Raw genomic sequence first — 56,746 nt, forward strand, 5'->3', positions numbered from 1 at the left:
GTGAATCACGGCGGTTCTTTCGGCTTACGGCGGACGTGGGAGTTGGCGCTTCACATCCTGCCGCCGAAAGAACCGCCCCTCAGCACACCACCCCTGCACCGCGTCACCAACGTCACGACCCGCAACAGTTAGGGGTGGATTCGGTCTTCGGCGTAATCGCCGCGCCGCAGGACGCGATAGTCGGCTTCGGCGCTGTCGCCCAACGTCCCTGCGCGGTGAACGGGCTGCTGGGCGTGCGTCCCCAGTTGACCGCCACGCTCTCGGCGGATCATCGGGCCAGCGACGGCGCGGTCGGAGCCCGCTTTCTCAACACTGTCGCCGACCTGCTCCAACAGCCAGAGGAGTTGTGAAGCATGATGCCCGGAACCATGTTCCGCGAGAAGGCCGAAGGCATAGTGCGCGACGCACTGCGCGGATTCGCCGGCGAGGCCGACATCTCCGCCCTCGGCCAGGACGAACCTTTGCGCAGCGCATTGGAACTCGACTCGATCGACTTCCTCAGCTTCGTGGAACGGCTCTCCACCGCAGGCGGCCGGATCGAGGAGAGCGACTACCCACGGCTTTCGACGATCCGCTCTTGCGTCGACTTCCTCACCAGTCCCCGCTGAACCCCACCCCGATGGCTCTGCGTACGGAGGGGCGTTGAGCTCAGCGGTCTGGGACGATTCTGGCGTCGTCGACCACCTCCACGTGGCGCACACCGTCAACAGTGCGGACCAGAGCGGCGATGACCCGTTGTTCGCTGGGATCGGCGAACATGCCGCGAACGGTGACCACTCCGTCGGATATCTCGATCGACCACTGCCGACGGCTGCCTGCGTAGTCGTCCAGCAATGCTCGGATTCTCGCGTCGATGGTTGCGTCATCGCTGATCAAGGCGCGCAGCAGGTCGCGACGAGATACGATTCCGACAAGTAGTCCGGCCTCCACGACGGGCATTGATCGAAGGTGCCCGGTGAGCATGCGGGAGGCGATCGTCGCGGTGTCGGTACCGGGTGTGACGACCTCGACCGGTGCCGACATCACCTGTTCGACCGTGGCGGCTCCTATGTCGGGATCCGCTGCCAGTGCGTCTGATTCGGCCAGCATTCCGACCACTCGCCCCTGCTCGTCGACGACCGGCAGCGCGGCGAAGCCGTGCGCGGTCAGCAGTGCGGTCGCCTGACTCAACGGTGTTTCCGGCCGCGCCGTCACGACAGGTCGGCTGAGGACATCCCGTGCGTACATCGGTATCACCTCCGGAACGTGGCCGTGGACGTGTTGTCGTGCCGGGTCGAGAACAGGCCGCGACGTGGCTCGCGGGCACCCCGCTCGACGTTCGATGAGCGACAGGCGACTGGTCCGACGACATACGTTCAGCTTGATCGTCCTCCAGCGCCTACGTGAGAGGCGTCCTGCCCTCTCACTCCGGGACCAACGTCCTCGGGGCGTGGCGATGCCCAGGGTCCTGTGCATGTTCCGAACGGCCATCGGATGGTGACTTTCGTTTCTGTGGCAGCACGAAAGCGCAGCAGAAGATCGAGGTATAGGACGAGGCGATTCGACAGGCCGGGAGAGGCAGTTGTGACAATCACCAGATATGCGAGGTCAGGGCTCGGCGCTTCGCCGGTGTTGCCGGCATTGCGGCTGCCCGTCGGGGTGTCGCGGACGATGGGGGAGAGGTTGAGGCGGTTCTTCAAAATGCGTATCCGCGGCAACACACCGACACGCTCGACCCTTATCCGGTGATCGACGTGGGAGCAGGCAAGGTCGTGCCGTCACGCCGCGACCTCGGGCGTCGCTGGTTTGTCGCGGTTACCAGCGGCGAGGCCCTCGGCTTCGCATTGCTCGCCTGTGTCGGTGCGCTCATCGCCGACTCGTCGCCCGGCGTGATCGCTGCCGCGCTATTGATCGCGGGTGCGGTCGAAGGCAGTGTGCTGGGCTGGTTCCAAGCCCGCGTCCTGCGCAGCCGACTGCGGGGCTTTGCGGCCCGCGACTGGGTCGCGGCCACGGTCGTCGGTGCTGTCGTCGCATGGACCGTCGGACTGTTACCCCTCCTCTACGGTGACCGAATCGGTGACTGGCCGATCGGTATACAAATGCCGACGGTTTCGGCAGGTGCGATCGTGATGGTGTTCGCTCTCGGTGTCGCACAGTGGTATGTCTTGCGGCAATGGTCAGACCGAGCGGTTCTGTGGATCTGGGCCAACGCCGTGGGCTGGATCACCGGGCTGAGCGCTTTCCTGGTGGTCACCGGCCCGCTGTGGCGGCCTGGGCAACCGGCGGTGGTCACTGCGGTGATCGGGGCTCTCGCCGGTCTGGTGATGGCCGCGGTGATGGCAGCGACCACGGGAGCGTTCCTGGTGCGCATCCTGGAGCCGGGACATCTGAGGGCTTCCTCTCGAACAGGTGAGAACACTCGTCGCGGTTGGAAGTCGCGCGGTCGGCTGGATTCGCCGACGACATCACCCCGCACCAAATCGTGAACCGATGCAACGGCAGCGACGCGATCGGCCCCGTCGGCCGCCGCCCTGGTGTGCACGACGGCTCCGGGCGGCGCGCGGTGTACGGCTTGCCTCACGGAATCGTTACACCGGCGTTGACCGAGACGCTTCTTCCGTAGATTCGGCCCCGGATCCCGGTTCGAGCCCCAGCACGGTCGCGAAGCCCGCAGTGAGGCACTCGGTCAGCGTTTCCAGGTCCGGGATCGCGGCGGTGTCCGCATTGATTCCGATGTAACAGGTCCCGGCGTGCGAGGTCAGCGTCACGTTGACGGCCGTACCGATGGTTGGGGCGAAGGCGTACATCCGCTCGATCCGCGCACCGGCGATGTAAAGAGGCACGGGGGAGCCCGGGACGTTGGAGGCGACGAAGTCGACGTGTTTGAGCATTTCGGTCAGCAGCCCGGCAGGCAGCCGATTCAGCGCGGCCGCGATGGCACCCGACAGCGGTATCGCCGGTTCGCGACGCCAACCCGCGACCGCGGCGCCGACAGCTCGCATCAGGTCCGCGGTCTCGGCGCCGCTGACCGGCAACGCGAAGCGAGCGAGGGTGATACGGTTGCCGCCGAGCGGGTCGTCAGCGGTGCGGAGACTGATCGGCATCGTCACCCGCAGGTGGTCGATCGTCGCTCCGTGCCGGTCGTGATATGTGCGCAGCCCGATCACCACAGCGGTCAGGAAGGCGTCGTTCAGGGTGCAACCCGTGGCCCACGCGGCGCCGCGTAGCCGCTCGAGGGAAATGTCGAGCACCGCCAACCGGCGACCGAGACTTCGTCCGGTCATCACGGGTGACATCGTCGTAGTGATGGGCCTCGCCAAGTGGACGAGCGAGTTCGCCAGCGCGGCGCTGTCGCGGACCGCCTGCGCGGGATTGGTCAGTGCCCGCCAGAAGGTCGGCGGCGTAGAACGGATACCGCCGCGAAGAAGATCTGAGCCGACCGACCAGTTCCACACCATGATGTCGCGAAGTGAGCTCGTGCGGTCGTCCAGCGGCTCGGGCGGATGACCATGGTCGGTGCCCGCGCGGTCGAAATCGAGCAGCGACGTAGCGATCTGGATGCCGCCGATGCCATCGGTGAGACTGTGGTGCACAGTCAGCACCAGGGCGCATCCGCCCCCCTTCAAACCGCCGAGCAAGGTCGAACGCCACAGCGGGCGGACCGGATCGAATCCGGTCATCGCCTCGGTTCGCGCGAAGTCGAGCACTGCGGACATGGTCGCCGGTTCCGGTAGCGCGGATCGACGCACATGCCAAGAGAGGTCGAAATCCGGATCGAGTGCCCACCTCGGAGGGGCGAGGCCGAGCAACGAGTCGGCGAGCCGATGTCGCAATCTGGGCACGAGACGAGTACCGCGATCCATCGTTCGCGTCAAGCGATCCCAGTCCGGTTCGGTGTCGAGGACGAGGACCGACACGATTGTCGAGCGAAGGACCGGATCGCGCTCCATGTTCCACGAGAACAGGTCCGACTGCGACATGTGGGATTCGCGGGAGTCCATTACCTGCTGCCTTCCTCTACCAGGTGCCTCGTCGAACCGCTGCGTGTTCTCAGCCGTGCGTCCGGCCTTGTTCCACGGGGCGCGCGGTGTGAATGAGGGCCTGCGAACTGACGATAGTTGCGTGCAGGGCCGGGCAATCGGCACGCCTCGGATCGCGGACCTCGGCACCGGCGGTGAGGAAGATCGAATCTCGAGGCGGGCAGCAGGTAAGGCATCTCACCGGCGAACGGTCCGCGCCCGATCGCGCGGGGCCCCAGGCACACGACGGTTTCCATACCGTTCAGTCTGTTCAGTTGTGGTCGACGGCAAACGATGACGAAGACCCTTATCCGAAGGCCTTTTGTCCTATACCCGGAAGCGTATCCGGGAGCAGAGGCCATCGTCTGCCCATCCGATCGGCCGCCGGGTGTTGCTCATCCACGCCTGACGGCGGCAGAAGCCGGGACCACCGCACCGCGCCAGGCGTCCAACGCTGTGCCGATCGAGCCCTCGATCGGCTGTGCGGTGTCGAGCACGAGCGCCTCAGGCCATGGCGTTGCCGCGGCCGCCAACGCGGCCGCGATCGCGGGTGTGGCGTCCGAGTCGCCCTGGGGTCTGGCGCCGATCCGCTCGGCGGCGAGGGGCCGGGGACAGACGCACCGCAGCGGTACCAGATCACTGCGAGTCTCGTCGGCCAAGGCGGCGGCTCGGGCGCGCTGGTCGGAGTCTGTCCAGCTGGCGTCGAGAATTACCGAGATTCCGCGCTCGAGCCGCTGCCGAGCCTGGTCCAACATCTGAGTATATACGAGTGCTTTCACGGCAGGCCGATAGACGCCGGCCCCGAAGATGCCCGCCGCGCCAGTGATGGATCCCGTGGTGCGCAGCTCAGCGCGGACACTATCGCTGGAAATCATGACTGCGCCGGTGGCCGCCGCCAACCGGGCTGCCACCGTGGACTTTCCGGTGCCGGGCAGGCCACCCACGAGCACCAGACGGACGGCGCCCTGCTCCAGGTGTTCGACGGCGAGGTCGAGATGCCGCTCGGCACGCCCGGCCGCTTGCACATCCCCCTGGTCGGCGCGGATATGGTCGGTCTTCGCCCGGACCATCGCCCGGTATGCGATGTAGTGGTGCCGAAGTGACGGCGGGGGCGAGTCGCCTGCCGCGTGCAAGTAATCTTCGAGAAACGAGTCGGATTCCCCTGGGTGCCCCAAGAATTCGAGGTCCATCGCCAGAAAGGCGGCGTCATCGACGCCGTCGACATAGCGGAGTTCATCGTCGAAGTCGAGGCAGTCCAGAATTCGGAAGCCGTCCGGCAGGACGAAGATATCCTCGGCTAGTAGATCGCCGTGACCGTCGACGATGCGGCCGTCGGCAATGCGCTCCGTCAGCAGGGCGTTGCGGCCGTCGATGTAGCGCATGGCCAGATGTTCGGCGCGAACGAAGAGGTCGGGATCGCTCATCTCGTGCGTATATTGCCGCAGGGGTCGTAGTAGACTGTTCCATCGCCGACGCAACTGCGCAGGTGTACCGGCGCGATCGATGTCGGCGCCGCGGCGAGCGCCCGCGTGGAAGCGCGCCAGGGTCTGCGCGAGCGCGGACAGTTCGACGGCTTCGCGAGCCGGGCCGGTGAGCGTGGTGGACAGTCGTGACGCGTCCGGCATCCGGCGCATCACGATGATCGGTTCGTCGGCGCCGCCTTCCGGGTCTGTCAGATGGGCCAGACCGAGATAGACGTCGGGTGCGAGGCGCTGATTCAGCTCGAGTTCGCGAGCGCACGCCCGCTCCCGGTTCTCGGGCGTGCCGAAATCGAGGAAGTCGGTGATGACCGGTTTCTTCGCCTTGTACGCGCGGTCCCCACACAGCACCACCAGCCCGGTATGCGTCTCACGTAATTGCGCGAACGGTTCCTGTGCGTGGGAGGTGCCGGGCACGGTGCGCAAGGTCGAGACATCGAACATGACGGCGCTCCCTCTCGAAGACGAGTCGATCTGCCGGACGATTGGTTCCATCGCGCCAGGCAGGACCTCCCGGCACGACCAGTCTCACAGGAAGCACCCGAGATAATCTGGAGGACGAATTCCCCTCTGTCGCGGTACGAATGTCATCGGCGCGCGAGGACTACAGCGTCGCCTGGGGGCCATTTCCCTGCCGAGCGCTGATGTCGCGGTCCTGCCCGGCCACGCTCGACACCGCCGCGACGAGTTCGAGCTGAGCAAGCATCAAACCGATGTCCGGATCGACCCTGCCGGAAAGCGCAACCGACCGGTCCCGCCAGTAGCTAGCGACAAACAGTCGCCAGACAGAGACCGGGTGTCGAGGGCAGGGACCTTAGTCCCAGCGCCTGAGGGGCCGCCGACTCTGCTACGGCCGTGCGCCAGTGGGCAGAGTAATCGGTGCCGGACAGCGATGCGCTGTGACGGAGACCGAGGCGTCCGGTCGTTTCACGGACTTCGTGTGGCGGGACAGCGATCATCTCCACAGACGACGGGCCAGGGTCCGGAGAACTCGACGCTCGACTAGATCGGCCTGTCGCGACATAGGCCCGTCGATGCGCGCGCCCGTCTCCGGCGAGGTCGCTGCGAAAGGACGGAGCGAGGAGGTTCCGGTGGGCCGGATCGTGACATTGACGATGAATCCCGCGATCGATCTCGCGACTCGGGTCGAGCGAGTCGTACCGACCGACAAGATGCGCTGCGCGAGACCACGCTTCGACCCAGGCGGTGGCGGGATCAATGTCGCGCGCACGGTGGCCGAGCTGGGCGTCGAGGTGACCGCGGTCTTTCCCACCGGCGGCCCGAGCGGTCGCCTGCTCGAGCAGTTGGTGCGCGATACCGGAGTGCCGCCGCGGCCGGTGCGGGTAGCCGAATCGACCCGGGAAAGTCTCTCGGTCACCGAAACCATCAGCGGCGAGCAGTACCGATTCGTCTTTCCAGGCCCGCGGCTCACCGACCCGGAACAGCATCGCTGCCTGGCCGAGGTGGAGCGTGCGGTGCGCCGCGGGAGCTACCTCGTGGCCAGCGGAACTCTGCCACCGGGTGTGTCCTCGGACTTTTATCAGACCCTCACCGATCTCGCCGGCGAACTCGGTGTGCGTGTGGTGCTGGATACTTCGGACATCGCGTTGCGCAGTATCCGCCGCGGCGTCTATCTGATCAAGCCCAGCGTGCGGGAACTCGGCGACTACGTCGGGCATCCGCTGATCGATCGCACGGAACAGTTGTCGCAGGCTCGGCGGCTCGTCTCCGACGGAATGACCGAGATCGTCCTGCTTTCCCTCGGCGCCGCCGGAGCGCTCATGGTGACTCGTGACCGGCACGAGTGGTTCGCGGCGATCCCGGCGCGGGTGCGCAGCGGTATCGGTGCAGGCGATGCGATGGTGGGCGGCACCACGGTGGGGCTGACACGGGGATACGAACTCGCCGACGCGGTGCGTCTGGGTATCGCCGCCGCGACGGCAGCGCTGGCCACGGCGGGTACCGGCCCCGGGCGCTGCGGGCACATCGCGGAGCTGTACCGAGAATCTCTGCTCGACGACGGCTCTGGTGGGGAGGCCGATGACCTCGCGCGGCCGACGGCCCCGCCGCTGCGGTAGCCGCCCGACGCGCTCCGAGCCACAGTACGTGGACAGGACAGAGGTGGACAGATGTCAGCGCGGCCGCCATCCGACGGGTCTGCGGGAAAGTGTGGGACGTTCGACCTCCGCCTTCGAGTCGATGTCCTCCTCCAACGCCCTCCGCGAAGCCGCACGCTGAGAGTGCAACGACGGCAGCGAGCGAATGGGGAAACCGTGCTGGTAAACGAGGACTTGCGACTAGCGGACCGGATCGTACGCGTATTCGGTCGGCGTGCCGTGGTGGGCGCCGCGGTCGCCGTGGTGCGTGAGGGTCGAATGGAGTTCGCTGGGCACGGGATGGCCGACCTCGCGGCGAACCGTCCGGTCACCCAGGACACGATCTTCCGGATCGCGTCCATCACCAAAACATTCACCGCGATCGCGGTGATGCAGATGTGGGAGCGCGGACTGATCGATCTCGATGCCCCGGCGAGCACGTATCTACGCGCTTATCGTCTGGTCCCCGCCGATTCGCGGTTCGGGCCGGTAACGGCGCGCCACCTGCTGACCCACACCTCGGGCATCGGTGAGACAGCCCATCCCAGGCGGGTACTGGACCCCGATTTCGGAGAGAGCGTTGCGCCGGGCGAACCCGTACCGCCGCTGAGCCGGTACTACCGGCGCGGCCTGCGTGTCCACGCCGAACCGGGCAGCCGATGGACCTACACCAACCATGGCTTCGCCACCCTCGGCCAGATCGTCGCCGACGTCACCGGCGTCCCATTCGCCGATTATCTGCGCGAGCGGCTCTTCTTGCCGCTGGGCATGCTCGACACGAGTCTCACTCCGCCCGCAGCCGCGGCGCGGCGGGCGGTCGGATACCGACTGCGCGCGCACGGGCCGCAAGAGATCACCCATCGCGAGATGATCACCGCCGCGGCGTCCTCGGCCTACTCCACTCCGCGCGATATCGGCCGCTATATCGCCGCACTGCTCGGCGGCGGTGGCAACGAATACGGATCCGTGATCGAATCCGCGACGCTGGCGATGATGTTCGCACCGCAGTACCAGCCCGATCCCCGGGTGCCGGGAATGGGCCTCGGATTCTTCCGCGGTCAAGCCGGAAACCATCGGGTGCTCGAGCATCAGGGCATCCTGCCCGGTTTCAACTCCCAGATCTGGCTCGCCCCCGACGACGGACAGGCCGTCCTGGCCTTCGTCACCGGCGGTCATCGCGCCATGCTCTGGCTTCCGGCCGAATCCTCCGCCCTACTGCACGAGATCCTGGGTGTCGCGCAACCGGCGATCCGCGACGACGTCGCGCACCGACCGGAAATCTGGTCCGAGATCTGCGGCTTCTATCCACTGCCCGGAGCGCTCACCGATGTCCGCGCCCGATCGATGGTAGGAGCAGGCGCCGAAGTGCGGATCAGCGGTGGCCGACCAGTGCTGCGGGTGCTGACCCCGATTCCCGCCCTGGTGCGCGGACTGCCTCTGCACCCCGACGATACCGACGATCCCTTGGCCTTCCGCATCGATATGGGTCGGTGGGGCCTGGGCACCGGCAGGATTCTGTTCAGTCGAGAGTCCGGCACGGGGGCGATGAGGATGCACTTCGACCTGCATCCCATGACGCTGCGAAAGTCGAGAACCTTGCCGGCCCGGCGGGCGGAAAGGATGCCCAGATGACCGAGCCCGCGATTACGATCGCCGGCCTGACGAAATCGTTCGGTCCCGCGAAAGCGCTCGATGGACTGGATCTGACCGTAGGCACCGGTGAGATCCATGGGTTCCTGGGTCCGAACGGCTCGGGTAAGACGACGACGATTCGGATTCTGCTGGGACTGCTGCGTGCGGATTCCGGGACGGTGCGCATGCTCGGCGGTGATCCGTGGTCGGACGCAGTCGCACTGCACGCGCGATTGGCCTATGTGCCCGGTGAGGTCCTCCTCTGGCCCGGAATCACCGGCGGCGAGGTCATCGACTTGATGGGCCGTCTGCGCGGCGGGATCGACCGGCGCCGCCGCGCCGAATTGCTGGAGCGATTCGATCTCGATCCACACCAGAAGGCCCGTGCTTACTCGAAGGGCAACCGGCAGAAGGTCGCGCTCGTCGCGGCGTTGGCCTCGGACGCGGAGCTGCTGTTGCTCGACGAGCCGACCGTTGGCCTCGACCCCCTGAAAGAAGCCGAATTCCAGCGCTGCGTCGCGGAATGGAAGCACGAGGGCAGGACCGTCCTGCTGTCGAGTCACATTCTGGCCGAGGTGGAGGCACTGTGCGATCGGGTGAGCATCATCCGGTGCGGGCGCACCGTGGAAAGCGGCACCTTAGCCGAGCTGCGGCATCTGACCCGCACCACGATCACCGTCGAAACCATCCGGCCGCTGGCGGGGCTGGACGCGGTGGCGGGAGTGCACGACCTCGTCCGCGACGGCACTCGGGCCAGGTTCGATGTCGACACCGCCCACCTCGACGCCGTGACGCGCGTACTCGCTGATCTCGGCGTGCGCAGCCTCACCAGCACGCCACCCACACTCGAAGACATCTTCCTTCGGCACTACGGCGCCGCATCGGCCCCTTCAGGGGAGCAGAACCGGTGAGCACCGCCTTGATTTCGCGGCCGACGCTGCGGCAAGATCTCTCCGGGGCGGGCACGCTGCTGCGCTTCGCGCTGCGACGCGAGCGGTTCTCGCTGCCGTGCTGGCTGTTCGGCGCCGCCGCGCTGCTGGCGTTCCAGTCGGTCGGTAGTCAACGCTTCTACGACACGCCGCAGAAGCTCGCGCAGCTGCGCGAGACGATGAGTGCCAGTGCGGCCGCCGTCGCCATGGGAGGGCCGACGCAATTGCTGACGACCATCGGCGGCGAGATCGTTTTCGAGATACTCGCGTACCTGGCGGTCGTGGTCGCGTTGATGAATATGTTTCTGGTCGGCAGGCACACTCGCTCGGACGAGGAGACCGGGCGCGCGGAACTGCTCCGCTCGGCGCGGGTAGGGCGCCGGGCACCCACCGTCGCCGCGCTGACACTGGCGGGGCTGGCCGATACCGCCGTCGTGCTGGTGCTTTTCGTCGCCGCGGTCGGTACCGGGCTGCCGACGGGTGGCTCCCTGCTGCTGGGAGCAGTCACCGGGGGCGTGGGTGTCACGTTCGCCGCCGTCACCGCGGTCGCCGCGCAGATCTTCGAGAATCCGCGCAGCGTCTACGGGGCGGTCGGGCTTGCTCTGGCGGCCGCCTATGTAGCGCGCGCGATCGGCGATGTGGGCAACGGAGCCGCCTCCTGGGCATCGCCCATCGGATGGGCCCAGCGCAGCTACCCGTACGCCGGCGACCACTGGTGGACGGTGCTGCTGTTCGCCGCCGCCACCTTCGCTCTGACCGCTTCGGCCTTCGCTCTGCTGGATCGACGCGACTTCGGCGCCGGACTGCTCCCCTACGGCACGGGGCGCGCGACCGCGTCCTGGGCGCTGGGCTCGCCGCTCGGCCTTGCCTGGCGGTTGCAGCGCGGTTCGCTGGCCGGGTGGGCCGTGGCCGTTTTCGCGTTAGGCGCCGCGTACGGCTCGTTCGCCGACAGTATCGCGGATTATCTCGACGACAATCCCGAGATCGCCGCCTACCTTCCCGGCGGCGCGGCCGACGCGGTGAACTCGTATCTGTCCCTGACGGTGTCGATCGTCGCGCTGCTCACCGCCGCGTTCGGCGTCGCCAGTGTGCTGCGCGCGCGTGGGGAGGAAACCGCGGGACGCGCCGAGCCGCTGCTGGCGGCTCCGGTCAGCCGGTATCGCTGGCTGGCGAGCCATCTCGCCATCGCTGTGGGGGGCGGCGCGTTCGTGCTGACTGTCGGTGGTTTCGGCATCGGTCTGGCGTACGGGTTGACGATCTCCGATTCAGGACAGGCACTGCGTATGACCGGTGTGGCGCTGGTGTATCTACCGGCGGTCTGGTCGGTGATCGCGGTTGCGGTGCTCGGCCTCGGCTGGGCTCCGAGAGCGGCTGTAGCGGTGGCGTGGGCCGCCTTCGCCTACTGCGCCGTGGCGCTGCTCTTCGCGGCCGCATTCGATCTGCCCGACTGGTTCGACGACGCCTCGCCGTTCACCCACATTCCGAAGGTGCCGCTGTATACCGTCACCGCCACGCCCATACTCGTGATCATCCTGACCGCACTGGCCGGGCTGATACTCGCTGCCGCCGGTTTTCGCCGCCGCGACGTCGGGTATTGACCAGGACTCCGTCCACTGGCGAACACGTTGTCGCTCGTCGCGCGAGTACTCGGCGAGGCCCGAAGCGGAATGAGGACTGCCGATGATTCGGGCGTCTGCCTGGTTGGTCGGTGGGCGATCAGCCGTAGCACCACGCCATGCCGGAGGCGCGCGGGAGTTCTGCGATGCCGACCGATTTCACGCTTGTTCCCATCATCGATGAGGGGCTGGGCAACTCGACCTACCTGCTGGATCTGGGTGATGGCCGGGCGCTGGTGCTCGACCCGGAACGCGACCTGCGCCAAGTGCGCTCCGAAGCGCAGCAGCGCGGTCTGCGGATCGCGTTCGCTGTCGAAACCCACCTGCACGCCGACTTCATCTCCGGGGCGCGCGCTCGCCGATATCGACGGCGCGACCGTCCTGGCACCCGAGGTGGGGCCACGCGGATTCGAGGTGATCGCTCTCGGCGACGGCGACACCATCGCCATCGGCGCGTTCACCCTGCACGCGTGGTTCACCCCGGGCCATTCCCCCGAGCACCTGTCCTACCTGCTGCATGAGGAGGACAAACTGCTGGGAGTGTTCACCGGCGGATCGTTGATGGTCGGCACCGCCGGGCGCACCGACCTGGTCAGCCCCGAGCAGACGATCCCGCTGGCGCGGGACCAATATCGTTCGTTGCAGCGGCTGATGACCCTGCCCGAGGACACCCCGGTGTGGCCGACGCACGGTGCGGGGTCGTTCTGCTCGTCCTCACTTGGGGGTGAGCGGGTCAGCACCATCGGCAAAGAGCGCGCGACCAATCCGCTGCTGCAGGCCGACGGTGAGGACGCCTTCGTCGAGGCCCTGCTGGGCTCGATGGGCAGCTTCCCCGACTATTTCCTGCGGCTGGGCGAGATCAACCACAAGGGCCCGGCCGTGCTCGGCTCCACCCCGGAACTGGAGCCGCTGACCGCCGACGAGGTCACCGATTTGATCGCCGAGGGTGCCCAGGTCGTCGACGTGCGTCACCAGGCCGACTTCGCCGCCGAGCACATCCCCGGCGCACTGGCCATCACCCTGCGCCCGGTGTTCGCCACCTGGCTGGGCTGGCTGGCCGATACGAACCGGCCGATCGTCATCGTCCGCGACACCACACAGAATCCCGACGACATCGTCTGGGAAGCAGCCAAAGTCGGCTTCGACACCCTCGCCGGAGAATTGCACGGTGGCATGAACGCCTGGACCGGGCCGGTCGAAAGCGCCGCGGCGCAGCTGCTCGCCGCCGATCAGCTGACCGCGCACCCGTCGGCGGCGGTGCTGGATATCCGCCAGCACGGCGAGTACGCCGCCGGGCACGTCCCTGGTGCCCGCAACATTGAACTCGCTTCGCTCGCTGAGCATCTGGTCGATGTCCCGGCCGGGCCGGTGGTGGTGATGTGCGGCCACGGTGAGCGCGCCATGACCGCCGCCAGTCTCCTCGAACGCCACGGCCGCACCGATATCCGGGTGCTCGACGGCGGCCCCGGCGACTATGCCCGCGCCCTCGGCCAGGATCTGCAGGCCGGATCATGAGCCTGCGCGCCGGTGTGCGCCCCCCGGTATTGGGGTTGCGGGAGAACGCAGCCCAGTTCACGCTTCTGGTCGCGGTCAACGCGCTGGTCGGTGGAATGGTCGGCCAGCAGCAGACCGTGCTGCCGTTGTTGGCCGAATCCGAATTCGGGCTCACCGGCTACACACTCATCTTCACCTACGTCGCCGCGTTCGGGATCACCAAAGCCATCGCCAACTATTTCGCCGGCACCTTCTCCGACCGCTACGGCCGCAAACCGGTCCTGCTGGTGGGCTGGCTGTTCGCAGCCCCGGTGCCGCTGATGCTCATCACCGCCCCGAACTGGTGGTGGGTCGTGGCGGCCAACGTGCTACTGGGCATCAACCAGGGCCTGACCTGGTCGACCACCGTCGTCATGAAAATCGACCTCGTCGGGCCCACCCGCCGCGGACTGGCCCTGGGGCTGAACGAAGCCGCCGGCTACGGCGCCGTCGCGATCAGCTCCCTGCTCGCGGGCTACCTCGCCGAACACTACGGACTACGTCCGGCACCATTCCTGCTCGGGCTGGCCTACACCGCCCTGGCGTTGCTGCTGTCCGGGGTCTTCATCCGAGAAACCCGAGGCCACGCCCACCTGGAAGCAGGCCAGCACACCCCCCGCGCCGACGGCCTGCCACGACCACCTGCACGCCGAGCTCACCGACCGGCAAATCGCCGTCCAGACCAGCCTCAGAGAACCCGCCTTGTCCTCGGCCAGCCTCGCCGGACTGGTCAACAACCTCAACTTCGGCCTGTCCTGGGGACTGTTCCCGCTGCTGTTCGCCGCCTCCGAGCTGTCCGTCGGCCAGATCGGGCTGCTGTTCGCCCTCTACCCAGGGGTCTGGGGCGCCGGACAACTGGTCACCGGGGCACTGTCGGACCGCATCGGCCGCAAACACCTCATCACCACCGGTATGGCGACCCAAGCCGCCGCCCTCGCACTGATCGCCGCCTCCCACGGATTCGCAGGCTGGGCGGTCGGCACCATCCTGCTCGGAGCGGGCACCGCCATGGTCTATCCCACCCTGCTCGCGGTGATCGGCGATGTCGCCCACCCCGTCTGGCGCGGCCGCGCCGTCGGCGTCTACCGCGTCTGGCGCGACCTCGGCTACGCCGTCGGCGCCATCCTCGGCGGCATCGTCGCCGACCTGATGGGCCTGCACGCCGCGGTCTGGGCCGCCGCCGCAGTCAGCGCAGCCACCGCCGTGGCCGTTGGCATACGCATGTACGAAACCCACCGACCACCCGCCGAATCGGCACCGCACCCGAGCGCCGGTCAGAACAGGATGTCGCGAACGAAGAAGGAGCGATAACCGCTGCGCCCGAACCAGCTGAGGGGTGACGGCGATCGGTGTCACCGTCATCATCTATGCACCGCCGCCGTCCTGACTGATCAACCCACAGTGGCACTGGCGTGAGTTGGCGGGACTGTCTGATCTATCTCCGATCGGACCCTCCCCCGAGGAAACCACCGGCGACCGGGACGTGGTCCGGAAACGCGGTTCGGAGCGTGGTCGTCGTCGTGTCCAGGGCGCCACTGGTCCGGCGGGATGGCGACGCGAACGGCATCGATGTGCGCGCCGCAGCCGGTCCAGGTGGTCTTGCCACAGACACGGCACATGATGGAGGGGCACATCAGCGCTGTTCCTCGGCGCCTGCGAGGGTGGGCGGGCCCTGGTATGGGCGCTGCAGCGCGGCAAATCCGGGAGTGGTGGCCGCGATGATAACGGCAGCCAGCAGCTCGGCGGCGTGTCCGGGCTGGGGTGGCTCGGTCAAGACCGGACCGCTGAAGACGTGACCGTCGACGCTGATGATGGGGCTGCCGCTCCGCCCACCGAGCGCTGTTTGGCTGGCGTGATGGGTGTGGGCGACAGCGGTGTCGTAACGGGTGTCGTCGAGGGCTTCGATCAGCTGGTGATCAAAGCCGGTCGCGGTTAGCGCGGCAGCCATCGCGGCGTCGGCGTGGCTGCCGCCCGCATGCCACCGCTGACCCAACTCGAGGTAGAGCGGTGTGAACGCGGTCCGGCCGTATCGCTGGACGGCGGCGGCGAACACTCGGCCGAGCCGACGTGATCGGACGATCATCGGGGCGTGGTCGGCATCGACGTCGTGATCGCCGTTGAGCACGGCCAGGCTCATCTGCCGCACGGTCACCGCATGCTCGTCGGGGGCACTGTCGAGCAGCCACTGCGCCGCCACCCAAGCGAATGGGCATACAGGATCCACATACAGATCGATATCGGCCACTGAAATCCTCCTGTCACCGCCAGATACCCGGGCGGGTATATTGCTCATATCGTCAATGTACCCCCGGGGGTATCGCATGTCGAAGCGTCACAGGATCGGCCGGATATACCCCCAGCGGTATCATGACGGAGGTACCGAAGAAAGAAGGAGCAACCATGGTCGGCGACGAAACAGCTATCACCGAAACACTCAACAGGCTGCGGCGCGCGCATGGTCAGCTCGCCGGCGTCATCGCCATGATCGAGCAGGGTCGCGACTGCAAAGACGTTGTCACCCAACTCGCCGCGGTTTCCCGGGCACTCGACCGCGCCGGATTCAAGATCGTCGCGACCGGACTGCGCGAATGCCTCACCGGCCGAGCCTCCGACGGCCAGAAGCCGATGACCGTCGAGGAGCTGGAGAAGCTGTTCCTAGCTCTGGCCTGACTCGCAATCGTCCCCTCACGAAAGGACCGAACCATGAATCTGGGACTGTCCACCACTCTGCACACCAGCTTCGACGACGCCGTCGACCGGACCAGGGCCGCGCTGAACGAGCAAGGATTCGGCGTCCTCACCGAGATCGACGTCCGGGCCACCCTGAAAGCCAAGCTCGACGAGAACATGGAGGACTACCTCATCCTCGGCGCCTGCAATCCACCCTTGGCCCACGAAGCGGTCGAGATCGACCGGCAGATCGGACTCCTGCTGCCCTGCAACGTCGTCGTGCGCCAGAACCCCGGCTCCGATTCCGAGGTCATCGTCGAAGCAATGAATCCGCAACTCATGGTTCAGGTGACGAACGAACCGGCACTGCAACCCGTAGCCACCCGAGCAGCCGCCAAGCTGCAGGCCGCCATCGACTCCCTGAGCACCGCGAATTCCGTGTGACATACCCAGCGGGCGTAGTCCATCGGGTGCGAGTCAGCGGGAACCTGTGACGGTGAAAATGTCCGTCACCGGCCGCCGAGGAGTAGGCGGAATCATGTCCGCGTCGTCGGGCGCGATGCCGACGCGAATCAGCACCTGTGGGGCGGCCGGGCGAGGGACGAGTCCGTTGAGCACCCCGCGGGTGGTCGGCAATTCGGTGATGTGGGTCAGCGCGCAGGTCGCCAGTCCCGCGGCGGTGCATTCGAGCAGGACGGCCGATAATGCCTCTCCGGTACGCAGCCACTGGGTCACCGAGTCCCCTTCGCTGCTGAGCACCACCAGCCGCGCGTGATCATCGAGTCGGGCGCGTCGCTTCGAATGTGGGGCTGGAGGGAACGCGCGTCCGACTCCGACCCGAGCGTTTTCGGCGTCGGAGACCAGCGCGGAGGCAGGTACGCCCTCGGGGGTATCCGAATGTCCTGCCCACCATTCCAATTCGGTTTGGTATAGCAAGTCGTGGCGGCGCAGAGCCCCGGCCTGCTCGGAGGCGGTGGCCAGCCGAGGGCGTGCGTTGTCATCCAGGACGGTGAGTTCCACCTCGTGCGGTGAGGTGAGCATCCGCAGTCGGGGGAGGATATCGGCGAAGCCCTCCGGTTCGGTCATCGGTAGCCGGTCGGTGCGCCGCCGCTCGATGGCGAGCGCTCGGGTGTGGATACCCTCGGGTGGGTCCGGCCACGGCCGGAATTCGACTACCGCGAGGTGGTCGGGTCGCTGCCGGTCGGGTACCCGCATCGTGTCGGTGTGCCAGCCCTGGTCGGCGAAAGCGGTCCGCGCGTGGTGCAGCATGGCCCCGCAGCTGATCACCAGTTGGCGCCCGTGCGGGTCGGTCGAAGGCAGTACCCGGTCGGCGTCGGTGTAGAGGTGTAGGCGTGTGCCGTCGAACACCCACCGCCACAGCTGGGTATTGTGCACCGAAGGCGCGCGGGTGGCCAGCCCCAACGCGGCCAGGATCGTCCGATGATCGGGCACCGAAATGGCGGGTGCATCGTCGTTCGCGGTCATTCCTCGAGTGTTCTCGGTACGCGAAACTGCGGATACGGGCCATGCGTCCGCAGCCTGGGGCCTTTTGTCATCTTGGATGGCCGGTGCTCCCGTCCATGCCTCTCCACGCGCTGTGTGATACCCCGCAGCATCTTCCGCTCCATCACCAGACTGCCAGGTTCCATCACGAGGACGGTGAAGACGCGCGTGCTGGGACCAGCGAGGGCACTGGTCCCTGCGGGATCGGATGGAGCGTGGGGTATGGACGAACTCAATCGGGCTTGCGGGCGGATTCAGGCATTTCGAGGACCTCGCTGAGCGGGCGGCGTGAAGTCGCCGGGGCGTTCGGCGCCGATTCGGGCGCGATACCAACGCGGATCAAGACCTGGGGGAGCCCGGAGTGTCCGGTCAACTCGCGGACCACGGCACGGCTGCTCGGCACCTCGGTCAGGTGGGTCAACGGACAGGTCGCGAACCCGGCGAGTGTGCACTCCAATAACACCGTGGACAGCACCTCACCGCAGTGCACCAGGTCCTCGGGTGTGTCGCGGTCAGTGGACAGGACGAGGATCACCGAATGGTCCTCGGTGATCTCGCCGCGCCGGTCGCCGGTGGTGGTCGGAAACTTGCGGCCCACGCTCACTCGCTGCCGTTCCTCCTGGGAGATCAGCGCGTTGCTGGGCACTCCCGCGTCGGCGATCGTATGCCCGGTCCACCATTGCAGTTCGGCGTGGTAGCCGGCGTCGTAGCGGCGCAGTGCCGCGCTCATCTCCGAGGCGCGGGCGAGGCTGGGGCGGCTCTCGTCACCCAGCACGTCGAGTGTTGCGTCGAAGGGATCGAAGGTCGATCGTAGGACCTCTTCGAAGTCGGGCCATCCGGTGGGCGCTTGGAACGGCAGCCGGTCGGTGTGCCGCCGGAGGATGGCGTCGGCGCGAGCACGCTCGGCTTCGGTGACGATCCGAGCTGGTTCGAAGGTCATGTTGGCCAGGTGTTCGCGGCGGTTGGGATCGGGGAAGCGGGCGACATGGACTCGCCAGCCCGCCGCGGCCATCGCGGCGCGCAGATGGTCCAGAGCGATACCGCAGCTGATCAGCATCTGTCTGCCGGATGTGTCCGTCGCCGGAAGCATGCGTTCGGGCGCCGCGAACAGGCGCAGGGTGTGGCCGTCGAAGCTCCAGTGCCAGGGTTGGCTGTTGTGCAGCGACGGCGCCCGGCCGGCGAGCAAAACGGCCTTCTCGATGGTTTCTCCGGACGGTAGCTGGTTCATACCGTCACGGTAGGGATCCAGAGGCGATGTCCGGAGGAGTCGTAGGTCCCGAATCCCACCGCAGGTGGTCCCCTGTCGGCCGAGTCTCCCGGGACGTCGGCCCCTAGACGGGAGGCATCGGTCCGTTCAGGCTGTATGTGTGGGAAAAGGTGCCACGGCGGTACCGCCGATCGACGCGCGCCGACACGACGCGGTGATCTTCGATATGGACGGGGTGGTCACCGATAGCGCGTCGATACATGCCGCGGCGTGGACGGAATTGTTCGATTCCTTCCTGAACCAACGCCCCGCGGGTGCCGGGCAGGACCGCTCACCGTTCACCGAGGACGACTATCTACGATACGTGGACGGCAAACCGCGTTATCGGGGCGTTGCGGATTTTCTGGCCGCACGAGGGATCGCACTGCCTTGGGGGAGACCGTCCGATTCGGACAGTGCTGAGACGGTATGCGGGCTGGGCAACCGAAAGGATCACCTTTTCCTGGAGCGAGTCGCGCGCGAGGGGGTAAAGGTATTCGAATCGACCGTCACGCTGGTGCGGCGGCTCGGCGAGGCGGGCATCCGTACGGGGGTGTTCTCAGCCAGCCGTCACTGTGCGGAGGTGCTCACGGCTGCCGGTGTCGCCGACTTGTTCACCGTGCGGGTGGACGGTATCGATGCCGAGAGGCTGGGCTTGCCGGGTAAGCCCGATCCGTCGATGCTGCTCGAGGCAGCCCGGCGGCTGGGTGCCGAACCGGATCGAACGGTGGTCGTGGAGGACGCCGAGGCGGGGGTGGCGGCCGGACGTAGCGGTGGGTTCGCACTGATCATCGGAGTCGACCGGCACGCGGGCACCGATCGTCTGCTGGCGCAGGGGGCGGACATCGTTGTAGGCGACCTGGAGCAGGTGCGATTGTGTGGCGGCTTCCGGCGAATCTCGGAGCTACCCGACGCCATGGAGTGCTGGTCGCGCATCGTGGATCTGCTCGGCACCGAAAAGCGGGCTGTCCTACTGGATTTCGATGGCACGGTGGCCGAGATCGTCGCCGATCCCGCCGACGCCGAACCTATCGACGGCGTGGCGACAGTGCTGACAACGCTTGCTATCCGATGCCCGGTCGCGGTCATCAGCGGACGCGATCTGACCGATCTGCGCGACCGCGTCGGTGTCGATGGCATCTGGTATGCGGGTAGCCACGGCTTCGAACTGATGGCCCCGGACGGTACCCGGCACGTCCACGACGCCGTGCCGGGAGCCGAGCGTGCACTCGCCGAGGCCGCGCGCGAACTAGGGCAGAGGTTGGACGACATCGCGGGAGTGCTGGTCGAGCACAAGCGCTTCGCGGTCGCGGTTCATCATCGCAATGTCGCGGTAGAGGATGTCGGACGGGTGGTTGCCGCGGTACACCAGGCCGGACATGCGGCCGGCTTACGTGTCACGCACGGCCGTCGCGTCACCGAATTGCGACCGGATGTCGACTGGGACAAGGGCACCGCGCTGCGGTGGATTCTCGACCATCTAACCGCCCCGGTACTGCCGATCTATCTCGGGGACGATCTGACCGACGAAGACGCCTTCGATGCCGTCGAAGCCGACGGCATCGCCATCGTGGTGCGTGCCGAAGAGTCCGGCGACAGGCACACCGCTGCCCGCTTCTCGGTCGCCGGGCCACGGCAGGTTCACGCTTTCCTCGAGCGGCTGGCGGAATTGTCGCGCACCGAATCGGGTGCCATCGTGCCGGAGTCGTGGATGCTCATCTTCGATGGGTACGACCCCGCCCAGGAGAAGCTTCGCGAGGCGTTGTGCACTGTCGGAAACGGCTACTTCGCCACCCGCGGTGCGGCGCCGGAAAGTGTGGCGGGGGCGGTCCATTATCCGGGTACTTATGTGGCCGGGGTGTACAACCGGCTCTCCGACGAGATCGCTGGGCACGTCATCGACAACGAGAGTCTGGTGAATCTGCCGAACTGGCTTCCGGTGACCTTCCAGATCGGCGGCGGAGAGTGGTTCGACGTCGATGCCGCCGAACTGGTTTCCTACCAGCAGCAATTGGATCTGCGCTGCGGCGAACTCGTGCGGCTGTTCCGTTTCCGCGATGTCTCGGGGCGGATCACTACGATGTCGCAACGCCGTTTCATCGCCATGCACCGCCCGCACCTGGGCGCGTTGGAAGCGACGATCACCGCCGAGAATTGGTCGGGTACTCTGCGACTCCGGTCGGCGATCGACGGAAGGGTGCGCAATCACCTGGTGGAGCGCTACAGCGCCCTGTCGGGCACGCACCTGACCGCCGAGCACGCGACAGCCCTGTCCGACGATTCGGTGCTGCTCGCGGTGCGGACCAACACCTCCGGCAGATCAGTGGCTATCGCGACGCGCAGCACCCTGCGGCGCGGCCGGGAACCGGTCGACCCGCCGCGGGAGTTGATCGATCGAGATGGTCTGATCGGCCACGAGTGCGCCGTCGACATCACAGCCGGAGGGTCGGTGACCCTGGAGAAGATTGTCGCCGTGTTCACCGGACGTGACAACGCGGCAGCGGGTCCAGAGGAAGAGGCCGCCCGGACGATCGCCGTCGCCGGCGGGTACGCGGACCTGTTCGAAGGTCACGCCGTGGCGTGGGAGCATCTATGGGCGCGGCTGCGCATCGACCTGGATGGAGCGCAGGACGCGACGCGGCTCGTGCGCCTGCACCTACTGCATCTGACGCAGACACTGTCGCCGAATACCACGGATCTCGATGTGGGTGTACCCGCGCGCGGCTTGCACGGTGAGGCCTATCGCGGTCACGTGTTCTGGGACGAGTTGTTCGTCTTCCCGGTGCTGAATCCGCGTTTCCCCACCTTGACCCGAGCACTGCTGCGGTACCGCTATCGACGGTTGCCCGAGGCGCGCCGGGCGGCCGCGGCAGTGGGACTGGCCGGGGCGATGTTTCCGTGGCAGTCCGGCAGCGACGGCCGTGAAGAGAGCCAGAGAATGCACCTGAATCCGCTGTCGGGACGGTGGAAGCCCGATCCCAGCCACCGTGCGCACCACATCGGGGTCGCCATCGCCTACAACGTCTGGCAGTACTACCAGGCTACCGGCGACCTCGAGTTCCTCGTCGAAGGCGGCGCGGAACTGCTGGTGGATATCGCCCGTTTCTGGTCGAGCCTGGCCGGCTACGACGCCGAGCGCGACCGCTACACCATCCGTGGCGTCATCGGTCCCGACGAGTTCCATTCCGGTTACCCGGACGCGCCTGACGCCGGGATCGACAACAACGCGTACACCAATGTGATGGCGGCCTGGGTGATTCGGCGTGCGATCGACACGCTGGATCTGCTGGCCCCGCGCGAACGAACGGAATTGCTGGAGACGCTGTCGGTGCGGCCGTCGGACACGGAGCACTGGCGAGATGTGGCCCGGCGAATGTATGTCCCGTTCCACGACGGAGTCATCAGCCAGTTCGAGGGCTACGAGCGACTGGCCGAACTCGATTGGGACCGCTACCGCAGCCGTTACGGCAACATTCAGCGGCTGGACCGGATACTCGAGGCCGAAGGCGACGACGTCAACCGTTATCGGGCCGCCAAACAGGCCGATGTGCTGATGCTGTTCTATCTGCTGTCGGCCGACGAACTCCGGGAATTGCTCGGTCACCTCGGTTACGAGCTGCCCGGCGAGATGATCCCGCGGACCATCGACTACTACCTGTCACGCACCTCGCACGGCTCCACGCTCAGCGCGCTGGTGCATTCGTGGGTGCTGGCGCGGGCCAACCGTGATCGTGCCGTGGAGTTCTTCGACCTCGTGCTCGGCTCCGACGTAGCCGACATCCAGGGTGGCACCACCGCGGAGGGAATTCACATCGCCGCGATGGCCGGCAGCGTCGATCTGCTGCAACGCTGCTTCACCGGAATGGAACTGCGCCACGACCGCCTTGTGTTCTGCCCTTACTGGCCGGAAACTCTGGGCGCGTTGTCGTTTCCGATGATCTATCGCGGCCACCGGCTGACCGTGCGGGTCAGCGGGCAGGGCATCGAGATCAGCTCGGATCCTGGCGCGTCGGCGCCGATCGAGATCACCTGCCGGGATCAGACCGCACGCCTGAAGCCGGGGGAGACGATCCGGCTGGTGAACTCGATACCCTAGATCCGCGGGCTGGACCGTTGGTGCGCAGCGGTGCGAGTCAGTTTGCCGACCTTGCGATGATCACGGGCGCTTTCGCACCGTGTAGCACCGCTTGACTGACCGAACCGAGGGTCATGCCGGCGAAGCCGCCGCGCCCGTGACTGCCGACGACGATCAGCTGCGCGTTCTCGCCCTCGCCGAGCAGTCGCTTGGCGGAGCGATCTTCGACCACGATCCGCCGCACCCGTACCTCTGGATACTTCTCGCCGTAGCCGGCCAGGCTCTGCGACACCAGTTCCTCGGCTTCGTTCTGCATTTCCGCGCGCGAGATGTATCGGAAGAACTCCGACCAGGTGTGCACCGCGACCAGCTCGGCGCCGCGGTGGGCGGCCTCGTCGAAGGCGACCTCGACGGCACGGGCACTGCACGCCGAGCCGTCGACGCCGACCACCACCGGGCCTTCCGCATGCTCGCCGTCGGCCGGGATCACCGCGACCGGGCATGCGGCGTGCCGGGCCAGCGCCGTGCTCACCGAGCCGAGGATGCTGCGGCTGAAGGCGCCAAGCCCGTGGGTGCCGACGACGAGCAGCCGCGCGGACTTGGATCGGTCGCGCAGCACCGGGATCGGCGGCGCCTCGACGAGATCGGCAGTGATGTCGAGCTCGCCGATCGATGAGGCCGCCGCCACGGCGTTCTTGCGCGCGATCTCCAGAGCCGTCCGTCCCTCCTGCCGGTAGCTGTCGTGGTCGATTTGGGGAATGGCGATGCCGGGACCGTAGTCGATCGGCGTGCTGATCGCGTAGACGATGTTCAGCGGTGCGCGTCGGCGGGCCGCGTCGGCGGCAGCCCAGCGGACCGCGGCCAGTGAGGTCGCAGAGCCGTCGGAACCGACGAGAATCGGCGGATTGATGCTGGACATGTGATTTTCGCTTTCTTCTAAGCCCCGTGGGCGACCATGACCGGGCAATGGGCATGTTGGACAGGGAAAATGCTGGTAGACCCGAGCAACAGGCCGCGGAACCCGCCGCGGCCCCGGCTACCGACCACGAGCAATTGCGCGGACTTCGACCACGCGGTGAGCAGAGTGCGTGGCCGGGCGATGGAGCCCTTGTGAGTGACCCGGACCTCGGGATATTTCTCCTGCCAACCGGCGAGTTGCTCGGTGAGCGTGCGTTGTGCGGCGGTCTCCAGCTCCCGGACCGGAAGGAGTTCGATGGCGCCGGCTTCCGAATGCGGAGTGAAGCCGGCGGCATGTACCGCGACGAGCGAACTGCCACGAATGTCGGCCTCGATGAACGCCGCGCCCGCCGCGGCTTCGGCGGCGGGGCTACCGTCGAAGCCGACGACGACGGGTCCGTCGGCGCGGGTGCGTTGCTCGCTTCCGGTGTCGTGGACGACCACGATGTCGCCGTGGCCGTGGGCGGTCACCGCCAACACCGTCGAGCCCAGGTGGGCGCGCCTGCCGCCGTGTCCGACGCCGAGCGTCACCAGGTGCGCGGAGGCCGATCGTTCGATGAGCACGGTGGCCGGATGAGCGGGCGACAGTTCGGTGTCGACGCGCAGTTCGGGGTCGACGCGGCGGGCCGGCCGCGCTGTGCGAACCAATCGGGCGGCGCCTTCTTCCCGCAGTTTCTGGGCGACCGCGGGCAACACCAGGTCGTACAGGCCGAAAACAGCCTGGGTAGTAGCCAGGTCGAGGCCGTGCACGATCAGAAGCCTGCGTCCGCGCTGGGCGGCCGTCTCGGCGGCCAACCGCACGGCCAGATCGGAGGCTTCGGAACCGTCGATCCGACGACTACGGCAGCGGATGCCAGGTGGTGCGGGCTGTCGAGGAGACTGGCGGACATACGTGGTGCCCCTTCGAAAGTCGATGCTTGCGTACTCGAAGAGTAGGGACCGGTGAGTTCGAACACGGCTGGCGTTGGTCCCGAATGCTGAGGTCCTTCGGCAGCATGCCGGTTTCCCTCCGGCGGCATGGCTGGATGTGGCGGCGTCTCCGGATCCTGGGCGGTTCGTGGCCGACGCTCTCGGCTGCGACCGGAACGGACGGCTATGAGCATCCGGAGGATGGTCATGGGGCCAGCGGTGTGCCGAGCGCAACACGTATTCGCGACGGTGTGCCGTCAGGTGTGGTGGGTCATTCGGTCGAGTTCGGTGTGAGCAATCCGGCCCGCCCACACCCGAGCGCGGTCCAGCTCGCCCGGTATGAGCGGGCCGGTCGTATCGTCGACAAGAAAGTCCACCGGCTGATCGGCGAGGGAGTAGCCCAATCGGCACAGTCGTTTCCCGATACCGCGTGCGGCCGAGCCCGGCAGCCAGGGCGGTTTGGCCACTTTGGTGCCGAAGGCCAACGCGCGGTGGCCCGGCGATACCGGCAGTGCGTCCGCGAGCCATTCCCGTACGCCGATGTCGGTCGCGATCGGTGCATCGGTGAGCTTGGCGGCGTCGCGGCGCGTCTGGGAGCGGCTGAGCCCGAAGGCGTGGGTGGGGCCGCCGACCACGAGCAGGTTCAGCGTCGGCCCACACACTTCTGCCGCCGCCACCACATTCACGACTTCGACCTCGGCATGCTCACGCAATCCCTGTGCGATGGCCTCGGCGATCGCCGCGGTATTGCCGAACATCGATTCGTAGATAATTCGCGCGCGCATGACGAATCTCTCCTCTGCGCCGTGCCGGGTAAGGATTCCGACGGTAGGGCGGCAGAGAGCGGCCGGAACAGAGTCGAACCGACCCTTGCCATGGGACCTTCGCCCTGTGCTGGGGGTGCCTCTCGTTTGCGAGTCCCATTCCGGCCGACTTTCTGGCATTGGGTAGACGATGCTGGAACTCCCGGGATTGGGACAGTTCAAGGGCTACCAGCGGCCGTGGCTGCGGGCGGATCTGCTCGCGGGTGTCACCGTGACCGCCTACCTCGTCCCGCAAGTCATGGCCTATGCGACCACCGCGGGGCTGCCGCCTGTGGCCGGCCTGTGGGCGGCCGCCACGGCGACCGCGTGGAGGCGAACACCGAACTGGCTGCCCTCGGCGCGACCAACCTCACGGCCGGGCTGCTGCACGGATTCCCGGTGAACTGTTCGGGCAGCAGGACCACCATCGCCGACGCCATGGGCGCTCGCACCCAGCTGTATTCACTCGTCACACTCGCCGGTGTGCTGGCCGTGCTTCCGGGGGCACGCGGCATCCTCGCGGCTTTTCCGTCCGCGGCGTTGGGTGCGCTGGTCGTCTACGCGGCGCTGCGGCGAGGATCGCCCGCACCCACGACGCGATCCTGGGCTTCGTCTCCGGGGTGGTGGGAATGCACGACATCGATGACTATCCCACCGCGAAACCCGTTTCAGGGCTGGTGATCTACCGATACGACGTGCCATTGTGTTTCGCCAATGCGGAGGACTTCCGCCGCCGAGCGCTGGCGGCGGTGGGTTCGAGCGCCGAACGCGGGGAAACGCTGGTGCGCTGGTTCGTGCTCAACGCCGAGGACAACGTGGAGGTCGACTTGACCGCATTGGACGCCGTGGAACAACTCAGGGCCGAACTATCGGGCAAGGGGATCGTCTTCGCCATGGCGCGGGTCGAACATGACCTGCGCGAAGCCCTGGACGCTTCCGGCCTGACATCGAGAATCGGCGAGCGGCACCTGTATCCGACACTATCGACCGCGGTGGCAGCCTTCTGCGAGGACCGGAACACGGGGTCCGACGGCCCCTCGGGTGGATGACCTTTGTCTCTGCCGATGCCTCGTTCGACGCGCGATCCTCGAAGCTGACGGCACCCGTCGTCGGAAGAGGTGAAACGGCGATGTCCGAAAGCGTGATCATTCCGCTGGACGGATGGTGGACTCGACTGCTCCGTTTGTGGTCGCTACAACCGTGTAGTTCGAACGAGCTGATGCGCACGTCCGACCGCATCGAATCAGCGATCCGCGTGATCGCCACGATCGCGGTGCTGATCGCGGTGCCTGTCGCGGGCGCCCTCGCTACGGACGCGTATGCCGACACCTCCGCCGAAATCCGCAGCGAAGGCACGACGAAATCCCTGGTTCACGCCGTGATCACCGACCAGCCCGTCCGAACCGCGGCGCATCGTTACGAAGCCCGAGCGCGATGGGACGAGTCCGGCCATACGGGCGATGCTGTCGTGCCGGTCCGGGAGAAGACCCAGCTGGGCGATCGTGTCGAGCTGTGGCTCGACGCCGGGGGCACTCCCACCGCGCGACCACGCCACCCGGACACCGCCGTCGTGGCCGGGATCGGCGTGGGTGTTTCCGTCCTGGTGGGCGTCTGGCTGTGCGGATGGTGCCTGGCGAACGGTGTCGCCCTGGTGTTGGCGCGGCAGCGTAGCGCGCGATGGGAGCGCGAGTGGCGACAGATGTGTCGTCCGGCAAGAGAGGAAAGGCAATGATGTACTGGTACGGGAGCGGGCCACAGTGGTGGATGTTCGTTCTCATGATCTTGTTCGTCGTCCCGCTGTGGATCGCGGTGGCGATCGCGCTCGTAGCCGTGCGCAGACCTGAGCGCGCGCAGGCACCCCGATTCAGCGGCCCGGCGCGCTTGTCACCGGAAGCGCTGCTCGCCGAACGGTTCGCCAGCGGCGATCTCGACGAATCCGGATACCTGCGACGCCTCGCGGTGCTGCATCCCGCTCCCGCGACCCCGGCCGAAGACACCGACCCGCGTACGCGGCAGTGAATGCAGTCTGGAAGGAAGTTGGCATGTCCACCGAAAAGGCTTCGCGCCTCGCACCACCGAACTCGTCGATCCTGGCCGCGGTGGACGGATCGGCCTGTTCGTATCAAGCGGTAGCGTGGGCGGCCGCCGAAGCAGCCCTGCATCGTTGCGCGCTGCACATCATCACCTCCATGGCTATACCCACCGGTTTCGGGCCGGGCATCTCGATGGGGGAGGCCGACCTGGAGTGGATGCGCAGGGACGGCGAACGCATCCTCACCGAGGCTGCGCGGGTGGCGCGCACAGCTTCGCCGGGCGACGAGCCCGCGATCACCACCGAGGTGAGCTTCGAACTGGTCATCCCGCTACTCATCGAGCGTTCCGCGCAGGCGCGGATGCTTGTGGTCGGTAGCCGCGGGCTCGGCGCGTTCCAGCGGGGCCTGCTCGGTTCGGTGAGTACCGCGACCACCCACCACGCGCACTGCCCGGTCGCGGTGATCCACGGAATCTCGGCGATCGACGCCGTGTCAGCCCGTCAGCCGGTGCTCGTCGGCGTCGACGGCACCGCCAACAGCGTGCCCGCCGTCGAGCTCGCGTTCGAGGAGGCGTCGCGGCGGAAAGTGGACCTGGTGGCGCTGCACGCATGGAGCGACACGAGCGGTCTGGACGTGCCGGTCCGAGGATGGGACGGCGCCCGCGAATCGGCGGAGGCGGTGCTGGCCGAGAATCTCGCGGGCTGGAGCGAACGCTATCCGGATGTCGCCGTGCGGCGCGTCGTCACCGCGGATCGACCGGCACGGTCCCTGCTGGAAGAGTCGGCGAATACGCAACTGGTGGTAGTGGGCACGCACGGTCGAGGCGGATTCGTGAGCGCGGTGCTGGGGTCGACCAGCAATGCGCTGCTGCACTCGATAGACGTGCCGATGATCGTCGTCCGTTCGAGGTGACGGCGGGACCGACCATCGCCGACCATGTCACATCCGCCGCCGCGAGAAGCACTGACCTGATTACCTCCGGAGCCGATTCGTCGGCTCGGCCCTGCGCAATTCCGTGATGACGGTTTCGACCGCGTGTGGAACGGCGGCGGCGACCGGCTCCGACAAGCCGACACCCAGATCGAGGCATGCCGCGTCCACGGCGATGACGACGATCCGGCCGGGGACACGGCCGAGTGCGCGGCCCAGGGGTAGCGCGTCCTGGATTCCCAGTGTGTGGGAGGACGACGCGGTGCCGGCCTGCTGGAGCAGATCGAAGTCGCTGCGGCGGACCCGGCCGGGAATCGATGGCTCGCAGCGCACCGCGTCGATCACCACGGCAAGGTCCATACCGGCCCAGATATCGACAACGGTGGTGGGTTCACCGTCTGACAGGGAGACCAGAACTCCCGGAATGCCGAGTTGTTCGATCTGGAGGGCGACGGCCGAACCGACTCCGTCGTCACTGCGGTAGTCGTTTCCGACGCCGATGACCACGGCCCAGGGCTCGGTCACCGGCGCACCACGTCGACGTCGAGGAAGTGCGCCGAGCAGGAGATACACGGATCGTAGTTTCGGATCGCGCGCTCGCACAGCGCGGCGAGCGCGGCATCGTCGAGCTCGAGATTCTCCGAGACCACGCGCCGCAGGTCGTCCTCCATAACGGCTTGGTTCTGGGAAGTCGGCGGAATGATCGTGGCCGAGCGGACTATGCCGTTATCATCGACCTCGTAGCGGTGGTAGAGCAGCCCGCGGGGCGCTTCGCTCACACCGTGGCCGGTCCCCGCGCGGGGCGTTAGGGGTATCGCGGCACGGGAGGGCCGTTCGTAGCCGGCGATGAGGCTCAGCGCCTCCTCGATGGCATAGAGAACTTCGACCACGCGGACCAGGATGCTGCGGAACGGGTTACGACATTCGGTGCCGAGCCCGATCTCGGCCGCGACTTGTCGGGCACTCGGTGACAGCTGGTGATAGTTCAGCGTGTATCGGGCCAGCGGCCCGGTCAAGTAGCGTTCGCCGTCGAGCATCGCGTGCAAGGCCGTGGAGTGCGGTACCTGGTATTCGCGCACGTGATCGGGAAATTCGGCTGCAGAGAACCGCAGCCCGGTGCTGGTGTGCACAGCACCTGTGTCGACGGCGTATCGGTACGGTTCGGTCGCGGCGAGAAGTTCGTACTCGAGTTCCAGCTCGGGAAAGTCGAATCCAGCCGCAAAGCGTGCGGTGTTCACCGCGCAATCCCGTGCGCGGCTGAGCGATTCGATCACAGGGGCGAAATCGGTGGGTTCGGGAACGGAGTAGAAGCCGCCGAGACGGATATTGACCGGATGGATGGCTCGGCCGCCGAGGAGTTCGAGTAGCGCGTTGCCCGCCTTCTTCATCGCCAACCCTTGTTCGACAAGTCCGCGGTGGTCGGCGGCGAGCGCGATAGCGTTCGGGTAGCCGAGGAAGTCCGGAAGGTGCAGCATGTGGATATGCAGGGAGTGACTGGAAATCCATTCCCCGCAATACAACAGCCTGCGCAGTTCGGCCAGTGGCCGTTCCAACTCCACACCGCAGAGTTGTTCGAGGGCGTTGCATGCGCTGGTTTGGTAGGCCACCGGGCAGATCCCGCAGATTCGAGAGGTGATATCGGGCGGTTCGGTGTAGGCGCGGCCACGCAGGAATGCCTCGAAGAATCGCGGCGGCTCGTAAATATTCAGTTCCGCGGTTTCGACGTGCCCATCCGCGACGACGATACGCAGCGCGCCCTCGCCTTCGACGCGAGCCAGCGAGCCGACTTTCAGCTGCCTACGGTGACTCATCGCGGCTCCTGTTCGCGAAGTCCGGCGCGGCGGCGGCATAGGTGGCGAAAACGCGGTCGATGTCATCGGTGTCCATGCCGTTGACACGCAGGATGGGAAGCAGCGCATGGATGTTGGGATTCGCCATAGGACCGAAACAACCGAAGCACCCACGGTGATATGCCGGGCAGAGGGCCCCGCATCCTGCCTGTGTGACGGGTCCCAGGCAGGGGATTCCCTCGGCGACCATCACACAAGTGGTGCCGCGGCGTTTGCACTCGGTGCAGACGCTGGTGTTGGGGATGTCGGGTGCGCGGCCGGCGAGGAACGCGCACAGGGTGTCGAGCAGTTGCCGCCGGTCGATCGGGCAGCCACGCAGCTCGAAGTCCACCGGTACGTGCGCCGAAATCGGGGTGGAGGTGCTCAAGGTGGCGATGTATTCCGGGCTGGCGTACACCACCGAGGTGAACTCGGCGACGTCGGCGAAATTGCGCAGCGCCTGGATACCACCGTGGGTGGCGCATGCCCCGATCGCCACCAGAATCTTGGATTGCTCGCGGATCCGGATGATCCGGCGCAGCTCTTCTTCGGTGGTGATCGAGCCCTCGACCAGGGAGACATCGTAGGGGCCGGGCTCCATAGCGCTGGAAGCTTCCGCGAAGTGGGCGATGCGGACCCGGCCCGCGAGTGCGAGCAGCTCGTCCTCGCAGTCGAGCAAGGTGAGCTGGCAACCGTCGCAAGACGTGAACTTCCATACCGCGAGTGTCGGTGTCTTCGTCATAGTTCTCGTACCGCCAGTAGTGGTTCGGCCGCCGCGTAGTCGACGACGGGTCCGTCTCGGCACAGCAGCAGCGGGCCGAGCTGGCAGTGACCACAGCGCGCGACGCCGCACTGCATGTTGCGCTCCAACGACACTTGGATATCGGTGGCCGGAATTCCCTTGCGCAGCAGGCCCTGTGCGCAGAAACGCATCATCGGTTCCGGCCCGCAGAGGAAGGCGGTGGTGTTGCCGGGCTCCACGGTCAGGTGGGCCAGTGGCTCGGTGACGAAGCCGATTCGGCCGTCCCAGCCCGGTGCGGGGTGGTCGACGGTCTGATGCAGTTCGATCGAACCCGCGGTTGTCCACCGCTCTTGGTCGTGGCGGAACAGTATGTCCGCAGGGGTGCGGGCTCCGCTGATCAGCACGATCCGCTGGTAGTCGTCGCGGGCCGCGAGGGCGGCGAGCACCGCTGAGCGCAGCGGCGCCAGTCCGACCCCTCCGCCCACGATGACGAGATCTCCTCCGACTGCCGACGCCAGATCCCATTCGGTGCCGAACGGCCCACGGACACCGATCAGGCCGCCGATATCGGTGTCGTGCAGCGCCGCGCTGACCGCGCCGACCGCGCGGATGGTGTGCTCGAGAATGCTGTCACCGGCGGCGGGATCACCGCTGATCGAGATCGCTACCTCGCCCACGCCGAAGCTGTAGAGCATCATGAACTGCCCGGCCCGAAACCGTTGCGCCGCATCCCGTACCGGTTGCAAGCGTAGTGTCACGGTGTCGGAGGTCTGCGGCGTACGGCCGACGACCCGGTAGGGCAGCATCGTGTCACCGGACGGAGCCGTGCGCGGCTGCGTGTCTACGCTCATCGGTCACCTTGCCCGGCCGTGATGCGGGGCAGACCCGCGGTGCACAATTCGGCGGGGTTGCGGTAGAGGTCGAGCAGCCGGGCCCGGGTGGCCTGCAGTCGTTCCAATAGCGCTTCGAACAGCATCAAAGTCAGGGCGTGGCCGAATCGCGGGTCCTGGTCGGCGAGTTCGGCCAGGGTTCGGGCGCCGAACTCGATGGCCTCGACCGGTTCGGCTGTCACCGCGCCGAAATGCCACCGGTAGGGCGGTACCAGCCATGACCATCCGAGTAGATCGCCGCCACTGAGGGTCTGAAGGACGACGGCACCGCGACCTGGCACCTGCGCGTCCAGCAGTATCCGGCCGCGGCGGATCAGCCAGCATCGGTCGGCCGGCCGGCCTTCCGCGATCAACTGGACCCCGGCGGGGAAGGCCACGTCACGCCCGGCGCCGGCCAGCGTGTGCAACTCTTCTCGGCTCAGTGCCGCCAGCCGCCCGAACGCGGACAATTCGTCACCCGTTGGCACGGTCGGTCTCCTCGGCCAGTTCGGCCAGTTCGGCCAGCCGGGCGACCTCGGCGGTCAGGTCGATCTCGGCGGGGCACCAGGCGATGCACCGCCCGCAGCCAACGCATCCCGAGCTGCCGAATTGGTCGTACCAGGTGCTGAGTTTGTGGCTGATCCACTGCCGGTAGCGGCTCTCACCGGATTGCCGCACGCTGCCGCCGTGCAGGTAGGAGAAGTCCAGTTCGAAGCACGACGACCAGTGCTCCCAGCGCTCGGCATGGTCGCCGGTGAGGTCGGTGACCTCCTCGGTGCTGGTGCAGAAACAAGTGGGGCACACCATGGTGCAATTTCCGCAGGTGAAGCAGCGGCTGGCAACGTCCTGCCAGTGCGAGGACTCCCGGGAGTCGTGCAGCAGTGCGCGGATGTCGACCTCGGGCATCTCACGGCCCATCCGATCGGCTGCCGCCGACACCGCTGCCCTGGCGTTCGTGACCTCCTCCGCGTCCGCCGGACGCGCGGTGAGTTCGGCCAGGATCTCCTCGCCGTCTTCGCTGCCCACGTCGACCAGGAATCGGTGTCCCTGAGCATCGATGCGCTCGGTGAGCGCGAGGTCGTATCCGGCCGAGACGCCGGGGCCGGTACCCATCGACGCGCAGAAACACACGCCGCCCGGTTCCGTGCAGTTCGCGGCGACGACGAAGAGATCTTTCCGCCGGGCGGTGAACGAAGCGTCAGGGTGGGCGCCACCGCCGAGCACTTGCCCTAGGATCGCGATCGAGGTGAGGTCGCAACCGCGGACGCCGAGAAACGCGGAGCGGACCGGCGTGTCCTCGACGGGTTCCATCTCGAGATCCGGTCCGAGCTGGGCTATCTTGCGACGTGGTGGATGCAGGAACTGCTTCCAGGATCCTGGACCGGCTGAATGCGCGAATACCGCCTCGTCGTCGCGGCGATGCAGCCGATACCGGCCCGGCGCGGTCTCCACGCCCCATCCGGCAGGCAGCCGCCTACCACCGTCCAGTTCGTCCAGAACGATCGCGCCATCGCGCACCTGCGGACCGATGACGCGGTATCCGCGCTCACGCAGCACATCCACTAGACGATCCAGCCCAGCGCGGTCGATTACCACGGCGTCGTCAGGCATTGTCGAGGCCTCTGTTCGGTCGGGTCCAGCCGTCCGCTTCCGAGTCTGAGTCTGGTGAACGACGAGACCGGCCGCGAGGGACCAAGGTCCCGAATCGCGGTGGCCGACGGCATCGTGCCTGACAGGGACGTCGCTCTCCAGGCGCGGCCGATGCGGACTTTCGGCCCTGCCCTCGGGGACGATCAGCCGCATTCAAGCCGCGGCACGGCTCATACCGTTGAGTCGGCGCTCGGCTGAGCGCCAAGCGATCACAGGCTCGGGAGGCTTTCATGACAGAGCAGCGATTCGGCGACCCTCATCACCTCTCGACGGCGAAGGTGATCGTCGGCGTGGACGGTTCGGCGGGTCGTGGACCGCCCTACGGTGGGCAGCGCTGTTCGCGGCCGAACGCGAACGTGAACTCGAGATCCTGCACGGCATGGATCTGGTGGGGGCCGGCTGGGTGCTGGGCGACTACGAGGTCGTGGTTCCATCGGTCGTCGATGCCATCCGCGAACAAGGGCGAGACGTAGTCACCCGGGCCGAACGTGTGGTCCGTTCAGTCGCGCCCGAGTTGTCTATCTCGGTTCGCGTGACCACCGACACCGGCAAGCGACTGTTGATCGAGCACAGCGCCGAGGCGTACGCGGTCGTGATCGGAGCGACCCCCGCCGCCGGGACATTCGCGCACCTCGGCTCGACGCTGCTGGCCGTGACCGCCCACGCGCAGGGCACGGTGGTCATCGTGCGCAGCGATCCCGACGCCGGCGGCGCGATTCGCACGTCGGGCCCGGTGGTGGTCGGCGTGGACGGCAGCCCGGGCGGTGACGCGGCGATCGCGGCTGCCTTCACCGAAGCGGCCGAACGCGGTGTCGAGCTCGTCGCCGTTCATGTCTGGAGCGATTGGGATTCCGGCCGGTTCGCCGGTCACATCAACCTGTTCGAGGCCGAACTCGACAATGTCGAGCGGGCGATCCTCGCCGAGCGCATCGCGGGCTGGCAGGAGAAATTCCCGGGTGTTCGCGTCACCCGCAAGGTCGAGGTGTCCGCGCCGGGTCCCCACCTGCTGGACTGGTCGAAGATCGCGCAGTTGTTGGTCGTAGGCAGTCGTGGGCGCGGCGGATTCGCGGGCATGCTGCTCGGCTCCACCGCCAACACACTGGTGCAGCACGCTTCCTGCCCGGTCATGGTGGTCCACACCGCACGATGACCCAGACCGAGCCAGCGGACAGCGTCACCGATACGTGCGCGGTGGCGGGTGGTCGCCCCCGTCCGCGTCGACGCAATCGAACACCACGGTGGCAACGCCGGCTCGGGGCGAGTTTCGGTAGCGACCGTTCGATGGCGTGGCCGAGGGCGACCCATCCTCGGTCACGCCGCCGTTCGCTGGCGCCCGCGCCGAGGTTACCGATCCGGCTTCGATCGGCGGGGGCGGGGATCCGCACCATCTGTGACACCGCTCAGCAGTGCTTCGAGCTTCCATCGCCGGATGCCGATCTGTGGCGCATCGAGGTGACAGATCCTCACGCATTCTCGGTGGTGGGCAGGTTGGCGGCGCAGACCGCTTCTACGAATTCACCGACGGTGTTCTCGGTCAAATGGCGGGCCAGATCGGCTTCGGTGATGATGCCGACCAGCACGCTGTTGTCGGTGATCGGAAGCCGCCGGATCCGCTGCTGCCGCATGAGCGTCAGCGCGTCGTCCACCTCGGTGTCGATCTCGACGGTGTGCAGCCGTTCGGCGCCCTGTGCCAATTCTCCGGCGGTAGTGGTCTTCGGATTTGCACCGACACCGACGACCTTCACGACGATATCGCGATCGGTGACAATGCCGACGGGATGACCTTCGCCGTCGCAGATCGGCAGCGCGCCGATATCGAGCTGGCGCATCCGCTGGGCGGCTGTTGCGATGGTCTCTCGAACACTGATGTGTTGTACGTCGGGCCGCATGATGGTCTGCACGGTAGTCATGGGGATCTCCTTTTACTCCGGGCGGCGTGCTCGTTACCTCGATGATCATTGGACGGCGGCGGAAGTATCGACAGGGCAGAAGGTCATCCTGACGTCGGTGCCACCGCGGCGGCGGTCACCGGTGTGCTGAGGACACTGAGGAGATGACGTGTGCACAGCCGCTGGTACGCGTCGTCGGGTCGCAGATGCAGAGCCGAAATATGCGCCGGTCGACGCCATCGAGTGCACCCGCGTGGTCCACTCGCGTCGTGGGTCGGTCGTCGCCGCGACCGCCTCCGACAGAGGACACCCTCACTTCGGATGTACGACCATGACGGGGCACTCGGCGTGCTGTATGAGCCAATGACTGGTGGAACCGAGTAGAAGGCCCCGGAATCCGCCCCGGCCGCGGCTGCCGACGACGACGAGTTGCGCGTTCTGCGACCAATCGCCCAGATGTTCACGAGGCTCGGACAGATAGACTTTGCGGATCACGGTGACGTCGGGGTACTTCTCCTGCCAGCCCGCGAGTCGCTCGGCCAGCAGCGCTCGCTCACCGATCTCCAGGTTCTCCAGCGGGATCTCGAGGTACTGCGCTCCCGCGAATTCACCGGCGGAGAGGTCGCTCCAAGCGTGGATGGTGACCAGATCGACACCGCGTGCTGCCGCTTCGGCGAAAGCGGCGGCAATGGCCGCTTCCCCCACTTCGCTGCCGTCGGCGCCTACCACAACCGGTGCGCGGTCGCCGGTCAGCTGCCGGTCGCCTCGCACCACCACGACAGCGCCGTCCGCGTGGGCGGTCACCGCGAGCAAGGTCGATCCGAGATGAGCGATCGTGCCCACGCCCGGTGTGGCGCCGAAGACCACGAGATGCGCGTGCGCCGACAGTGCGGTGAGCAGCGCTGCGGCGTTCTCTTCGCCGAGCTTCGTGGCCACAGCGAGATCAGGGGCGACACCATGCGCCAGCGCGCGGGCTTCGGTGAGGATGTTCGAACCGCGTGCGCGCATCGTCTCGCTGACCGGGGGCACCATCACGTCGTAAACGCCGAGCGTGGCGCGAGCCGCGGGAAGGTTCATTCCGTGCACGATCAGCAGGCGGCGCCCGCGATCCGCTGCCGTCCGGGCCGCCCAGCGGACAGCCGCCGAGGCGTGCTCGGTGCCGTCGGTGCCGACCACTACCGCAGCGGACGCGGGTTCGTGCGGATTGTCCTCGTGCTGATCAACCATGTCGGTGCCCTTCGGTGTGCGGATCCGTGATCTGTACGGTAGGGATCGGCACCTGCGGCGACTGCTGGCGTTGGTCCTCGACTGGAGGGCCGATAGGCAGTTGGGGGTGCCGCGCCGATTCGTCTGTTCGGTGTTGTGCGCATCCGTGGCTGCGTCAGGTGCTCGCACGTCACCGTGAGCGAGTTCGTTTCGCCGCGAAGGCGGCGAGCTTACAGCGACCGCATCGCACGCTACTCCGGCGCAGACGAGACAGCGAACCTGACTCGGTACCGCTCGATCGACCGAAAGTTACTGCGGCGCAGAGGTCGCTCGACGGCGGAGCGCTGAAACGTCGTGGTGCTGCGGCGTTCGCGTACCGGTTTCGACAGTGCGAGAACGTATCCGTTCCGGGTACTTGTCGCGCCGTGATGGACGTTGTCCAGCCGTCGAACTCGATTACGGCAGCGGAGCTGTCCAGCGCAGCTCGGTGCCGCCTTCGGGCCGGTTGGTGACGCTGAAACTGCCACCGGCGTTCTCGGCCCGCGCGGCCAGGTTCGCCAGTCCGCTGCGGCATGAGATGTTCGCCGGAACGCCCGCGCCATCGTCGGTCACCGCGATGGTGACGTCGTCCTTGACCTGCAACTCGACCGCCACGGTGCTCGCGGCCGCATGTCGCACCACGTTGCTCACCGCCTCCCGCAGAACTGCCTCGACGTCGTCGGACAGAGGTGGCGCCAGTACCGTGACCGGTCCGGCTAGCCGGACGGTTGTCCGCAGGCCGGTGTCGGCGGTCATCTCGACAACGATGCCTTGCAGGTGTTTTCGATACTTGGATGAATCCGCCGTCGTGTTGCTCTGTAGGTCGAAAATCGAGTGGCGGATGTCCTGAACGATGCCTTGCACGTCATCGATGGTGTCCATCAGGCGGGATTTGATCTCCGGTACTCGTGCCCGCTGCACTGTGCCCTGCAGGGAGAGACCCACCGCGAACAGCCGCTGGATAACGTGGTCGTGCAGACCGCGGGCGATGCGGTCGCGGTCGGAGAGGACGTCGAGTTCACGCATCCGGCGCTGGTTGTCGGCCAATTGCAGGGCAAGGGACGCCTGGTCGGCGAACGCCGCCATCATGGCCTGCGTGGCGGTGTCCAGCGGTGTCGCTCCGGCCGCCCGGAGGGAGGCGAGCACGCCGATCACCGAGCCCCGTGCCCGCAGCGGGAGAATCAAAGCGGGGCCCGTCTCGGGCGCTGTCTCGGCGAACGTATCGGCGAGCGGTTCGTCGACAGTGGCGGATGATCGTCCTGTCTGGAATGCCTCGCCCACATGCGTACCGGCAACGGGCACATGCAGACCGTTCATCGCCTCCGAATTCGGTCCGGCGGCGGCGGCGACCAGAAGTTCGGTCACTTCGTCGTGGGGGATGTCGGGGTCCTCGGGCAGAGCGAGGAATGTGATCGCGGAGTCGGTCAGTGTGAGTGCGCGTTCGGCGACGAATTGCAGGACTGCCTCGGGTTCACCACCGGCCAGTAGTTCGGTTGCTACGTCGCGAATGGCTTCGAGCCATTGTTGCCGGACTCTGGACTGCTCGTAGAGCCGGGCGTTTTCGATGGCGATACCCGCTGCGGCGGCCAATGCCTGGACCACGACCTCGTCGTCTTCGGTGAACTCTTGTCCGCCAGTGCTTTTTCGGTCAGGTAAAGGTTGCCGAATACTTCGTCACGCACTTTGACGGGGACACCGAGGAAGGTGTGCATGGGCGGGTGGTGTGCGGGAAAACCCACCGAGGCGGGGTGGTCGGCGATTCTGGCCAGTCGTAGCGGTTTGGGTTCTTCGATAAGCAATCCGAGTACGCCGTGCCCGCGGGGTAGGTCGCCGATCATGACGCGGGTGCGGTCATCGATCCCTTCGTAGACGAACTCGGCCAGCTGATTGCTGGCTTCATCGGTTTCGCGGACACCGAGGGCGCCGTACCCGGCGTCGACGAGCTCGATGGCGGTGTGCACGATGGTGCGCAAGGTGTTGTCGAGGTCGAGTCCGGCGGTGACCACCAGCATGGCTTCGATGAGCCGGTCCATTCGATCGCGTACGTCGACGATCTGCGCGATCCGGTCCTGGACCTCGATGAGCAGCTCACGTAGCCGCAGCTGCGACAAGGTCTCCGTCACCGAGGTCCGGCCGTTGGACCTGGGCGTGAACGGCTGCCCTCCATGGACCGCATTCTCCCACGATCGAGCCGCTGGCTCCCATTGCGGACCATCGCCGAGACCAGGCGGTCACATCAGGACTGCTTCTCCGGCTGTTTCAGCTTGGTGGCGATAACTGCGGCCTGGGTGCGACGTTCGACGCCCAGCTTGGTCAGCAGGCGCGACACGTAGTTTTTGACGGTCTTCTCCGCGAGGAACATCCGACCGGCGATCTGCCGGTTGGTCAAGCCTTCACCGAGTAGGGCGAGCAGGGCGCGTTCCTGGTCGGTGAGACTGGCGAGCGGGCCGGTTTTGGCCTCCGCTTCCGATCGGAGTTTGGCCATGAGCGCGGCGGCTGCTCGGTTGTCCAGCAGCGAGTTACCAGCGCCGACGGTGCGGATGGCGTCGACGAGGGCGAGACTCTTGACATCTTTGACCACGTAACCGCTGGCCCCGGCGAGGATGGCGTCGAGCATGGCCTGCTCGTCGGTGAAGGAGGTCAGGATCAGGCAGCGCAGGTTCGGATCGGCCGAGAGGAGTTCGCGGCACAGCTCGATGCCGTTGCCGTCGGGTAGTCTCATGTCCAGCACGGCAACATCTGGGCGGAGCGCTGGAATGCGGGCCAGTGCTTGGGAGTAGCTGCCCGCTTCGCCGACGACGACCAGGTCCGGCTCCAGTTCGACGAGGTCGGCGACGCCGCGGCGGACGATCTCGTGGTCGTCGACCAGGAACACCTTGACCATGGATAACCCCTTTCATGCTGTTATCTCAGACTACGGAGTGCCAGGTCGGCTCGGATCGGAGTTCGACCTCGGATCGGTGACCGAGGTCCCTTGACAGGTCGTGTCCGTACCGGCGTCCGGCTGCCGACATACGGTGCCGCAGCATGAGCAAGCGGTCAGCAGGGTGGGCGGACCGGTTGGCGTCGGGTTCACGCCGAATGTGCGACCAGGACCGGGCAATGCGCGTGCTGGACGAGAAAATTGCTGGTCGAGCCGAGCAGCAGGCCGGTGAAGCCGCCGCGGCCGCGGCTGCCCACCACGATCAACTGCGCGGTCTTCGACCAATATTCGAGGTGTTGAGTCGCCCCGGTCAAGTACACCTTGCGGGTCACGCGGACATCGGGGTATTTCTCCTGCCACCCGGCTAGACGTTCGGCAAGAATGGCGTCCTCCGCCGTCTCCAAACCGGAGCCCATGAAACCGGTGTCCGCCCGCCCGCGAACTCCTCGAAGCGCAAGTCGCTCCACGAATGTACAGCCACCAGCTCGGCGCCGCGCTCTGAAGCTTCGGCGAAGGCGGCGGCAATGGCTACCTCGCTGACCGGGCTGCCGTCGACGCCGACCACCACCGGGCCTTGCCTTTTGATGTGCGGTTCCCCGCCGGTGTCGCGTACCACGACGATGGAGCCGCGGCCGTGGCTGGTGACCGCGAGCAGCGTGGAGCCGAGATGGGCGAAGACGCCGACATTGCCGGTGGCGCCGAGCGCGATGAGGTGCGCGGATTTCGAGAGGTGGATCAGCAGCCTGGACGGGCTCGCCTCGGATATTTCGGTGCTGATCTCCAGGTTCGGCGCGACCTCGCCTGCCAGCTTGTGTGCGCCGGCGGCGATTCCCATGCCACGCGTTCGTAAGGCTTCGATGATCGATGGGGGAGTGGCCAGGTGGCTGCCCGTAATGGAGCGCAGCCCGGCAATGTCGAGCCCATGCGCGATGAGCAAAGTGCGGCCACGCCGCGCCGCTGTCTCGGCGGCCCAGCGGACGGCCAGCTCGCTGCCCTCGGAACCGTCTGCGCCGACCACCACCGGCGCGGACGCCAGAAGATGCGGGTTCTCGCGGTACTGCCGGTCCATGTATATCGCCCTCCGGACCTCGGAAATCAGCTGTCCTTCGTAGCGTAAGAACTCGCAGGTCGATCGGCTGCTGCCCTTGGTCCTGGTCCCGCAGGCCGAAGGGCCGCAATGTCGCCGCGCCGGATCGCCCGGACGACACCGGGTATCTGCCATCCGGACCTTCGCACCTGTCCGCCAGTAAAACCGGGAGGAGTGACGTGGGACGGCCGAATCCTGGGTAGGTGAGAGGTAGAGACCGTGAATCTACAGCTTATCGTCCTCTTCGCAAACCGATCCGGCCAAGAGCATGCGGGTCGATGCATCGCCGCGACGACGGTCGCAAAGTGTTGTCGTTGCCGCGGTCATCGAATGAACGGGTATTCGGTCCCGCCTCCCCGGGGCCTTCGACCCTGTGCGCCAACCGAGGGCGGTGGTGGTGTGTATGCCGACCGATTCGAAGCATTGCGAAAAAGAGAGGCAGGCAACAGCATTGGCGCGTGACCTGACGCAGCGAGAGATCCTGGCCGAACTGGAGCCAATCGCCGAGGACTGCGTGCACCGGCACCTGTCGATGGCCAAGGACTGGCACCCCCACGACTACGTGCCCTGGGAGGAGGGGCGAAACTTCGCCATGCTCGGTGGTGCGGACTGGTCTCCCGAGCAGTCCACGCTCACCGAGGTGGCGAAAGCCGCGATGGTCACCAATCTGCTCACCGAGGACAATCTGCCTTCCTACCATCGCGAGATCTCCGAGAACTTCTCCCGTGACGGTGCATGGGGTACCTGGGTCGGCCGCTGGACAGCCGAGGAGATGCGGCACAGCACCGTGATCCGCGACTATCTAGTGGTCACCCGCGGCGTGGACCCGGTTGCTCTCGAAGCGGCCCGGATGGCCCACATGACCAACGGATTCTCCTCCGGTGCAAATGAAACCGATGTCGCGAGTGGCGCCGGATTCCTGCACTCGGTCGCCTACGTCAGCTTCCAGGAACTGGCCACGCGGGTCACCCACCGCAACACCGGCCGAGTGTGCGACGACCCGATCGCCGACCGAATGTTGCAGCGCATCGCCGCCGACGAGAACTTGCACATGATCTTCTACCGCACCATCTGCGGCGCCGCCCTGGATTTGGTGCCCGATCAGACGATGGAGGCAATAGATACCATCGTGGAGAACTTCCGGATGCCGGGCGCGGGCATGCCCGACTTCCGCCGCAACGGCGTGCTGATGGCCAAGCACGGGGTCTACGACCTGCGTCAGCACTTGGAGGAAGTGCTGCTTCCGGTAGTCAGGCAGTGGAACATCATGGACCGCAACGACTTCGGAGCGCGCGGCGAGCAAGCGCGCGAGCGACTCGCCGCATTCCTCGATGACCTGCAACAGGTGCAGATCCCACGCTTCGAACAACAGCGCGCCCGCGCCTTGGAACGCGAACGCGCCCGCGCATCGCAGTAGCGCCCGAGGAGAGATCATCACCAGCATGCGGTCGAAGCGGTGCTCGTCGGCGACGAAGTGGCTTATGACCGGAACTGAGCGGCCGGTGCTGCGGCGGTGGTGTCCCACGCCGCACCCGCTGCCGATCCGGTGCTCCGGATCGGTTGCCGCGGGACGAATCGGCGGCCCACGCGCTGCAGTAGCAGGAGTTCGGATGCGCGACAGGGGTTCCCGACTCAGGGGTCCAGTCCTGGCCGTGCCAGTCGATGAGGTGCCCGGGCGGAGCGTCGGTCAAGCCCTCCCACCACACGTCACCGGCGTCCGTGCGCGCGGTGTTGGTGAAGATCGAATTACCGGCATCGATCGTAGCGATCGCGTTCGGGTTGGTCTGCTCGCCGGTTCCCGGGGCGACGCCGAAGAACCCCGCCTCCGGGTCAGCGGCCCGGCTCGCGGAGCCTCCGGCCGCATCGACCGAGATACGTCCAGGTGGCTGGTCACGACGAATCGCTCCTTCGAAAACTGCTAGGTTTTTAGTTTAGAAAAATTGCAATCAGCTACCGAGCGGAAGCGGCATTCTTATAAATGGCGAGGTCAGGCGGGTTCTTCCAGGGCTTCGACCTGACCGGCGACTACGCCGGTGAGAATGGCCCGTGCGACCGCTAGAAGCTCGGCGACCTCGGGAGTGGTCAATTCGTAGGTCACCGAGAGGCCTTCACGGCGAGCGGTCACCAGTCCGGCGCGCCGGAGGATCGACAACTGCTGGGACAAGTTGGCCGCCTCTATCCCGATCTCGGTCAACATCTCCGAAACTGCGTGCTCACGCTGACTGAGTAGCTCGAGCACGCGCACCCGCACCGGATGCCCGAGTGTTCTGAAGAAGTCGGCCTTCATCTGATAGAGCGGCCGCTGCAGTCCTGGCATCGCCACCACTCCCTCCGGTTCCCGGCGAAGCGGTATCGGTATCCACCGCCTTATTTGCAGAGTTTAGCAAACAATGCTTTTGGCAATTCGGGGGACCGTCCTCGGACCAGGACCTCCTCGCTGCACGCGGTCTCGTCGCGGTCAGCACCACGATCGAGCGGCCGCACCTCAGTCGAGAGAATGCGCCCACCCATGTGATCCGGTGACGACGAACAGTGCGTCGTGGCTTCCGTGATGAGGCAGTCGTCGCGGGCACTGGCCATGCTGGCCGAGTCACGGCTGCTGGGATTCGCTGCGGTGCGCCTCCCCGGGGCGAACGGCCTCCGCATTCGGGAATTGCGGCCCTGTTCAGGAGGTGCCCGGGTCGGTTTTCCTGAGACGAATCCGCTCGTCGGAAGGCGCTGTTCGGGAAGGAGCGGGCGTGTCCGGAACGAATTCGATGATCGAGCAGTGGTCCGGACGGGCCGCTGTGTGGGTGGGGCCGGTGCTGGTGGCGGCGACTGTGGCCGCCCTGATGTCCGGACTGGTGTTCTGGCTACTCGGGCTGCGGGAAGTCGCTGAGGGTTGCTGGATCGCGGCCACGGTGGTGGCGGTCGTGCCTGCGGTGTGGTGGATGGTCACCACGCTGCTGCGGGGTCGGGTCGGGGTGGATTTGATCGCGGTGTTGTCGCTGGTGGGCACCTTGCTGGTGCACGAGTATCTCGCTGGTGCGCTGATCGCTGTGATGTTGGCGACCGGTCGCGCACTGGACGCGGCGGCCGAGCGACGCGCGTCGCACGATCTGAGGTCTCTGCTCGAGCATGCACCGCGTTCGGCACGCCGCCGTGTCGGCGCCGAGGTGAACGTGATCGCGTTGGACGAGGTCGCCGTCGATGACGTGCTTTTGGTGGCGCCCGGCGAGGTGGTGCCGGTCGACGGGCGGGTGCTCGACACAGTGGCCGTACTGGACGAATCGGTGCTCACCGGCGAGCCGTTGCAGGTCGAGCGGGGGATCAGCGAACCGGTGCGCAGCGGTGTCGTGAATGCCGGCGCCTCCTTCGAAATCCGTGCGACCGCGACCGCGGCGGACAGCACCTACGCCGGAATCGTGCGGCTGGCTCGAGAAGCCGGCGCCGAGAACGCGCCCGTGATCCGGTTGGCCGACAGGTACGCGGCCTGGTTTCTGCCCTTGACGCTGCTCGTGGCCGGGGCGGCGTGGCTGTTGAGCGGGTCGGCGGTGCGCGCGGTCGCGGTCCTCGTCGTGGCCACCCCGTGTCCGCTGTTGTTGGCCGCGCCGGTGGCTATCGTGTCGGGGCTGTCGCGGGCCTCCCGCCAGGGGGTCGTGATCCGCAGCGGCGGTGCGCTGGAGAACCTCGGCCACGCGACCACACTTGTCATGGACAAGACCGGAACGCTCACCGCGGGCCGGCCCGCGGTAGTCGAGGTGATCGCCGCCCCTGGCCAGGACGCGGCCGAGGCATTGCGGCTGGCCGCGTCGGTTGACCAACTGTCGCCTCATGTGCTGGCCGAGGCGATCGTTACCGAGGCGCTGGCTCGCGACGCGGCGCTGTCGCTGCCCACCGCTGTCAAAGAACAGCCTGGCCGCGGCATCTCCGGCATCGTCGAGGGCCACCGCGTCGAGGTGGGCAAACTGCCTGATTCGGCGACGGGATCCGAGTGGGCGCGTGCGGTGGACAGCCGAGCGCGCTTGGACTCCGCGGCGATCGCGTGGATCGTCGTCGACGAGGAGCTTCTCGGGGCGGTTCTGCTGCGCGATCCGTTGCGGCGGCACGCGCCGCGAACGATCCGCAGACTGCGCGAGGCGGGGTTGAACCGGCTGGTGATGCTCACCGGCGATCGCCTCGAACCGGCCCGCGAGGTCGCCGCCGTGCTCGGCCTCGACGAGGTGTACGCGGGGCAGAGTCCCGCCGACAAGGTCGCCGCGGTGCGCGGCGAACGCGAGCGCGCGGTGACGGTCATGGTCGGTGACGGTGTCAACGATGCTCCCGCCTTGGCGGCCGCGACTGTCGGTGTGGCGATGGGCGCACGCGGGTCCACCGCTTCTTCGGAGGCCGCCGACATCGTGCTCACCACCGACCGGCTCGACCGGCTCGCCGACGCCATGGACACCGCCCGCTGGTCGCGCCGTATCGCCGTGCAAAGCGCCGTGGTCGGGATGAGCCTGTCACTGCTGGCGATGATCGTGGCCGCCGCCGGGCTGCTCCCGCCCGCCACTGGTGCACTGCTGCAAGAGGTCATCGATGTGGCGGTGATCCTCAACGCGCTGCGAGCGCTACGGGGCAGTCCAGCCGCTCGCACCGAAGTGGCCGCGGCGACAGAGGAATTGCTGCACCGCTTCGCGGGTGAACACGAGACTCTGCGTGAGATGCTCACGCTGTTGCGTACCGCCGCCGACCGGCTCGCCACCGCCAACGATCCCGCGGCCCTGGCCGCTGTCGAGGACGCCAACCGCTTCCTGGTGACCGATCTGCTGCCCCACGAACGCGCCGAGGAAACCCTGCTCTACCCGGCGCTGGCCGGCCCGCTCGGCAGCACCGAGGCCACCGCGACGATGAGCCGCGCCCACGCCGAGATCCAGCGGCTCACCACCCGCGTCGGCGCCCACCTCGAACGCGCCCACGCCGCGGGCGCCATCACCGGCGACCAGATCGACGACCTACTCGCCTGCCTCTACGGCCTGCACACCTTGCTGCAGCTGCACTTCCTGCAGGAGGAGGAGAACTATTTCACCCTCACCGACGACGACCAACCCGAGAACATTCCGGCCTCTCAGCAGCCTCACCCCCACGAACCCCTGCGGCGATGACGCCGTCACCTGGAGCGGGCGCAGGCACCTGATCCCGCGCGCGGCTGCGGTAGGCGCTCGATCAGCCGGCGAGGTCGATCGTCCCCCGAGAAATTCCGTTGGCCGCGACGGAGAGGAGTGTCCGTTCCCGCAGTCGCGCCTCGTTCAGTTCTTCCTCGGGCACACCGTGCAGAACGGCTTTCGCAGGGACGTGGGCTTCATCGATGCCGGTGAGGATCACCGGGGAGAACTCCTTTTGGAACGGTGCATGGTCAAGCTCTGGACGTGTCCGGGTTTCGCCTGGTTCTCGTCCAGTGCGCGGGCGTTGATTTCGCGCTCGGCAAGGGCGCGGACCAGCTGGCTGCGGTCGACGGTGTGTGCCGACCGGTATTCGAGTGCGGATTCCTGGCCTTCCTCCAGGTCGTGTCAGGCCGGTGAGCGCGCCGAATGCCTGTTCGGATATGGCGTTTCGGGCCAGATCGACGGCTTTTCGAGACTGGTCGCGTACAGGATCGTGGCGAGCTCGAGGTTCGTGGCGTGATCCGCTTTCTCCTCGGTCCGGGCGCGGTCACGAGAGGTCACGTTCGGAGTGTCGGGCAGTAGTCGGCCGGCCCGGCGGGAACACCGAGCCGCCGCAGCAGCAATGTCACCGGACACCATCCGACGGCGCTGTAGAGAAGCAGGTTCGCGCCGACCAACCCGGTGAAGATCAGCCACCATGGCGAGAACACCGCGGCCAGTAGCGCACTGATCAGCACGAACGTACCTGCCAGCAGCGGCACGACGCGTGCGATGGACCAGCCGTGATGTCGAGATACTTGCCGCATGTGCATGTCCTTCAATCCGTCGGGGTGCTGTTCAGGCGAGAGTGAGGAACAGCTTCTCCAGTTCGGCTTCGGTCATCGGCTCGGAACCATCCGGGGTTTCTCCGGTGAGGCATTCGCGCAGCCCGGTGGCGACGATCTTGAATCCGGCCCGGTCGAGGGCACGGGAGACGGCCGCGAGTTGGGTGACGACGTCTTTGCAGTCGCGGCCCTGCTCGATCATGGAGATCACTCCGGCGAGTTGGCCGTGTGCACGGCGCAGCCGGTTGAGTACCAGGGCGATCGTTTCCTCGTTGCCGACCATGGCGTGTTCCCTTTCATCGAGTTCCTCAGCCAATATACCCATGGGGGTATCCCCGGGCTCGATCGGTCGGAGCCCGGGGACACCCCATCAGCGATGGGCGAAACTGATCGCGGGCAATAGCTTGCGAAGCCAGCGGGGTGACCACCAGGCGTTGTGCCCGGTCAGGCGCAGCAGGACCGGCAACAGCACCAGCCGCACAGCGGCCGCGTCGAGCAGGACGGCGACGCCGAGGATGATTCCCATCTCTTTCGGGGGCAGCGGTTCGGCGAGGGCGAAAGTGAAGAACACAGCCACCATGACCGCGGCGGCGGCGAAGATCACCCGTCCGGAGTGGGCGAGTCCGTCGATCTGGGCGGTTTCCGGGTCGCCGGAGCGTTCATAGTGTTCTTTGGCGGTGGCCAGGAGGAACACCGTGTAGTCCATCGCGATCGCGAAGATCATCGCGAAGAAGAACACTGGTCCCCACCCGTCCAGGAAGCCTTGTGGGGTGAAGTCGAGCAGACCGGCGCCGTGTCCGTCCTGGAAGATCAGTTTCGCGACGCCGAAGGCGGCGGCGGTCGACAGCAGGCTGACTAGAGTGCCGAGCGCGGCGATCAGCGGCGCTTGCAGTGCGATCAGCAGCAGTGCGAATCCGAGGACCAGGATGATCGCCACGATAATTGGGAAGTAGTCGTCGAGGGCTTGCTGCAGGTCGAGGTTTTCCGCGGGTGCCCCGCCGACCACGGCGTCTGCGGGCAAGTCGTCGCGCAGATCATCGAGGATCTCACCCATGCGCGGGTCCGATGGGTCGACATCGGGCAGCGCCTGCATCATCACCAGACCGCTGTCGTCGAGGGCGGGCTGGGGAGGGGTGACCATCATGATGCCGCCGACGGTGGCGGCGGCCTGCGCGGCCTGCGCGGATTGGGTGGCCAGGGTGATGATCTGCAGCATGCCCGGCGCGCCCTCGCCCATCTGGGCCTGAACCAGTTCGTAGCCTTGGCGCACCGGGGCGTCGGAGGGGACGACCTGGATCGAGGGCATAGCCACCTTCAGTCCGGACACCGGGATCGATAAGGCGATCAGTACGATGACCGCGCCGATCGCGTATGGCCACGGATGCGTGTGCAGCAGCCGCCCCCATGCTGCGAACCGCGGTGAACGGTGCTGCTGGCGCTTGGCATGCGGCAGCGAACCGGCGTTGATCCTGCGACCGAGAGCTCCGAGTGCCGCGGGCAGCAGCGTCATGGTTGCCGCCAGCACGAACGCCACGGCGAACATGATCCCAACCGCCATCGTCCGCACCGCGGGCGCCGGCACGATGAGCACCGCCGACAAGCTGACCAAGACTGTCAGCCCGGACAGCGCAACCGCTTTGCCCGCGGTGTCCATCGTCTCGGCGACCGCGGCCTTGGCGTTCGGGGCGGTGGTGAGCGCGTCGCGGAATCGGGCGACGATGAACAGTGCGTAGTCGATGCCGAGCGCTAGGGCGAACATCATGGCGAAGTTCATCGCCCACACCGAGATCGGCGTGATGTGGTTGAGCAGCACCAGCCCACCGGCGGAGGCCACCAGTCCCGCCAGGGTGAGCAGGAGTGGTAGTCCGGCCGCAACCAGCGACCCGAACGCGAGCACCATGATTGCGAGCGTCACCGGCCAGGAGAACAGTTCAGCCTTGATCATGGCGTCGTGGTTGGCCTTGTTGAAATCACTCCACAACGCCGACGCGCCGGTGGGGTAGACCTCGATCCCATCGCTGGACAACGCGGTCAGCGCATCCTTGTGCTCATCGACCGCCTTGACCATGTCATCGGTGGAGGCGTTCGCGCCCGCGATGAGAACTCCGGTATGCCCGTCCGGACTGATCGACATCCCCGGCTGGGGCCCTACCACCGCGCCGAAGCGCGCATCACCTGCGAAGACCTCGGCGATCTCGCTGAGGACCCGCTGGACTCGTGGACTATCGATCGTCGCGGCGTCGGAATGGACCACCACCTGCGCAGCCGCCGAAGAAGCGCCACCGAAATGCTGCTGTGCCAACTCGCGCACCCGCACCGATTCCGATCCGTTGGCCTGCCATCCGGCCCCGGCCAGCGATGTGAACACGCTCGGCGCGGCCGCGCCGAGCGCGATCAGCAACAGCAACCACACACCGAACACAATCCGGGCACGCCCAGCCATCGCGGCACCGAGCCTGCCCAGCACGCCGGAGTTGTCCGGCGGTGAGGTGTCCCGAGCAGGTGAAACAACCAACGAGTCGGTCATGAGTTCCTCCTTATATACCCCCTGGGGTATGCCGATTCAAGTACGAAGATACCCCAGGGGGTATTGGAAGAAAAGGTGGCTCTCCACAGGCGGGCGCATCTGGGGGCCACGAGAGCGGTGCCGGTGGAACTTCGATCGCGCCGCGGATCGGCTGATTTCGGAAACGGTCGCTGTTGACCACGCCCGATGGTCAGGAGTGCCATCCCCAGATCTGCCGACCGTCAGATGGCCGTTGAGCCCTCATCCGGCTGGGCTGGCATACCGGTCGGGCCAGGCTGAAGCGGCCATGCCGCATGAGGCGATGGTCGCCTACTCGATACTCGCCATGCTGATTGATGGTTGCGGACGGGCCCGCCATTCCCGTCCAACGTCACCGGCTCGTCCTCGAGCAGCCGGGTGATGAATAGCGGAACGTCTTCTCCGGAGCTCCACCGGACCGAAGTTTGTTGCAGTCAGGAACCGGCAGGCGACCGCGTCGAGCTGACGGACGTGGCCGAAGGTGAACGGCCGCAGTAACGATCCAACGTGGATGGCGCGGAGGCCCGGGCGAAGACCCGCCCCATCACGCCGTGCCGCGGCAGCGTCATGTCATCGATCGAGTCGGCACCGCAGACCATCCACCGCCAGCGATGCGACCTTAACCCCAGCGTTCGCGCCCTTGTCGACACGCTCAGTTGTTCGCCTGCCAGGTTCGCAGCGCGGCGGACTCGACCAGCGCAAGCACCGGAACGAGGCCGCCAGCCGCCACACGATGGGATCATCGAACGCTGCCGAGGTCGTCGGCAGCGTGTGAGTGTCTTGCGTCAACCTCTCGGCCGGCTCCGACGTACCGTTTGACGGCTCAGCAGACAGCCCCAGCGGCGGGACATCCGGACTTCCGGAATTGGCGATCTCAAGCAGGTTGAGGTTCCAATGGTCGGTATGCCAAACCGAGAGGATCGGTTGGCGGTCAGCGCACATCGGCAAGCGCGGATCTTTCGCCCGGCAAGCGTGTTCAACGCCGCGGCGAGCGATCGACTTGATCCATGAGGGATGATTTCCCGCGTCCTGAGAACAATATCGGCGGCCTACCGACTCGGTGAGGCCTGCGGCCGTTTCTTCCTGGCGAGCGGGTGGGGTTCGCCGGTGATCGTCATGAGTGCTTCGATGACATCGCCACGCAGGTGGGTCAGGACGGCTGTGCCTTCGTGGTGCTGCCCGACGTAGGCTCGTTCGACTGTCTCGCCGAACAGCTGGCAGACTTGGGCACGCACGGTCTCAGTGATCGAGTAGGTGGTGACCTCCAATTCATCTGCCCACGGCAGGTTCTCACGGACTCGATTCCACAACCCGTCGTAGCGCCTATAGCTGATCGGCCGCCCGTTGCGCTTACGCAGCACGCGGGACGTAGCGTTCTCACCCCCCGACGTTCGGCATGCTTTCCCAACGCCGCCATGAGACGGGGGAGAAACCGGATGCCAGCGAAACCCACCGCCCCGCGTCCGCAACCGCGCGAGGCAGTTGTCGCGGTCGAGATCGTGAAGCGCCAAATCGATGACAGCTTGCCGATCGCTCGCGGTTTGGATGTAAGGGACGTGATCGAACCATGGGACCTGCCGATCACCAAGGGACTGCAGGAGAGCATCCACCGGTTCGAGAAACTCGACCAGGAGATCGAACTACAGCCTGTGCTCGATCAACTGACCGCCCGGCCGCCGTTGGACGTGACTCTCTCCGAGGCGACCGAGCAGCGACTGCCGCTGATTGCCGGAGGCTTGAGCGTGGCGCTGGCGCACACATTCGTCACGATCGAACCGGGCCGCAAGAACCCCGGGACCGCCGAATGGGACGTTGCCTTCGACATCTTCCATCTCCTGCTCTGACCACGGCCCGGGGCCCGGCGAACCAGTAGATCGTCGCTGGCCGCGACGGCTCATCCACTACGAAATAGGCCGCGCGCAATGTATCCCTTGAGCGTGCGTTGGTAGAGCAAACAAACTCGAGCAGATTGAGTTCCGGGTATGCCAACCCGAGCCGAGCGGTTAGCGACAGGCACTTCGGCACCGCGAATCTCTCGTGGGCAAGCACCAGTGACGCTGCGACGAGCGATCGACATGATCCATCAGAGGTGATTCTCCCGCAGCCTGCGAACAAGCTCGGTTACCGATTCGGCGAGCCCTGAGGCCGTCTGCTCCTGGCAAGTGGATGGGGTTCGCCGGTGATCGTCATGAGCGCTTCGACGACATCACCGCGCAGGTGGGTCAGGACGGCAGTGTCTTCGTGGTGCTGCCCGATATAGATCCGCTCGATCGTCTCGCCGAACAGCTGGCGGACGTGAGCACGCCGCCCTGCCCTCGTTGCTGGGGTGGGTGCGTGACTACGGTGGCATCCTCGTCGCCCTCGCCTACCTGCAGTACATGTCCCTGGCCGCAGCGCTGACTCTATGGGGCGCACGCATGAACCGGCCCCGCTCCCGCGCATTGCACCGCTCCTCCATCCACACCCCAGCGTTTGCATCACGGTCCACGCGGCGCGCGGACCGGGGGTGAGCGAAGGTGAACCTCGTGCGAGGTTTAGTGTTCGACTTCGTGGATGACGGCTTCGGCGCGCACGTGCAGGACTTCCTGCAGAACCATCCTCGACATCGACATGTTCGACAGGTGCCCAGGCAAGGTGATCACCGTGTGCGCCGCGGCGCGGCGGCATTCCTGCATCATTTCGGCGAACGCCGGGGGTAGCAATCCGCCCTGTGGTGGTGGTTCGTGGAACACGGTGGCCAGCTCGTAGCCCAGCGACCGGGCAGCAGCCCGTAACGTGTCCTCACCCGCGGCGCGGGCGCGGTCACCGATCAGGTCATCGCGCAGATACCCGTAAGCAAGAGGCAGCAGTGCAGTAGTCATCATGGAAACCAGTTCCGCATCGACGGCCACCCAGAAAGACATTCGTCTCCGGCCGGCCGGATTGATATGTTCGCCGCAGCCTCGCCCGCAACGCCGGGGCCCGGCACACGTGGACACCACGTATCCGATCCACGACCGCGTCCCCTACTGGGCGTCGTTGCCCGATCGGCTCCACCACGTTGTGCACCACAAGGGGTCGCTATCGTCGCGACGAGCATCAACCACCCGGACGGAACCCCGCCCACCAGCAGCCCTACCCGCCGACACCACCAACCCTGCCCGCATAGGTAGACATTCCTCATCCGAAACCCACCCACCCATTACCTACCGCGTGCGTAGCCTGCCGTCTCACATCCCCAGCCGGTTGGTGCGCGCCGGCGACACTGCGGTCGAGGTCGTCGTCGTACTCGCCGTAATCGGGCGGAGCGCCGGGTTTGGCTGATGCGTTCTCGCTATCGGTCGATGGGTGAGCGGTCACTGATCGATGGGGCCAATAGCAGGGTGGTACTGCCATCTCCTTCTGTGATCTCGTAGCCCTCGATCACGTCAGTCGGCTTGATCTCGGCATGCCCGACCAGACGTCCGTCCCGACGACACCCGGAATCGGCTACCCGGACCACACCCCATTCCACGACCGTCCCGAAGTACATATCTGTCACTTCCGACGCACGCGCCGGCTTGGTGGCCGCAATCGGCGCCACCCTGTCCGGTGCGAGCTGGCAGCATTGTCGCACCCACTACACGGTCAATCTGATGTCGGTGTGTCCGAAATCGTCGTGCCCGTGGGTACGGACCTTGCTGCACTCTGTATTCGATCAAGCCGACCCGGATCGGTTGCTGCCCAATACGATCGGATGCTCGATGCGGTGGCCGAGAAACTGCCGAAGGTCGCCGACCACCTCGACACCGCCCGCGCTGATCTGCTCGGGTTAACGAGCTTCCCCAAGCAGATCTGGTCCCACCACCCCGTGCGCCGTGAGGTGAGGTTCCGATGAGCCGGGGAGCTGATTATCTGGTTCCGGCTGGAACCCGTTGATGGTAGCTGTCCTCGTACTCGTCCGGTGACCGCCAATCCAGCTTCTTCTGGATGCGCTGGGTGTTGTACCAGCCGTCGATGTAGGAGAACAACGCGTTCTCCGCGTCTTCCCTTGTGCGCCAAAAGTTCCGGTACACCAGCTCGGTCTTCAGCGTGGAGAAGAATCCGCGCGATCGTCGTTCGGAAAACCGGTGGACGGACATTGCCGAACAGGTCGATCGGTCAGCGCCGGTCGCGCCCAACCGGCGAGTTCGCGCGCACTCGTTTTCCCGCGCTCGAGGCGGTTCGCTGACCGGGTGGTGACGCATCGCGACTGGGCTGTGTCACGAGGCTATCAACTCACTCTCCCAGTGTGGGAGACCTACCAGCTCTTTCTCCCAGTGGGGGAGTAACGACCGGACGGGAACCCGATGTTCCGCATCTTGCCTCCTCATGCTTTGCCCACTACCCGTGCTGATCTGCGGTTCTGTCCGGCCGTCGGGGAGGCCTTCGCCGCACTGGCCGTGATCACTCCGGCGTGGTCGGACTATGAGGCGCTGGAGCAGGTCCGGTCCGTTACCCTGCCGGAGGAGACCGCACCACTGCACCCGGCAGCGCGCACGTTGGCCGGGGCACTGGACCACGCGTTCGAGATCCAGCGCGTGAGCGGGACGACAGCGCTCGTGCACAGCGTTCTCACGGCCTACCGCATCCTCCTGGAGGAGGCGATCAATGGCGGCGTGTCCCTGACCCCACGCCAGTGGGGGACATTGCGCCTGGCGTTCTCGGCTCTGTGCCGATTCGCGGTGGACGGCACCCCGCCGCCGGTGGCCGCGGCGCTGACCTGCCGGGTCATCGCCCCCCACGGTCACCGCGACTCATTAGGCAGGTGGATTCGCGGACACCATGTGTTCATCGTGCTGCTGCAATGGATTTCAATCGCGCTGCACGTCATGGTGAGCCATGTGGCGTCGGGCGAGATTCGCCGCGCGCGTGATGCTTTGGCCACCGCATGTTTGCTCATGCGTGGCTCAGCCATGGCTCTTCGGTTCACCGGAGATTTTCCGTCCGGCGACTACGAACAGCACATCCGTCCCACGCTGCTGCCACCGGCAGCTCCGCCGAAAATGACCGGACTACATTGGGCTGATCACCGGTATCTGGCACGCAGCCTGACGACGGCAAGTCCGGTGCTGGCCGATCCGCCGCATCAGATGCTCGCGTGGCGGAATGCGTTTCACCGGGCATTGCAGGACACCTACGAGTCCCACAAATTCGTATGCGCCGAATTCCTCGGACCCAGCGGAAGCACGCCCGTGTCGTCGGCATCCGGCTCGACGCCGATCGGCATGCTCAACCGCCTGAAAATTCACCGAACACAATTGGCAGTGAACCCTACGCGGGCTCCACGAGACACGGCTCTGCCCGAGTAATCACCATGAAGAACTTCGCAACGTCGAACGAAACACTGCACGCGACTGTCGTACGTGGCCTGACTTCGTCGGACAAGTACATACCGACCACATGGGTGTTCGATACCCGCGGTGGGGATCTTTACGAACACGCCATCACCGTGCCCGAATACTACTTGTCCGTGGCCGAGACGCGTCTGTTGACGGTCAGTGTCGCTGGCATAGCGGATGCGACCCGTGCCCGGACTCTGATCGACCTGGGGTGCGGCGCCGCGTCGAAATGCCGGCCCTTGCTCGAGCAGCTCCATTCGCGCGGCTTGTTGACCTGCTACGTGGCGTGGGATATCAACGAGGACGCTGTCGCGCAATCCGTCGAATTCGTGTCCGCCGCGTTTCCCGCGGTGGCCATCGAATCGATCGTGGAGGATTTCCACGAGTCTGCTCGACCGCTGTCGTTCGGTAACCCACAGTTGGCGATCTCCTTGGGGTGCACCTTCGGCAATCTCTCGCCCGGTGAACGCCACGCTCTCTTCAGCTCACTGTGCCGCAGGCTCGGCGCATCCGGCAGTCTGCTGATCGGCGCCGATTTGCTGAAGAATACCGACAAGCTGCTGGGGGCGTACGACGGTACCGCGCCGAGCGATTTGTGGAAGAACGCGTTGGTTCGGGCCAACGCCGAATTGGATGCTGATTTCGATCTGGACAACTTCGTCTACCATAAGCAGTGGAACGCCGCGGCCCGGCAAGTCGACCACTATCTGCGCGCAACCACGTCGCACAAGGTCAGCCTCCGGCGGATGGGAGCGACCATCGGCTTCGCGCGGAACGAACTGATCAAGGTGGCGCACTCGGCGAAAATGTCGGCCCTTGAATGGACGCAGGAGCTGGAGACGGCGTCGTACACGGTGCAACGCTGGTGGATCGACGATCGCGATACCTACGGGCTCTGTCTGGCTCAGGCTCAGCCATTCCGCGGATAGTTGGCAGTCATGTTCGATGTTATCGTCGTGGGTCTGGGCGGAGTGGGCAGCGCTGCAGCCTGCCATCTTGCCCAGCGCGGCTTGTCGGTCCTAGGACTGGAAAAGTATTCGCCCGTCCATCACTATGGCGCCAGCCACGGCGGCACCCGCATTATGCGTCACCTGCAGTACGAGGACCCGGCGTACGTACCGCTGGCGAGACGAGCTTCCGAACTGTGGGAACGTGTGGAGCACGACGCAGGCACGAGAATTTTCTCGGCAATCGGGGGACTGATGGTAGGTCCCGAGAACGGGCCACTGATCGCGGGCGCCGCGAAATCCGCCGCAGAATGGGACCTGCCCTGTGAGTTGCTGGACGCGGCCGACACCCGTCGCCGTTTTCCGACTCTCAATCCCGAGCCCGGCATGGTTGCCGTGTACGATTCCGGAGCCGGGGTTGTGCACCCCGAAGCCGCGGTAGCGGCACATCACATGTTGGCCGAGCGAGCCAGCGCGCAATTGCGTTTCCGGGAACCAGTGCTCGACTGGGCGGCTCGCGGCGACGGTGTCCGGGTGCGGACTGCCAGTGCGGTCTACACCGCCAGCCGGCTGGTGCTGTGTCCAGGCGCGTGGGCCAAACATCTGATCCATGTCGGCATGGAACTGAACGTGGAAACCATTGCTCAATGTTGGTTTCGCCCACGGGACGGGGCCGCGGACTTCGACTATGCGAAACACCCCTCCGTGATCTGGGAATGCGACAACGGCGTCATGTTCCTGTGTTGTCCCGATATGCGGGACGGTCAGGGTGTGAAGATCGGGTTCTCGTTGGGCACACAGGCAGAGGTGCCGGACAACCGAATCGCCCGTGCGGCGGATATTCAGCAGATACGCCGGTACCTGCGCAACCGCATGCCGTCGGTGGCCGGTGCGGTGCGACGGCATGCGACGTGTGTCGACGGCACGACGGCGGATCAGCATTTCGTGGTGGCGCCGCACCCGGATCATCCGAACGTGATCGTGGGATGCGGGTTCTCCGGCCACGGATTCAAGTTCGTCCCGGTTCTCGGGGAGATCTTGGCCGATCTGGCGAGTGCCGGGACAACAACGCACCCGATCGACCTGTTCGACCCGCGACGGCCGCGAACACTGAGGATCGGACACGAACTGCCGAAGGGATGACCTCCGATGGCCGACATCGCGGACCGAGCGAGTGTGCAGTTGCTGGCCACCGACCTGGCCGAGGCGGTGATGCCGTATTTCAGCCCGGGTGGCGCCCGGGTACGGCTCGGCGTGAACACCACCGGCTACGACGACACCGCGGCCGAACTGGAGGCGTTCGCCAGGCCGCTGTGGGGACTGGCT

At 66.4% G+C, this 56,746-nt stretch carries 54 protein-coding genes and 6 pseudogenes (1 of these 60 cut by a window edge); 27 read left to right on the top strand and 33 right to left on the bottom strand.

The genetic code is table 11. The annotated features are described in order from the left end of the window. Positions 1-134 precede the first annotated feature (134 nt). Entirely contained in the window at positions 135-350 is a 216-nt protein-coding gene (locus tag M8859_RS37385) for a 2-oxo acid dehydrogenase subunit E2 (protein ID WP_249645340.1), read from the top strand. A 3-nt stretch (positions 351-353) separates the two neighbouring features. After that, positions 354-608 (top strand): phosphopantetheine-binding protein, encoded by a 255-nt coding sequence (locus M8859_RS31085; RefSeq protein ID WP_249645341.1) that lies wholly within the window; start codon positions 354-356, stop codon positions 606-608. A gap of 40 nt (positions 609-648) precedes the next feature. On the opposite strand, the gene M8859_RS31090 is transcribed toward M8859_RS31085, so the two are convergent. Further along, a complete protein-coding gene (locus tag M8859_RS31090; RefSeq protein ID WP_195071768.1) occupies positions 649-1,227 on the bottom strand; it encodes a CBS domain-containing protein in 579 nt (192 codons plus the stop codon). A gap of 497 nt (positions 1,228-1,724) precedes the next feature. Here M8859_RS31090 and M8859_RS31095 point away from each other — a divergent pair, with 497 nt between their 5' ends. Next, complete coding sequence (locus M8859_RS31095; RefSeq protein ID WP_195071769.1) at positions 1,725-2,465, top strand: hypothetical protein; 741 nt, start codon at positions 1,725-1,727, stop codon at positions 2,463-2,465. Positions 2,466-2,567: 102 nt separating this feature from the next. Here M8859_RS31095 and M8859_RS31100 read toward each other — a convergent pair whose 3' ends face one another. Beyond that, entirely contained in the window at positions 2,568-3,980 is a 1,413-nt protein-coding gene (locus M8859_RS31100; protein WP_308221242.1) for a wax ester/triacylglycerol synthase domain-containing protein, read from the bottom strand. Positions 3,981-4,393: 413 nt separating this feature from the next. After that, on the bottom strand, positions 4,394-5,920 hold the full coding sequence (locus tag M8859_RS31105) for a bifunctional aminoglycoside phosphotransferase/ATP-binding protein (protein ID WP_195071770.1): 1,527 nt from the start codon (positions 5,918-5,920) through the stop codon (positions 4,394-4,396). Positions 5,921-6,567: 647 nt separating this feature from the next. Between M8859_RS31105 and M8859_RS31110 the strand changes: the two genes are divergently transcribed. The 6 genes and pseudogenes from M8859_RS31110 (at position 6,568) to M8859_RS31135 (ending at position 14,593) form a co-directional block, all read left to right on the top strand. Further along, complete coding sequence (locus tag M8859_RS31110; protein WP_195071771.1) at positions 6,568-7,554, top strand: 1-phosphofructokinase family hexose kinase; 987 nt, start codon at positions 6,568-6,570, stop codon at positions 7,552-7,554. 195 nt (positions 7,555-7,749) lie between these two features. Further along, positions 7,750-9,204, top strand: coding sequence for a serine hydrolase domain-containing protein (locus tag M8859_RS31115; RefSeq protein WP_249645342.1), 1,455 nt, complete (start codon positions 7,750-7,752; stop codon positions 9,202-9,204). After that, positions 9,201-10,115 carry an ABC transporter ATP-binding protein gene (locus M8859_RS31120; protein WP_195071773.1) on the top strand — a complete coding sequence of 305 codons (915 nt, stop codon included), beginning with the start codon at positions 9,201-9,203 and terminating at the stop codon, positions 10,113-10,115. Before M8859_RS31115 ends, M8859_RS31120 begins: the two co-directional genes overlap by 4 nt. Then, entirely contained in the window at positions 10,112-11,731 is a 1,620-nt protein-coding gene (locus M8859_RS31125) for an ABC transporter permease (RefSeq protein WP_249645343.1), read from the top strand. The genes M8859_RS31120 and M8859_RS31125 overlap by 4 nt, the downstream gene beginning before the upstream one ends. A gap of 240 nt (positions 11,732-11,971) precedes the next feature. Beyond that, complete coding sequence (locus M8859_RS31130; protein ID WP_249645344.1) at positions 11,972-13,264, top strand: rhodanese-like domain-containing protein; 1,293 nt, start codon at positions 11,972-11,974, stop codon at positions 13,262-13,264. Continuing rightward, positions 13,261-14,593: pseudogene (locus M8859_RS31135) on the top strand (MFS transporter). Before M8859_RS31130 ends, M8859_RS31135 begins: the two are co-directional and overlap by 4 nt. 80 nt (positions 14,594-14,673) lie before the next feature. Here the strand turns inward: M8859_RS31135 and M8859_RS37940 are convergent. Then, positions 14,674-14,916, bottom strand: a complete 243-nt coding sequence (locus M8859_RS37940; RefSeq protein WP_504928423.1) for a DUF8730 family Cys-rich protein — start codon at positions 14,914-14,916, stop codon at positions 14,674-14,676. Continuing rightward, entirely contained in the window at positions 14,916-15,527 is a 612-nt protein-coding gene (locus M8859_RS31140) for a mycothiol-dependent nitroreductase Rv2466c family protein (RefSeq protein ID WP_195071774.1), read from the bottom strand. Before M8859_RS31140 ends, M8859_RS37940 begins: the two co-directional genes overlap by 1 nt. Before the next feature lie 155 nt (positions 15,528-15,682). Here M8859_RS31140 and M8859_RS31145 point away from each other — a divergent pair, with 155 nt between their 5' ends. Continuing rightward, positions 15,683-15,952, top strand: a complete 270-nt coding sequence (locus M8859_RS31145) for a metal-sensitive transcriptional regulator (RefSeq protein WP_195071775.1) — start codon at positions 15,683-15,685, stop codon at positions 15,950-15,952. Between the two features lie 33 nt (positions 15,953-15,985). Continuing rightward, complete coding sequence (locus tag M8859_RS31150; protein ID WP_195071776.1) at positions 15,986-16,396, top strand: DUF302 domain-containing protein; 411 nt, start codon at positions 15,986-15,988, stop codon at positions 16,394-16,396. Positions 16,397-16,429: 33 nt separating this feature from the next. On the opposite strand, the gene M8859_RS31155 is transcribed toward M8859_RS31150, so the two are convergent. Further along, positions 16,430-17,437 carry an Acg family FMN-binding oxidoreductase gene (locus M8859_RS31155; protein ID WP_249645345.1) on the bottom strand — a complete coding sequence of 336 codons (1,008 nt, stop codon included), beginning with the start codon at positions 17,435-17,437 and terminating at the stop codon, positions 16,430-16,432. A 250-nt stretch (positions 17,438-17,687) separates the two neighbouring features. Further along, positions 17,688-18,683, bottom strand: coding sequence for an Acg family FMN-binding oxidoreductase (locus tag M8859_RS31160; RefSeq protein ID WP_195071778.1), 996 nt, complete (start codon positions 18,681-18,683; stop codon positions 17,688-17,690). A 139-nt stretch (positions 18,684-18,822) separates the two neighbouring features. Here M8859_RS31160 and otsB point away from each other — a divergent pair, with 139 nt between their 5' ends. Continuing rightward, on the top strand, positions 18,823-22,797 hold the full coding sequence (gene otsB / locus M8859_RS31165) for a trehalose-phosphatase (RefSeq protein ID WP_308221243.1): 3,975 nt from the start codon (positions 18,823-18,825) through the stop codon (positions 22,795-22,797). Positions 22,798-22,834: 37 nt separating this feature from the next. Here otsB and M8859_RS31170 read toward each other — a convergent pair whose 3' ends face one another. From M8859_RS31170 to M8859_RS31180, 3 genes are all read right to left on the bottom strand, one after another. Then, a complete protein-coding gene (locus M8859_RS31170) occupies positions 22,835-23,695 on the bottom strand; it encodes a universal stress protein (protein WP_195071779.1) in 861 nt (286 codons plus the stop codon). Positions 23,696-23,712: 17 nt separating this feature from the next. Further along, complete coding sequence (locus tag M8859_RS31175) at positions 23,713-24,534, bottom strand: universal stress protein (RefSeq protein ID WP_249645346.1); 822 nt, start codon at positions 24,532-24,534, stop codon at positions 23,713-23,715. A 365-nt stretch (positions 24,535-24,899) separates the two neighbouring features. Further along, complete coding sequence (locus M8859_RS31180) at positions 24,900-25,427, bottom strand: flavodoxin domain-containing protein (protein ID WP_195071780.1); 528 nt, start codon at positions 25,425-25,427, stop codon at positions 24,900-24,902. Positions 25,428-25,596: 169 nt separating this feature from the next. Between M8859_RS31180 and M8859_RS31185 the strand changes: the two genes are divergently transcribed. From M8859_RS31185 to M8859_RS31205, 5 genes and pseudogenes are all read left to right on the top strand, one after another. Continuing rightward, entirely contained in the window at positions 25,597-25,848 is a 252-nt protein-coding gene (locus tag M8859_RS31185; RefSeq protein ID WP_223515816.1) for a SulP family inorganic anion transporter, read from the top strand. Further along, a pseudogene (locus M8859_RS31190) lies at positions 25,743-26,494 on the top strand (SulP family inorganic anion transporter); the annotation flags it as partial. The gene M8859_RS31185 and the pseudogene M8859_RS31190, both read left to right, overlap by 106 nt. A gap of 80 nt (positions 26,495-26,574) precedes the next feature. After that, positions 26,575-27,177 (top strand): Rv1733c family protein, encoded by a 603-nt coding sequence (locus M8859_RS31195; protein ID WP_249645347.1) that lies wholly within the window; start codon positions 26,575-26,577, stop codon positions 27,175-27,177. Beyond that, positions 27,174-27,464, top strand: a complete 291-nt coding sequence (locus M8859_RS31200) for an SHOCT domain-containing protein (RefSeq protein WP_195071782.1) — start codon at positions 27,174-27,176, stop codon at positions 27,462-27,464. Before M8859_RS31195 ends, M8859_RS31200 begins: the two co-directional genes overlap by 4 nt. 23 nt (positions 27,465-27,487) lie before the next feature. Beyond that, positions 27,488-28,390, top strand: a complete 903-nt coding sequence (locus M8859_RS31205; RefSeq protein ID WP_195071783.1) for a universal stress protein — start codon at positions 27,488-27,490, stop codon at positions 28,388-28,390. A 60-nt stretch (positions 28,391-28,450) separates the two neighbouring features. Here M8859_RS31205 and M8859_RS31210 read toward each other — a convergent pair whose 3' ends face one another. From M8859_RS31210 to M8859_RS31235, 6 genes are read right to left on the bottom strand one after another with little or no spacing between them, the layout of a single operon-like run. Further along, positions 28,451-28,933, bottom strand: coding sequence for a hydrogenase maturation protease (locus M8859_RS31210; RefSeq protein WP_223515828.1), 483 nt, complete (start codon positions 28,931-28,933; stop codon positions 28,451-28,453). Continuing rightward, positions 28,930-30,219, bottom strand: a complete 1,290-nt coding sequence (locus tag M8859_RS31215; protein WP_195071784.1) for a Ni/Fe hydrogenase subunit alpha — start codon at positions 30,217-30,219, stop codon at positions 28,930-28,932. The genes M8859_RS31210 and M8859_RS31215 overlap by 4 nt, the downstream gene beginning before the upstream one ends. Beyond that, on the bottom strand, positions 30,206-30,979 hold the full coding sequence (locus M8859_RS31220) for an NADH-quinone oxidoreductase subunit B family protein (protein ID WP_249645348.1): 774 nt from the start codon (positions 30,977-30,979) through the stop codon (positions 30,206-30,208). The genes M8859_RS31215 and M8859_RS31220 overlap by 14 nt, the downstream gene beginning before the upstream one ends. Further along, a complete protein-coding gene (locus tag M8859_RS31225; RefSeq protein WP_195071786.1) occupies positions 30,976-31,830 on the bottom strand; it encodes an FAD/NAD(P)-binding protein in 855 nt (284 codons plus the stop codon). Before M8859_RS31225 ends, M8859_RS31220 begins: the two co-directional genes overlap by 4 nt. Next, complete coding sequence (locus M8859_RS31230; protein WP_249645349.1) at positions 31,827-32,336, bottom strand: Crp/Fnr family transcriptional regulator; 510 nt, start codon at positions 32,334-32,336, stop codon at positions 31,827-31,829. The genes M8859_RS31225 and M8859_RS31230 overlap by 4 nt, the downstream gene beginning before the upstream one ends. Next, positions 32,323-33,459: a 4Fe-4S dicluster domain-containing protein gene (locus M8859_RS31235; RefSeq protein WP_195071787.1), complete on the bottom strand. Its 1,137-nt coding sequence runs from the start codon at positions 33,457-33,459 to the stop codon at positions 32,323-32,325. The genes M8859_RS31230 and M8859_RS31235 overlap by 14 nt, the downstream gene beginning before the upstream one ends. Positions 33,460-33,877: 418 nt before the next feature. Here M8859_RS31235 and M8859_RS31240 point away from each other — a divergent pair, with 418 nt between their 5' ends. Then, positions 33,878-34,648, top strand: a complete 771-nt coding sequence (locus tag M8859_RS31240; protein ID WP_249645350.1) for a universal stress protein — start codon at positions 33,878-33,880, stop codon at positions 34,646-34,648. 313 nt (positions 34,649-34,961) lie between these two features. On the opposite strand, the gene M8859_RS31245 is transcribed toward M8859_RS31240, so the two are convergent. The 6 genes and pseudogenes from M8859_RS31245 to M8859_RS31265 all read right to left on the bottom strand — a co-directional run bounded on the left by M8859_RS31245 (position 34,962) and on the right by M8859_RS31265 (position 40,624). Then, entirely contained in the window at positions 34,962-35,408 is a 447-nt protein-coding gene (locus M8859_RS31245) for a CBS domain-containing protein (protein WP_195071789.1), read from the bottom strand. 291 nt (positions 35,409-35,699) lie between these two features. Then, the gene (locus tag M8859_RS31250) at positions 35,700-36,614 is read right to left on the bottom strand and encodes a universal stress protein (RefSeq protein ID WP_249645351.1); all 915 of its coding nucleotides are present in this window, start codon (positions 36,612-36,614) and stop codon (positions 35,700-35,702) included. 435 nt (positions 36,615-37,049) lie between these two features. After that, positions 37,050-38,755: pseudogene (locus tag M8859_RS31255) on the bottom strand (sensor histidine kinase). A 113-nt stretch (positions 38,756-38,868) separates the two neighbouring features. Further along, a complete protein-coding gene (locus M8859_RS31260) occupies positions 38,869-39,516 on the bottom strand; it encodes a response regulator transcription factor (protein WP_195071791.1) in 648 nt (215 codons plus the stop codon). A 188-nt stretch (positions 39,517-39,704) separates the two neighbouring features. Continuing rightward, the gene (locus tag M8859_RS37390) at positions 39,705-39,887 is read right to left on the bottom strand and encodes a universal stress protein (protein ID WP_308221245.1); all 183 of its coding nucleotides are present in this window, start codon (positions 39,885-39,887) and stop codon (positions 39,705-39,707) included. A 32-nt stretch (positions 39,888-39,919) separates the two neighbouring features. After that, positions 39,920-40,624, bottom strand: coding sequence for a universal stress protein (locus M8859_RS31265; RefSeq protein WP_308221246.1), 705 nt, complete (start codon positions 40,622-40,624; stop codon positions 39,920-39,922). 469 nt (positions 40,625-41,093) lie between these two features. Between M8859_RS31265 and M8859_RS31270 the strand changes: the two genes are divergently transcribed. Further along, on the top strand, positions 41,094-42,059 hold the full coding sequence (locus M8859_RS31270; RefSeq protein ID WP_195071793.1) for an acyl-ACP desaturase: 966 nt from the start codon (positions 41,094-41,096) through the stop codon (positions 42,057-42,059). 172 nt (positions 42,060-42,231) lie between these two features. Here M8859_RS31270 and M8859_RS31275 read toward each other — a convergent pair. Next, positions 42,232-42,480, bottom strand: a pseudogene (locus tag M8859_RS31275) (phosphoenolpyruvate carboxykinase domain-containing protein); the annotation flags it as partial. Positions 42,481-42,629: 149 nt separating this feature from the next. Further along, positions 42,630-42,959: an ArsR/SmtB family transcription factor gene (locus tag M8859_RS31280; protein WP_195071794.1), complete on the bottom strand. Its 330-nt coding sequence runs from the start codon at positions 42,957-42,959 to the stop codon at positions 42,630-42,632. Positions 42,960-43,398: 439 nt separating this feature from the next. Between M8859_RS31280 and M8859_RS31285 the strand changes: the two genes are divergently transcribed. After that, positions 43,399-45,765, top strand: a complete 2,367-nt coding sequence (locus M8859_RS31285) for a heavy metal translocating P-type ATPase (protein ID WP_195071842.1) — start codon at positions 43,399-43,401, stop codon at positions 45,763-45,765. Between the two features lie 61 nt (positions 45,766-45,826). Here the strand turns inward: M8859_RS31285 and M8859_RS31290 are convergent, their stop codons facing one another. Beyond that, entirely contained in the window at positions 45,827-45,985 is a 159-nt protein-coding gene (locus tag M8859_RS31290) for a hypothetical protein (protein ID WP_195071795.1), read from the bottom strand. A gap of 44 nt (positions 45,986-46,029) precedes the next feature. Between M8859_RS31290 and M8859_RS31295 the strand changes: the two genes are divergently transcribed. Next, positions 46,030-46,182 carry a hypothetical protein gene (locus tag M8859_RS31295; protein ID WP_195071796.1) on the top strand — a complete coding sequence of 51 codons (153 nt, stop codon included), beginning with the start codon at positions 46,030-46,032 and terminating at the stop codon, positions 46,180-46,182. On the opposite strand, the gene M8859_RS31300 is transcribed toward M8859_RS31295, so the two are convergent. From M8859_RS31300 to M8859_RS31325, 6 genes and pseudogenes are all read right to left on the bottom strand, one after another. Next, on the bottom strand, positions 46,171-46,326 hold the full coding sequence (locus M8859_RS31300; protein ID WP_195071797.1) for a hypothetical protein: 156 nt from the start codon (positions 46,324-46,326) through the stop codon (positions 46,171-46,173). The two genes, M8859_RS31295 and M8859_RS31300, sit on opposite strands and share 12 nt — an antisense overlap. Next, positions 46,323-46,571: a YgaP family membrane protein gene (locus M8859_RS31305; RefSeq protein ID WP_195071798.1), complete on the bottom strand. Its 249-nt coding sequence runs from the start codon at positions 46,569-46,571 to the stop codon at positions 46,323-46,325. Before M8859_RS31305 ends, M8859_RS31300 begins: the two co-directional genes overlap by 4 nt. 31 nt (positions 46,572-46,602) lie before the next feature. Further along, complete coding sequence (locus M8859_RS31310) at positions 46,603-46,872, bottom strand: metal-sensitive transcriptional regulator (RefSeq protein WP_195071843.1); 270 nt, start codon at positions 46,870-46,872, stop codon at positions 46,603-46,605. 87 nt (positions 46,873-46,959) lie between these two features. Further along, complete coding sequence (locus tag M8859_RS31315; RefSeq protein ID WP_195071799.1) at positions 46,960-49,116, bottom strand: MMPL family transporter; 2,157 nt, start codon at positions 49,114-49,116, stop codon at positions 46,960-46,962. A gap of 453 nt (positions 49,117-49,569) precedes the next feature. Next, positions 49,570-49,923: pseudogene (locus M8859_RS31320) on the bottom strand (IS1380 family transposase); the annotation flags it as partial. Between the two features lie 260 nt (positions 49,924-50,183). Beyond that, entirely contained in the window at positions 50,184-50,495 is a 312-nt protein-coding gene (locus M8859_RS31325) for a hypothetical protein (protein WP_195071800.1), read from the bottom strand. 75 nt (positions 50,496-50,570) lie between these two features. On the opposite strand from M8859_RS31325, the gene M8859_RS31330 reads away from it, so the two are divergent. Continuing rightward, positions 50,571-50,978, top strand: a complete 408-nt coding sequence (locus M8859_RS31330; RefSeq protein ID WP_283780243.1) for a DUF1931 family protein — start codon at positions 50,571-50,573, stop codon at positions 50,976-50,978. A 690-nt stretch (positions 50,979-51,668) separates the two neighbouring features. Here the strand turns inward: M8859_RS31330 and M8859_RS31335 are convergent. Further along, positions 51,669-52,037, bottom strand: coding sequence for a hypothetical protein (locus M8859_RS31335; RefSeq protein WP_223515887.1), 369 nt, complete (start codon positions 52,035-52,037; stop codon positions 51,669-51,671). A 612-nt stretch (positions 52,038-52,649) separates the two neighbouring features. On the opposite strand from M8859_RS31335, the pseudogene M8859_RS31340 reads away from it, so the two are divergent. Next, a pseudogene (locus M8859_RS31340) lies at positions 52,650-52,990 on the top strand (transposase); the annotation flags it as partial. Positions 52,991-53,003: 13 nt separating this feature from the next. Here the strand turns inward: M8859_RS31340 and M8859_RS31345 are convergent. Further along, positions 53,004-53,234 carry an IS3 family transposase gene (locus tag M8859_RS31345; protein ID WP_195071802.1) on the bottom strand — a complete coding sequence of 77 codons (231 nt, stop codon included), beginning with the start codon at positions 53,232-53,234 and terminating at the stop codon, positions 53,004-53,006. A gap of 207 nt (positions 53,235-53,441) precedes the next feature. On the opposite strand from M8859_RS31345, the gene M8859_RS31350 reads away from it, so the two are divergent. The 4 genes in view from M8859_RS31350 to M8859_RS31365 are tightly spaced (at most 9 nt apart) and all read left to right on the top strand, a layout consistent with a single transcriptional unit that may run on beyond the window. Then, entirely contained in the window at positions 53,442-54,443 is a 1,002-nt protein-coding gene (locus tag M8859_RS31350) for a 3-methyl-L-tyrosine peroxygenase-related protein (protein ID WP_195071803.1), read from the top strand. Between the two features lie 5 nt (positions 54,444-54,448). Beyond that, positions 54,449-55,402 (top strand): L-histidine N(alpha)-methyltransferase, encoded by a 954-nt coding sequence (locus M8859_RS31355; protein ID WP_159930241.1) that lies wholly within the window; start codon positions 54,449-54,451, stop codon positions 55,400-55,402. A 9-nt stretch (positions 55,403-55,411) separates the two neighbouring features. Further along, positions 55,412-56,563 (top strand): N-methyl-L-tryptophan oxidase, encoded by a 1,152-nt coding sequence (gene solA / locus M8859_RS31360; RefSeq protein WP_249645353.1) that lies wholly within the window; start codon positions 55,412-55,414, stop codon positions 56,561-56,563. A 6-nt stretch (positions 56,564-56,569) separates the two neighbouring features. Then, a protein-coding gene (locus M8859_RS31365) for a DUF2264 domain-containing protein (protein WP_159930243.1) crosses the window boundary here: on the top strand, positions 56,570-56,746 show its beginning. 1,632 nt of this gene lie beyond the right edge of the window; only the first 177 of its 1,809 coding nucleotides appear in the window; it begins with the start codon at positions 56,570-56,572; the stop codon falls past the right edge of the window.

Source organism: Nocardia sputi (assembly GCF_023501985.1).

Excerpts from the sequence above, each read along its gene's own strand:
- M8859_RS31085 (WP_249645341.1), top strand. The coding sequence starts at position 354 with ATGATGCCCGGAACCATGTTCCGCGAGAAGGCCGAAGGCATAGTGCGC.
- M8859_RS31090 (WP_195071768.1), bottom strand. The coding sequence starts at position 1,227 with ATGTACGCACGGGATGTCCTCAGCCGACCTGTCGTGACGGCGCGGCCG.
- M8859_RS31100 (WP_308221242.1), bottom strand. The coding sequence starts at position 3,980 with ATGGACTCCCGCGAATCCCACATGTCGCAGTCGGACCTGTTCTCGTGG.
- M8859_RS31105 (WP_195071770.1), bottom strand. The coding sequence starts at position 5,920 with ATGTTCGATGTCTCGACCTTGCGCACCGTGCCCGGCACCTCCCACGCA.
- M8859_RS31120 (WP_195071773.1), top strand. The coding sequence starts at position 9,201 with ATGACCGAGCCCGCGATTACGATCGCCGGCCTGACGAAATCGTTCGGT.
- M8859_RS31130 (WP_249645344.1), top strand. The coding sequence starts at position 11,972 with ATGGCCGGGCGCTGGTGCTCGACCCGGAACGCGACCTGCGCCAAGTGC.
- M8859_RS37940 (WP_504928423.1), bottom strand. The coding sequence starts at position 14,916 with ATGTGCCCCTCCATCATGTGCCGTGTCTGTGGCAAGACCACCTGGACC.
- M8859_RS31145 (WP_195071775.1), top strand. The coding sequence starts at position 15,683 with ATGGTCGGCGACGAAACAGCTATCACCGAAACACTCAACAGGCTGCGG.
- M8859_RS31150 (WP_195071776.1), top strand. The coding sequence starts at position 15,986 with ATGAATCTGGGACTGTCCACCACTCTGCACACCAGCTTCGACGACGCC.
- M8859_RS31155 (WP_249645345.1), bottom strand. The coding sequence starts at position 17,437 with ATGACCGCGAACGACGATGCACCCGCCATTTCGGTGCCCGATCATCGG.
- M8859_RS31160 (WP_195071778.1), bottom strand. The coding sequence starts at position 18,683 with ATGAACCAGCTACCGTCCGGAGAAACCATCGAGAAGGCCGTTTTGCTC.
- M8859_RS31170 (WP_195071779.1), bottom strand. The coding sequence starts at position 23,695 with ATGTCCAGCATCAATCCGCCGATTCTCGTCGGTTCCGACGGCTCTGCG.
- M8859_RS31180 (WP_195071780.1), bottom strand. The coding sequence starts at position 25,427 with ATGCGCGCGCGAATTATCTACGAATCGATGTTCGGCAATACCGCGGCG.
- M8859_RS31185 (WP_223515816.1), top strand. The coding sequence starts at position 25,597 with ATGCTGGAACTCCCGGGATTGGGACAGTTCAAGGGCTACCAGCGGCCG.
- M8859_RS31195 (WP_249645347.1), top strand. The coding sequence starts at position 26,575 with ATGTCCGAAAGCGTGATCATTCCGCTGGACGGATGGTGGACTCGACTG.
- M8859_RS31200 (WP_195071782.1), top strand. The coding sequence starts at position 27,174 with ATGATGTACTGGTACGGGAGCGGGCCACAGTGGTGGATGTTCGTTCTC.
- M8859_RS31205 (WP_195071783.1), top strand. The coding sequence starts at position 27,488 with ATGTCCACCGAAAAGGCTTCGCGCCTCGCACCACCGAACTCGTCGATC.
- M8859_RS31215 (WP_195071784.1), bottom strand. The coding sequence starts at position 30,219 with ATGAGTCACCGTAGGCAGCTGAAAGTCGGCTCGCTGGCTCGCGTCGAA.
- M8859_RS31220 (WP_249645348.1), bottom strand. The coding sequence starts at position 30,979 with ATGACGAAGACACCGACACTCGCGGTATGGAAGTTCACGTCTTGCGAC.
- M8859_RS31225 (WP_195071786.1), bottom strand. The coding sequence starts at position 31,830 with ATGAGCGTAGACACGCAGCCGCGCACGGCTCCGTCCGGTGACACGATG.
- M8859_RS31235 (WP_195071787.1), bottom strand. The coding sequence starts at position 33,459 with ATGCCTGACGACGCCGTGGTAATCGACCGCGCTGGGCTGGATCGTCTA.
- M8859_RS31240 (WP_249645350.1), top strand. The coding sequence starts at position 33,878 with ATGGATCTGGTGGGGGCCGGCTGGGTGCTGGGCGACTACGAGGTCGTG.
- M8859_RS31245 (WP_195071789.1), bottom strand. The coding sequence starts at position 35,408 with ATGACTACCGTGCAGACCATCATGCGGCCCGACGTACAACACATCAGT.
- M8859_RS31250 (WP_249645351.1), bottom strand. The coding sequence starts at position 36,614 with ATGGTTGATCAGCACGAGGACAATCCGCACGAACCCGCGTCCGCTGCG.
- M8859_RS31260 (WP_195071791.1), bottom strand. The coding sequence starts at position 39,516 with ATGGTCAAGGTGTTCCTGGTCGACGACCACGAGATCGTCCGCCGCGGC.
- M8859_RS31265 (WP_308221246.1), bottom strand. The coding sequence starts at position 40,624 with ATGGACCGGCAGTACCGCGAGAACCCGCATCTTCTGGCGTCCGCGCCG.
- M8859_RS31280 (WP_195071794.1), bottom strand. The coding sequence starts at position 42,959 with ATGCCAGGACTGCAGCGGCCGCTCTATCAGATGAAGGCCGACTTCTTC.
- M8859_RS31285 (WP_195071842.1), top strand. The coding sequence starts at position 43,399 with ATGATCGAGCAGTGGTCCGGACGGGCCGCTGTGTGGGTGGGGCCGGTG.
- M8859_RS31305 (WP_195071798.1), bottom strand. The coding sequence starts at position 46,571 with ATGCGGCAAGTATCTCGACATCACGGCTGGTCCATCGCACGCGTCGTG.
- M8859_RS31310 (WP_195071843.1), bottom strand. The coding sequence starts at position 46,872 with ATGGTCGGCAACGAGGAAACGATCGCCCTGGTACTCAACCGGCTGCGC.
- M8859_RS31315 (WP_195071799.1), bottom strand. The coding sequence starts at position 49,116 with ATGACCGACTCGTTGGTTGTTTCACCTGCTCGGGACACCTCACCGCCG.
- M8859_RS31330 (WP_283780243.1), top strand. The coding sequence starts at position 50,571 with ATGCCAGCGAAACCCACCGCCCCGCGTCCGCAACCGCGCGAGGCAGTT.
- M8859_RS31335 (WP_223515887.1), bottom strand. The coding sequence starts at position 52,037 with ATGTCTTTCTGGGTGGCCGTCGATGCGGAACTGGTTTCCATGATGACT.
- M8859_RS31345 (WP_195071802.1), bottom strand. The coding sequence starts at position 53,234 with ATGTCCGTCCACCGGTTTTCCGAACGACGATCGCGCGGATTCTTCTCC.
- M8859_RS31350 (WP_195071803.1), top strand. The coding sequence starts at position 53,442 with ATGTTCCGCATCTTGCCTCCTCATGCTTTGCCCACTACCCGTGCTGAT.
- M8859_RS31355 (WP_159930241.1), top strand. The coding sequence starts at position 54,449 with ATGAAGAACTTCGCAACGTCGAACGAAACACTGCACGCGACTGTCGTA.
- solA (WP_249645353.1), top strand. The coding sequence starts at position 55,412 with ATGTTCGATGTTATCGTCGTGGGTCTGGGCGGAGTGGGCAGCGCTGCA.